Below are 56,893 nucleotides of genomic sequence, written 5' to 3'. Positions count from 1 at the left end.
ATCATCGGCACCGGCATCGCCGGTCTCTCCGCCGCCCAGGCCCTGACAGAAGTCGGGCATGTCGTTCAACTTTTCGATAAAAGCCGTGGCAGCGGTGGACGCATGTCGAGCAAGCGCAGCGATGCAGGTGCTCTGGACATGGGCGCGCAATATTTCACCGCCCGCGATCGCCGCTTCGTCACTGAAGTCCAGCGCTGGCAAAGCAATGGCTGGGTCGCCGAATGGATGCCGCAGCTCTACACCTACCACGGTGGCCAGCTCAATCTGTCGCCGGACGAACAGACGCGCTGGGTCGGTACGCCACGTATGAGCGCGATTACCCGCGGCCTGCTCGGCGATCTGGAAGTGCATTTCGCCTGCCGGATCACCGAAGTCTATCGTGGCGAAGAGCACTGGCATTTGCAGGACGCCGAAGGTTTCACCCACGGCCCGTTTAGTCATGTGGTGATCGCCACGCCGGCGCCACAGGCGACTGCACTGCTGGCCTCGGCACCGAAACTCGCCGGTGCCGCCGCCGGGGTGAAAATGGACCCGACCTGGGCTGTCGCGCTGGCGTTCAAGACACCGCTGGATACACCCATGGAAGGCTGCTTCGTGCAGGACAGCCCGCTCGACTGGCTGGCTCGCAACCGCAGCAAACCAGGACGTGACAACACGCTGGACACCTGGGTCCTGCACGCCACCAGCGCCTGGAGCAGGCAACATATCGACCTGCCCAAAGAAGCAGTGATCGAGCAATTGCACGGCGCATTTGCCGAGCTGCTGCACAGCGCCATGCCTGCCCCGACCTTTAGCCTTGCTCACCGCTGGCTCTACGCCCGACCCGCCAGCAGCCATGAATGGGGAGCCCTGGCCGATGCCGATCTGGGCTTGTATGTGTGTGGCGACTGGTGCTTGTCCGGCCGTGTCGAAGGCGCGTGGCTCAGCGGCCAGGAAGCCGCCCGCCGCTTGCATGCGCATCTGCAGTGAACCGCAGCTCCTACGGGGGCGACGGCAAAAACCTATACAAATAATTTGACTTGTACACCTTTGAATCTATGATGAAACCATGTTGTACAGAATTAACCCTCTGTACAGGTTTAGACTCGAGGTGCTCCGATGGTCCACGTCTCCGTGAAACCGAAAATCGCCATCAGTGCCTGCCTGATGGGTGCAGAAGTGCGTTACAACGGCGGGCACAAGACGTCGCGGCTGTGCAGTCGCACCCTCACTGACTATTTTGAATTCGTCCCGGTTTGCCCCGAAGTCGCCATCGGCCTCGGCATTCCTCGGGAGCCGATCCGGCTGGTGGGCGATCCTGAACATCCCGAGGCTGTCGGCACCGTCACTCCTGAGCTCAATGTCACCGTGCCGCTGGCGGAGTACGGTCAGAAAATGGCCGCGGAGTTGGCCGATATCTGCGGCTACATCTTCATGCAGAAATCCCCGTCATGCGGTTTGGATCGGGTCAAGGTCTACCACGCCAACGGTGCGCCGGTGGACGGTGGTGGCCGTGGCATCTACGCCCAGGCGTTCTGCGCGCTGCATCCGGATTTACCGGTGGAAGAAGACGGCCGGCTCAACGACCCGGTGCTGCGAGAAAACTTTCTCACCCGCGTATTCGCCTACAGCGCCTGGCAGCAGTTGTTGTGTGAAGGCCTGACTCGCCGTGGCCTCACGGACTTTCACTCGCGCTACAAATACCTGCTGATGGCCCACCACCCGGTGCAATACAAAACCCTGGGTACCCTGCTGGGCAACATGGGCCAGACCGACCCGAACGAACTCGGCCCACGCTATTTCAGCGAGCTGATGGCGGCCTTGAAAAAATGCGCTACGCGCCGCACCCACACCAATGTCTTGCAACACATCAGCGGCTATCTCAAACAGACGATCAGCCCTGAAGACAAACAGGAAGTGCAGCACGTCATCGGCCAGTACCGCCACGGGATCGTGCCGCTGGTGGTGCCGTTGACGTTGCTCAAACACTACTTCCGTCAACACCCGGATCCGTACATTGCGCAACAGGTTTACCTGCAACCGCATCCGGAAAATCTCAGTCTGCGAAACGCGATCTAATGACAATCTAATGAAAAGCCCACTCGACACCAGCGCCAGCGAAGACCTCGGCGCCGACTTCAAAAAAGCCCTCGACGAAGGCTGGCTACCGATCCGTGAAGTGGCCCGGCAGACCGGCGTCAACGCCGTCACCCTGCGCGCCTGGGAACGGCGTTATGGCCTGATCGTGCCGCAACGCACGCCCAAAGGTCATCGGCTGTTCTCGGCCGATCACGTTCAACGCATTCTGACGATCCTTACCTGGCTCAACCGTGGCGTGGCCGTCAGCCAGGTCAAGCAACTGCTTGACACCCCGCAGGCCTTTACCGAGTCCGTCGAAAACGATTGGCAAGTGCTGTGCCATACGCTGCTGCAAGCAGTCACTCAACTGAACGAACGCACCCTCGATGACACTGTCAATCAGGCCATGGCGCTGTACCCTCCACGCACTTTATGCGAACAACTGCTGATGCCTTTACTGACGGAACTGGGGCACCGCTGGCAAGGCCAGTTCGGCGCGCAGATGGAGCGGGTGTTCTTTTACTCCTGGTTGCGTAGCAAATTCGGCGCCCGCATCTACCATAACAACCGTCAGTTACGCACCGCGCCACTGCTGTTGATCAATCATTCGGACCTGCCACTGGAACCTCACCTGTGGCTCACCGCCTGGCTGATCAGCAGCGCCGATTGCCCGGTGGAAGTTTTCGACTGGCCACTCCCCGCCGGCGAACTCGCGCTGGCGGTCGATCACCTGCAAGCCCGCGGCGTACTGCTGTATTCCAGCAAAGCCATGAACCTGTCCCAACTGCCGAGACTGCTGAATGGCGTCAGTTGCCCAAAAATGATTGTCGGACCAACGGTATGCATCCACCACGCCGAGTTGTCCGTAAAAACTACTGAGATCGCTGATTTGTTCTTGGCCGACGACCCGTTAACGGCCCATCAGGACCTGGTTCAGCGTGGACTAATTTAATGAAACATACGGACTCCACCATGCAATTGATCTGGTTGCGCAGCGACTTGCGCCTACATGACAACACCGCCCTTTCGGCCGCCGCTGCTCGCGGCCCGACTGTGGCGGTGTATCTGCTCAGTCCGGAGCAATGGCTGGAGCACGATGACGCGCCGTGCAAAGTGGATTTCTGGCTGCGCAATCTTGGCGAGTTGAGCCGTACGCTGGGCGAACTGAATATTCCTTTGCTGATCCGCACGTCATCACGCTGGGATGAAGCGCCGAAGGTGCTGCTTGAACTGTGTCAGCAATTGAAGATCGACGCGGTGCACGTCAACGAGGAATACGGCATTCATGAAAGCCGTCGTGATGACGCTGTGGGCGAATCGCTCAAGGCCCATGGTATCGACTTCTATAGCTACCTCGATCAACTGCTGTTCAAACCGGGCAGCGTGCTGACCAAGACCGGCACTTACTTTCAAGTCTTCAGCCAGTTCCGCAAAGCCTGCTACGACCGTCTGCGCGCGTCGTTACCAGGGCTGGTCGTCGCACCCGCGGTTCAGGTGCCACTTGCTCTGCGCAGCGACAAAATCCCATCAAGCGTTGAAGGTTTCAAAACGCCGTTCCACAGTTTGCGCACACTCTGGCCGGCCGGTGAAGCCGAAGCCCGGCGCCGTCTCGACACCTTCGCCGACGCCCAGATTGACTATTACAAAAACGAGCGAGACTTCCCGGCCAAACCGGGCACCAGTCAGCTCTCGGCTTATCTCGCCGCCGGGGTGATTTCCCCTCGCCAATGCCTGCACGCCGCCCTGCAAAGCAATCAAGGGGAATTCGAAAGCGGTAAGGTCGGCGCGGTGACCTGGATTAACGAACTGCTGTGGCGCGAGTTTTACAAACACATTCTGGTGGGCTACCCACGGGTCTCGCGTCACCGTGCTTTCCGCCCGGAAACCGAAGCCCTGGCCTGGCGCGACGCCCCGGAAGAACTGCTGGCGTGGCAAGAAGCCCGCACCGGCCTGCCGATCATCGACGCGGCCATGCGCCAATTGCTCGAAACCGGTTGGATGCACAACCGACTGCGCATGGTCGTGGCGATGTTCCTGACCAAAAACCTGCTGATTGACTGGCGTGAAGGCGAGCGCTTTTTCATGCGGCACCTGATCGACGGCGACCTCGCGGCGAACAACGGTGGCTGGCAGTGGAGCTCGTCCACCGGCACCGACTCGGCGCCCTACTTCCGGATTTTCAATCCGTTGAGCCAGTCTGAAAAATTCGACAGCGAAGGCGTATTCATCAAGCACTGGCTGCCGGAACTGGCCGGGCTGAACAAAAAGGAAGTGCACAACCCGGCCAACCTTGGTGGGTTGTTCGGCGTAGCAGATTATCCGTCGCCAATCGTCAACCTAAGCACCTCGCGCCAACGGGCACTGGCCGCGTTCAAGAACCTGCCATCAAGACAACAGGCCGGAGGACACGATGAGTGATTTCCTGCGCCGTTTTGCCCAACAGTTTGCAGCCTTGGACAAGGACTGCCTGCAACACCTCAATCAGCTCTACACCGACGACGTGCACTTCACCGATCCTCTGCACGAAGTTCAGGGCCTGGTGCAAATGCGCAGCTACTTCACCGAGCTCTACGCCAACGTCAGCGATCTGCACTTCGACTTTCATGGCTTCGACCAGATCAGTGAAGGCGAGGGCTATTTGCGCTGGGTCATGAGTTATCGCCATCCGCGCCTGGCCGGCGGTCAGTTGATTCGGGTCGATGGCTGCTCGCACCTGCTCTGGCGCGATAAGGTTTATCGCCACCGAGATTACTTCGATGCCGGGGCGCTGCTTTACGAACATGTACCCGTATTGGGTCGGGCGATTACCTGGCTGAAAAGGAGAATGGGATGAGTTTTACACCTCCACGGCGTTACTGGTTAACCGGCGCCAGCAGCGGCATTGGCGCCTCGCTGGCCGAAGAAATACTGAAAACCGGCGCCCACGTCGCCGTCAGTTCACGCTCGGCGGCGGTGCTGAAAGTCTTGTCCCTGCGTTATCCGGGGCAAGTGCTGGTGGTGCCCGGTGACTTGACCAACAGCCAGACAGTCCGCGAAATCGGCGCGAAAATTGCCGAAGACTGGGGATCCCTGGACACGGTGATTCTCAATGCAGGCACCTGCGAATACGTCGACGTTCAGCAATTCGATTCGTCGATTGTCGAGCATGTGGTGCGCACCAATTTGCTCGCCAGCGCGTACTGCATCGAGGCGGCCTTACCGCTGCTGCGCAAGGGTACCGCGCCGCACTTGGTGGGCGTCGCCAGTTCGGTGACGTACTTGCCGCTACCCCGCGCCGAAGCCTATGGCGCGTCAAAGGCCGGGCTGCGCTACTTGTTCGAATCGTTGCGCATTGATCTGGCGCCGGAAGGCATTGAAGTCACCGTGGTCAGCCCGGGGTTTGTCGAGACACCGTTGACGGCGAAGAACGATTTCCCGATGCCGCTCAGCTGGCCTGTGGATAAAGCTGCGCAGCACATCTTCGCCAAACTCAAAAACCGCCCACTGGAGATCGCGTTTCCCGGACTGTTCATGGCTGCGCTCTGGCCGCTGTCAAAAATGCCCAACGGCGTGAAACTGGCCATCGGCAAGCGCATGGTGCGCAGCAGTCCGCCGATCAAGGATGTCCCTTGAACATCGCCATCATCGGCAGCGGGATCTCGGGGCTGACCAGCGCCTACCTGCTCAATCGCAGGCACGAGATCACTCTGTTCGAGGCCAGCGACTGGGTCGGCGGTCACACCCACACGGTGGACGTGACTGTCGATGGCCAGCGCTATGCAGTGGACACCGGTTTTATTGTGTTCAACGACTGGACCTACCCGAATTTCATTCGCCTACTGGGCCAGCTCGGCGTGGGCTTCAAACCCACCGAGATGAGTTTCTCGGTCACCGACCCGGACTCGGGCCTTGAGTACAACGGCAACAACCTCAACAGCCTGTTCGCCCAACGTCGCAACCTGATGTCGCCAGGGTTCTGGGGCATGTTGCGCGACATCCTGCGGTTCAACAAAGAAGCCCAGCGCGACCTCGAAGAACAACGGATCGCCGCCGACACCACCCTCGATCAATACCTGAAGGCCGGCGGCTACGGCGAGCGCTTTATCCTGCATTACATCGTGCCGATGGGCGCGGCGATCTGGTCGATGTCCATGGCCGACATGCTCGGTTTCCCGTTGCAGTTCTTCATCCGGTTTTTCAAGAATCACGGCTTGCTGTCCGTCAGCAATCGTCCGCAATGGAGTGTGATCGAGGGTGGTTCAAGCGCTTATGTCGCACCTCTGACCGCGTCTTTTAAAGACAAGATCCGCCTCAATTGCCCGGTGACCCGCGTTGAACGCGATGAAGACGGCGTCGTTATCCACAGCGCCGCCGGCAGCGAGCGTTTCGACAAAGTGGTGTTCGCCTGCCACAGCGATCAGGCCCTCAAACTGCTGGCCAAACCGAGCAGCGCCGAACAGTCGATCCTTGGCGCCCTGCCCTACGCCGACAACGAAGTGGTGTTGCACACCGACACGCGCGTGCTGCCGGTTCGACAGCTTGCCTGGGCCAGTTGGAATTATCGCCTCGGTGGTCCCGGTCACACGCTGGCCGCCGTCACTTACGACATGAACATTCTGCAAGGCATCCAGAGCGACACCACGTTTTGCGTCAGCCTCAATCAGAGTGCAGGCATCAGCCCGAACAAAGTGCTCGCCAAATTCACCTACGCCCATCCGCAATACAGCTTGGCTGCCGTCGCCGCGCAGGCACGCTGGGATGAGTTGGACGGCGCGCAGCACACTTGGTTTTGCGGCGCTTATTGGGCCAGTGGTTTCCATGAAGACGGTGTGGTCAGTGCGCTGCGGGTTGCTCGCTCGCTGGGAGAAGTGTTGTGAACAGCGCCCTTTACAGCGGCTGGATCGCCCATCGGCGGTTTGCCCCGCGGCGCAATGAATTCCGTTACCGGATCGGTCTGCTGTACCTGGACCTCGACGAACAGGACGCGGTGCTTGGCTTGTCGCCGCTGTCGGGCACCAGCCGTTTCGCGCCGTTCTCGTTTCGCGAAACCGATTACTTGAAAGCCTTCACTGGCAGTGGCATGCGCTTGATCGACGCGGTACGCCAGCAAGTCGCCGAGGTAATCGGCCATGTGCCACACGGCTCGATCTGCCTCCTGACCCAAGCCCGCAGTTGGGGCCTGTCGTTCAACCCGGTGAGTTTTTTCTACTGCCATGAGGCCGACGGCCAACTGGCGGCGATTCTCTGCGAAGTCACCAATACGCCGTGGCGCGAGCGTTACCACTACGTGTTACCGGCCAAGGCACCGACGAACGTGCAGGACTTCCACCAGCATTTCGCCGTGGCCAAGGCATTTCATGTGTCGCCGTTTCTGCCGCGCGATATTGAATACCGCATGAGCTTCAGCCCCGCCGCGCAAAAACTCGGCGTGCACATGGCGGATTGGCAAGGCGAACTGAAACTGTTCGACGCCACACTCAACCTGCACCGCGAAGCCCTCACCCGCGGCAGCCTGCACCGTTACTTGCGGCGCTTTCCGTGGATGACCGCGAAAACCTGTCTGGCGATTTATTGGCAGGCCGTGCGCTTGCTACTGAAACGCGCACCGATATTTGCTCATCCGGCTGCCGATGGCAGATTTCAGACCACCACTGTTCCCCCCAAGGATCGCCGCCATGAAATCCTCTAGTGTCTCGGCCAAAACCAACCTGTTAAGTACCAACGGCCTGACCGGATCGTTGCTGCGCCGTGGTGTGTTGCGGCAGATGGCGCAACTCAAACACGGGCAACTGGTGGTCTTCGAAGACGGCGAACGGCACGTCTTCGGTACCGCCGGCAACCATCTCGTAGGCGAAATCCATATCCTCGACGCCGCGGCCTGGGGACTGGTGGCGAGTAACGGCTCGATTGGCGCGGGCGAAGCGTTTATCCACGGCTACTGGAGTTCGCCGGATTTGACGGCAGTGGTGCGTGTCTTCGTCAGCAACCTTGTCGTACTGGATGCGCTGGAAGGTGGACTGGCAAAACTGAGCCGCCCGTTCGTGCAGAGCCTGCACTGGCTCAATCGCAACACACGCAAGGGCTCGCAGAAAAACATCGCGGCACATTACGACCTCGGCAATGACTTGTTTGAGCAGTTTCTCGACCCGACCATGATGTATTCCGCCGCGCAGTTCCTCACCCCTGAAGACACCCTGGAACAGGCGCAACTGAACAAGCTCGAACGTATCTGCCAGAAACTCGCGCTGCAACCCAGCGATCACCTGCTGGAAATCGGCACCGGCTGGGGCAGCATGGCGCTTTACGCCGCCCAGAAATACGGCTGCAAAGTCACCACCACCACACTGTCGAAAGAGCAGTACGCCTTTACCGCGCAACGGATCGAAGCCCTGGGTTTGCAAGATCAGGTCACACTGCTCCTGTCCGATTATCGCGACCTGACCGGGCAGTACGACAAACTGGTGTCGATCGAGATGATCGAAGCGGTTGGTCATCGCTTCCTGCCGATCTACTTCAAGCAATGCGCGCAGCTGCTCAAGAGCAACGGCTTGATGCTGTTGCAAGCGATCACCATCCGCGAGCAGCGCTACGAACAAGCCAAGAGCAATGTCGATTTCATTCAGCGTTACATTTTCCCCGGCGGCGCCCTGCCCTGCGTGCAGAAAATGCTGGAGATTGTCAGCCGTGACACCGACATGAACCTACTGCACATGGAGGATTTCGGCCTGCACTACGCCCGAACCTTGCGCCTGTGGCATGAGAATTTTCGCCGCGCCCACGGTCGCTTGAGCGAAATGGGCTACGATGACTATTTCCTGCGGCTGTGGGAATTTTATCTGTGCTACTGCGAAGGTGGTTTCCTGGAACGCACCATCGGCACGGCGCAATTGCTGCTGGCCAAACCCGCCGCGATGCCGGCGCCGCTGCTCGGCCGATTCGATGCTTGAACGATGGGCAAATGCCGCGCTGTTTCAGGTCGGCTGGTTTGCCTGCGTGATCGGAGGCAGTGGTCTGTGGTTGCTGGTGGCGTTGGCGGTGCTGGTGATTCATCTGTTGTGGATAAGTCGCTGGGCTGATGAAGGCCGACTGATCCTCAGCGTGGTGCTGCTGGGAACGACGGTCGACAGTTCGTTGCGCTGGCTGGGGGTGTTCGACTTCAACGATGTCGCGCCGCTGATTCCGATGTGGCTGATGCTGTTGTGGGCGTTGCTGGCAACCACTTTGCGACATTGCCTGCAATGGACCGCCAATCCCTGGTGGCTCGGCAGCCTACTGGGCGCCGTCGGTGGGCCGTTGTCGTATTACGCGGGAGGACAATTGGCCGGGGTGCAATTTCCCTACGGACAATGGCCGACACTGATCGGCATCGGATTACTGTGGGCGCTGCTGTTTCCCACACTGCATTTCATGGCTCAGCGGCTGGCGTCCGATACTCACAGCTGAGCGTCCGTCAGGCCTTTCACACAGCCCCGGCCCACTGCCTTACACTGCGTGCCATGAAAACCATTCCCCACACGCAAATCGCTGAACCGGTGGTCACTTGCTCGACCTGCGCAGCTTGCTGCTGCCAGCTTGAAGTCATGCTGATCACCGACACAGGCGTGCCCGAACGTTTTATCGATACTGATGACTGGGGTGGGGAAGTCATGTTGCGTCTGGATGACGGTTGGTGTGCTGCGCTGGATCGCAACACCATGATGTGCACCATCTACGAGAAACGCCCGCTGATCTGCAGGGAGTTCGAGATGGGCGCACCGGAATGCATCGACGAACGCCAGGGGATTACCACGGCGTATCGCTGAACTCAAACCCACCCCCATTGATTGTGCAGTGTGCTTAGAGCGGCATCGTGTAATGCAGTGCGTAGCTTTCTACACCATTGTTCGGGCTGCTGAGCCCGGCATTGGAATAGTGCGTCGCACGAATCCCGACTTCATGCCCGCCCGCAAAGCGCAGCCCAAAGCCGAACCGGTCTTCAAACTGAAAGGCATTGCCGAGATTGTTGTTTTCGACTTCGGTATTGGCGAACACTGCCACGCCAACCCCCAACTCCACATAGGGTTTGACGGTCTGCCCGGCAAACTCGTAAACCAGCACCGGCGAGAACGACAGGCTGTGGTTGCTGGAGGTCTTGTTGCCTTCCCAATAGGTGTAGGCACCGCTCCAGTAACCGGTCAAACGACCGACATCACTCTGCAACCAGCTCTTGTCCCAATCGAATTGCAGGCCCAGTCGGTAGGTCATGGTCGACTCGCTGGTCTGGCCAACCGCGAACTCAACGCCTGCCGCCTGTGCGGTAAAACTGTGCCCCATCAGTGCGGCCGCAATCGCAGCCAAGCAGAATAGTCGCTTCATTAGAAACATCCTTTTCCGAACGATTTCGTATGGTTTTTTTGTTGCTTAACGCTATAGAAGTCGACGCTTAATCAGAAGTTCACCCCAATGACTCGTTTGCCCCAGGCGTTAACTTACCCTTTAAAGCTTTGCACAACGCCAGCGGTATTCCACAGTATCGGCAAGATATTTCTGAAATGTTCCGGATCGGAACTCGTCCAGAACTGTGCGGCACGTGCAGGCCCCTCGGCGAGCAATTCACGCTCGGCCAACAGACGCTGAAGTTGCCGCGCTACAGCGGCGCCGGTGTCGATCAGGCTGATGTCTTCAGGGATCATCTGCTTAAGCAACGGCTTTAGGAAGGGGTAATGCGTGCAGCCGAGAATTATTGTGTCGCACCCGGCGCCGAGCAGCGGCTCGACATACCTGGCAAGCAACTGGCGCAGTGCAGGACTGTGCAGATCGCCGTTTTCAATCAGCTCCACCAGGCCGGGGCACGGCTGAGTGAGGACGCGCACATCGGCGGCGAAACGGTCGAGCAAAGCGGCGAACTTGGCACTTTGCAAGGTGCCGGTGGTGGCGAGTACGCCGACCACTCCGCTGCGGGTGGCGGCAGCGGCCGGTTTGACCGCCGGCTCCATGCCGACGATGGGCCACTCGGGATAATCGCGCCGCAAGTCTGCAACGCCAGCGACAGTCGCCGTGTTACAGGCCAGCACCAAAGCCTTGGCGCCTTGCTGCTGAAAAAAACCGGCCATCACACTGCAACGATGACGGATGAATTCCGGGGTTTTCTCGCCATAGGGAATATTCCCGCAATCGGCGACGTACAACAGTGACTCGTCGGGCAGCAAACGCTGGATCTCGGCCAGCACCGAAAGCCCACCAACGCCGGAGTCGAACACGCCAATCGGCGCTTCACGCATGCTTCGAACCACAGACGCTGCAGCCTGGATCACGCTTGACCCGTAATTCGCGAAAGCGCGAGCCCAAGGCATCGATCAACAACAGACGCCCCACCAGCGGCTCGCCGAAACCGACCAGCAATTTCATGGCTTCCAGCGCCTGGAGGCTGCCGACCAGCCCAACCAAAGGCCCCACGACGCCGGCTTCGCTGCACGTCAATTCGGCTTCGCTGCCGTGACCATACAAACAGTGATAGCACGGACTCTCCGGACGACGCAGGTCGAACACCGACAACTGCCCTTCCAGCCGAATCGCAGCGCCACTGACCAGAGGTTTGCGGGCGGCGACACACGCAGCGTTGACCGCTTCGCGGGTGGAGAAATTATCGGAACAGTCCAGCACCAGATCCACCGTGGCCACGGCGGCGGCCAGGGAATCTTCGTCCAGCGCGGTGCGATGGGCGATCAACTGAATCTCGGGATTGATCGCGTTCAGTCGGCGAATGGCCGAATCGACCTTGCTCAGGCCGACGCTGTCGGTGTCGTGAACAATCTGGCGTTGCAAATTGGTCAGGTCGACGGTGTCGAAGTCCGCCAAATGCAACTCGCCGACGCCAGCAGCTGCCAGGTACAGCGCAACCGGTGAGCCGAGACCGCCGAGACCGACGATTAACACGCGGCTTTCTTTCAGTCGCAACTGGCCGTCGATGTCGACGTGCTGCAATAGAATCTGCCGACTGTAGCGCAACAATTCCTGATCATTCAGCACGGCAGGCGCCCCAGGCTGATACGTTCGTGCCCGCCCAGATCGGTGCGGCTGTGGACGTCTTCAAAGCCGCGGATCAGTAGCAAATCGCGTACTGCATGGGCTTGATCGTAACCGTGTTCGAGCATCAGCCAACCGCCCGTTTCAAGGTAATCCGGCGCCTGGGCGACGATCAGACGCAGATCGTCGAGCCCGTCGACGCCGGCCACCAAGGCACTGGCCGGTTCGAAGCGCACATCGCCTTCCACCAGATGCGGGTCGGCGGATGCGATGTAAGGCGGGTTGCTGATGATCAGTTGAAAACGCTGACCTTCCAGGGCACTGAACCAATGACTGCTCAGCACGGTGGCGTTGTTCAGGTGCAAGCGCTGGCGATTGCGCTCGGCCAGGGCCACGGCTTCGAGCACGCGATCCACGGCAGTAACCTTCCAGGCCGGACGCTCGCTCGCCAGGGCCAGGGCAATGGCGCCGCTACCGGTGCCGAGATCGAGGACCTTGGCAGGTGTGGCTGGCAGGCGTTCAAGCGCCGCTTCCACCAACAGCTCGGTGTCCGGGCGCGGGATTAGCGTGTGTGGCGCAACTTCCAGATCGAGCTTCCAGAAACCTTGCTGGCCGAGGATGTAGGCCACCGGCTCACCGCCACGACGGCGTTGCAGGTACTCGGCAAACTTCAGCGCCGCTTCGCTCGGAACGATGCGCTCGGGCCAGGTGTGCAGAAAACTGCGGGACTTGCCCAACGCTGCGGCGAGCAACAATTCGGCATCCAGGCGCGCGGAGGGCGAATCCGGCAGGTCGGCGGCGCGTAACAAACTGGCAATGATCGTCATTTACTCACCTATCGCTGCCAATTGGTCAGCCTGGTATTCGGCCAGCAACGGCTCGATCACCGCGTCGACACCACCCGCGAGGATTTCGTCGAGGGAATACAGCGTCAGGTTGACCCGGTGATCGGTGACCCGGCCCTGGGCAAAGTTGTAGGTGCGGATCCGCTCGGAGCGATCGCCCGACCCCACCAGCAATTTACGCTCGCTGGCGATGGCATTGGCGGCGGCGCTGGTCTGCTGGTCATTGAGCTTGGCCGACAGCCAGGACATCGCCCGGGCGCGGTTCTTGTGCTGGGAACGTTCTTCCTGGCACTCGACGACAATACCGGACGGCAGGTGAGTAATGCGGATCGCCGAGTCCGTTTTGTTAACGTGCTGACCACCGGCACCGGAGGATTTGTAGGTATCGATGCGCAAATCCGAGGGGTTGATCTCGATCGCTTCCTGTTCGTCCGGCTCGGGCAACACCGCCACAGTGCAGGCCGAGGTGTGGATGCGACCCTGGGACTCAGTGGCCGGAACCCGTTGCACGCGATGCGCACCGGATTCGAATTTCAACTTGCCGTAGACGCTGTCGCCTTCGACTCGGGCGATGACTTCTTTATAGCCGCCGTGCTCGCCGATGTTCTCCGAGAGGATCTCCACCCGCCAACCGCGACGCTCGGCGTAACGCGAATACATGCGGAACAGGTCGCCGGAGAAAATCGCCGCCTCGTCACCGCCGGTGCCGGCGCGAATTTCGAGGAACACGTTACGCCCGTCATTCGGATCCTTGGGCAGCAGCATGCGTTGCAGGCTGGCTTCGATGTCGATCAGTTGCTCTTTGGCTTCGCGGACTTCTTCCACGGCCATTTCGCGCATGTCCGGGTCGCTGTCCTTGAGCAGCGCCTGGGCGCCGTCAAGGTCGCTTTGCACTTTGAGCAACTGTTTATAGGCATCGACAATCGGCTCGACTTCCGCGTATTCCTTGGAATAGGTGCGGAATTTGTTCTGATCGGAAATGACTTCGCCGTCGCCAAGCAAGGCGGTCAATTCCTCGAAACGGTCCTGGAGGATGTCCAGCTTATTGAGCAGTGACGCTTTCATTGCGGTTTCTTATCCGAAAAGCTATCCGATGAGCCCTCATTAAGGGCAAAGAGTTCCTGGGCCATGGCCAGCGCATCGAGGCGGCCTTCGGCAGAGAGCTTTTTCAACTGCACGCTCGGTGCGTGCAAGAGTTTGTTAGTCAGGCCCCGCGCCAGTTGCACCAGCACGTCTTCGGCGCTGCTGCCGTTGGCCAGCATGCGCTGGGCCTTCTGCAATTCTTCGTCGCGCATGCGCTCGCTTTGTTGGCGATAGGCCTTGAGCACATCCACCGCCGCCAGTTCACGCAGGCGGACCATGAAATCTTCGGCACCGACCGAGACCATCTCTTCTGCCGCTTGGGCTGCGCCCTGGCGGCTCTTGAGGTTCTCGGCGACCACTTCGTGGAGATCGTCGACGCTATACAGGTAAACGTCGTCCAGTTCGCCGACTTCCGGCTCGATATCCCGAGGGACGGCGATGTCTACCATGAAGATCGGCTTGTGCTTGCGCAGTTTCAAGGCGCTTTCCACCGCGCCCTTGCCAAGGATCGGCAACTGGCTGGCGGTGGAACTGATAACGATGTCGCTGCGCACAAGCTCGGCCGGGATTTCCGAGAGCAACACCGCATGGGCGCCGAACTGCTCGGCCAGAATGCTCGCGCGCTCCAGGGTGCGGTTGGCGACCACGATGCGCTTCACACCCAATTCGTGCAGATGGCGGGCGACCAGGGTGATGGTCTCACCGGCGCCGATCAGCAAGGCCTGACTGCGTTGCAGATCACTGAAAATCTGTTTCGCCAGGCTGACCGCGGCAAACGCCACGGAGACCGGGTTCTCGCCGATGGCGGTGTCGGTGCGCACCTGTTTGGCCGCGTTGAACGTCGCCTGGAACAACCGCCCGAGCAACGGACCGATGGTGCCGGCTTCGCGGGCCACGGCGTAAGCCGATTTCATCTGACCGAGAATCTGCGGTTCGCCCAACACCAGCGAATCGAGCCCGGAGGCCACCCGCATCATGTGACGAACTGCCGCATCATCTTCGTGCACATAAGCGCTCGCGCGCAGCTCCTCGAGGCTCAAATGGTGATAATCGGCCAGCCAGCGCAGGATGACGTCCGCCGAAAGGTGATCCTGTTCTATATAGAGTTCACTGCGATTGCAGGTGGAGAGGATCGCAGCTTCGCGGCTGTCGGTGAGTCGGCAGAGCTGCTGCAAGGCCTCCACCAGCTGCTCAGGGGTAAAGGCCACGCGCTCGCGGACGTCTACTGAAGCAGTCTTGTGGTTAATACCGAGTGCAAGGAAGGCCATTCATAGTCGCTGATGGTGACGTGAAGCCGACAATTGTCCTACTTCGACAGAGCCAGAACAACTACTGCTGACTATTGCCCCAATGACCTGCCTCTATAAAGGCATCACTGAGACTCGGTTATGTTTGGCCGAAGGCTTGTGTCATGATGATCCGACCGCAGGTTAGTCGTCCTTTTCCTATATGAATAGATCTTCCGCGTTGCTCCTCGCTTTTGTCTTCCTCAGCGGCTGCCAGGCCTTGGCACCCGTTTCGTCGGACGGTACGCCGCCGGTCGAAGACAGCACTCCGGCCCCTGAAAAGCCCAAGGTTTACAGCTCATTTAGTGAAGAAACCGTCTTCAGCCTGCTGAGCGCCGAACTGGCTGGCCAGCGCAATCGTTTTGACATTGCCCTGGACAACTACGTCACCCAGGCCGTTAATACCCAGGATCCGGGCATCTCCGAACGGGCATTCCGCATCGCCGAGTACCTGGGCGCCGATCAGGCCGCCCTGGATACCGCGCTGATCTGGGCGAAAAACGCCCCGGACGACCTCGAGGCGCAACGAGCTGCTGCCGTGCAACTGGCTCGCGCCGGGCGTTATGACGACTCCATGGTCTATATGGAGAAAGTCCTGCAAGGCAAGGGCGACACGCATTTCGACTTCCTCGCCCTGTCTGCGGCCGATACCGACCAGGACACGCGCAACGGCTTGATGAAAAGTTTTGATCGCTTATTGCAGCGCCATCCAAACAACAGCCAACTGATTTTCGGCAAAGCCTTGCTACTGCAACAGGACGGTGACGCCAAGGGTGCGCTGGGCCTGCTGGAAGACAATCCACCGGATGACGGCGAAATCGCACCGATCCTGCTGCGCGCGCGCCTGCTGCAAACGCTCGATCGTGGCGATGAAGCCTTGCCGCTGCTGCAAAAAAGCATCAAGAAGTACCCGGACGACAAACGCTTGCGCCTGACTTACGCGCGCATGCTGGTTGAACAGGATCGCATGGACGATGCCAAAGTCGAGTTCTCGAGCCTGGTACAGCAATACCCGGAAGACGACGATCTGCGTTACTCCCTGGCGCTGGTCTGCCTGGAAGCCAAGGCCTGGGATGAGGCCAAGGGCTATCTGGAAGACCTGATCGCCCGTGAAAGCCACGTCGATTCGGCGCACCTGAACCTCGGTCGTATCGCTGAAGAACGCAACGACCCCCAAGGCGCGCTGATCGAGTACGCCCAGGTCGGCCCGGGCAATGATTACCTGCCGGCGCAATTGCGTCAGGCCGATATTTTGATGAACAACGGCAAGACCGCCGAGGCCCAAAGCCGTCTGGTGACGGAGCGCGACGAGCAGCCCGATTACGCGATTCAGTTGTATTTGATCGAAGCCGAAACCTTGTCCGCCAATAAACAGCCCGACAAGGCCTGGAATGTATTGCAGCAAGCCTTGCAGAAGTACCCGGATGATCTGAATCTGCTGTACACCCGCGCCATGCAAGCGGAAAAACGCAATGACCTGGCGCAGATGGAAAAAGACCTGCGGCTGATCATCAAGCGCGACCCGGACAACGCGATGGCGTTGAACGCCCTCGGTTACACCCTGTCCGATCGTACGACGCGCTACGCCGAAGCCAAGACCTTGATCGAACAGGCGCACCAGATCAATCCGGAAGACCCGGCGGTTCTCGACAGCCTCGGCTGGGTGAATTTCCGCCTGGGCAACCTCGATGAGGCCGAACGTTACTTGCGCCAGGCCCTGGAGCGCTTTCCCGATCAGGAAGTCGCCGCTCATCTGGGTGAGGTCCTGTGGGCCAACGGCAAGCAACGCGAAGCCAAGCAAATCTGGGGCAAGTTCCTCAAGGATCAACCCGACAGCCCTATCCTGCGCAGCACCATCAAGCGCCTGACCGGATCAGAGACTCTTTAAGATTATGTTTTTGCGCCACCTCATTGTTTTCAGCTTTATCGCCCTGCTCGCCGGTTGCGCAGGCTTCGGTGCCCGCGAATCGGTCCAGGGCCAAGGCAACCCGGCCCAATGGCGCGAGTACAAACAGCAACTGACCCGTCTCGACGGCTGGCAGATCAACGGCAAGATCGGCATTCGCGCCCCGAAAGACTCGGGCAGCGGCACGTTGTTCTGGCTGCAGCGTCAGGATTACTACGACATTCGCCTCTCCGGCCCCCTGGGTCGCGGCGCAGCACGCTTGACCGGTCGCCCCGGCAAAGTCTCACTGGAAGTCGCCAACCAGGGCCGCTATGAAGCGCCGACGCCTGAAGTGCTGGTCGAGGAACAATTGGGCTGGAAGTTGCCGGTCTCCAATCTGGCCTGGTGGGTTCGCGGGCTCCCGGCGCCGGACAGCAAAAGCCGTCTGACGCTCGATGCCGACAGCCGGCTGGCCAATCTGGAGCAGGATGGCTGGCAAGTCGAATACCTCAGCTATGCCGAGCAAAACGGCTTTTGGCTGCCCGAGCGGATCAAACTGCACGGCACCGACCTTGACGTCACGCTGGTGATCAAGGAATGGCAACCTCGCAAACTGGGGCAGTGAACATGACGGCTACTCGCTTGACGCTGCCCTCCCCGGCCAAACTCAATCTGATGCTGCACATCCTCGGTCGCCGCGAAGACGGGTACCACGAGCTGCAGACTATTTTTCAGTTTCTCGATTACGGCGATGAAATCACGTTCGCCGTTCGTGATGACGGTGTGATTCGGTTGCACACTGAATTCGATGGCGTTCCTCATGACAGTAATTTAATCGTCAAGGCCGCAAAAAAACTTCAGGAACAATCCGGTTGTTCGCTCGGGATTGATATCTGGATCGAAAAAATCCTGCCCATGGGCGGTGGCATCGGTGGTGGCAGCTCAAATGCCGCGACCACTTTGCTGGGCCTCAATCATCTCTGGCAACTGGGTTGGGATGAGGATCGGCTGGCCGTGCTGGGCCTGACGCTTGGCGCGGACGTCCCGGTTTTCGTGCGTGGGCACGCGGCTTTCGCCGAGGGCGTGGGGGAGAAACTGACCCCTGTTTACCCCGCCGAGCCGTGGTATCTCGTGCTTGTGCCGCAAGTCTCTGTAAGTACAGCAGAAATTTTTTCAGATCCGTTGTTGACACGTAACTCTTCTCCCATTAAAGTGCGCCCCGTTCCCAAGGGAAACAGTCGAAATGACTGCTTACCGGTGGTAGCAAGGCGTTATCCAGATGTACGTAACGCATTGAATTTGTTAGGTAAATTTACCGAAGCAAAACTCACCGGAACTGGAAGTTGTGTGTTTGGGGGCTTCCCAAGCAAAGCTGAAGCTGATAAAGTCTCGGCCCTTCTTACAGAGACCCTTACAGGGTTTGTAGCAAAGGGAAGCAACGTTTCGATGTTGCATCGCAAGCTGCAAAGTCTGCTCTAAAGGAACCGATTACTGGGTAATCGTTGCAACAGATACAGGGGCGTCGCCAAGCGGTAAGGCAGCAGGTTTTGATCCTGCCATGCGTTGGTTCGAATCCAGCCGCCCCTGCCATTTTCCAATACTCATCCAGGTTACCCTCAGCCTTCAGGTACTGCGCGTGTCCAAGATGATGGTCTTTACGGGGAACGCTAACCCCGATCTGGCTCGGCGTGTTGTACGTCAGCTGCATATCCCTCTCGGTGACATCTCTGTCGGCAAGTTCTCCGACGGCGAAATTACTGCCGAGATCAATGAAAACGTCCGCGGTAAAGATGTCTTCATTATTCAGCCGACTTGCGCTCCGACCAACGATAACCTGATGGAACTGGTAGTGATGGCTGATGCCTTCCGCCGCTCCTCGGCTACTCGTATCACTGCTGTAATTCCTTACTTTGGTTATGCCCGTCAGGATCGCCGTCCGCGTTCCGCACGTGTGGCTATCAGCGCGAAAGTCGTAGCTGACATGCTTACCGTAGTCGGCATCGACCGTGTTCTCACGGTTGATCTGCATGCTGACCAAATCCAGGGCTTCTTCGATATTCCGGTAGATAACATCTACGGCTCCCCGGTATTGGTGGATGACATTGAAGATCAGCGCTTCGAAAACCTGATGATCGTGTCCCCGGACATTGGCGGCGTCGTGCGTGCACGTGCTGTTGCCAAATCCCTGGGCGTGGATCTCGGGATCATCGACAAACGCCGTGAGAAAGCCAATCACTCTGAAGTGATGCATATCATCGGTGATGTCGAAGGGCGTACCTGTATTCTGGTCGATGACATGGTCGATACCGCCGGCACTCTGTGCCACGCGGCCAAGGCCCTGAAAGAGCATGGCGCTGCCAAGGTTTTCGCCTACTGCACACACCCGGTGCTGTCCGGTCGGGCGATCGAAAACATTGAAAATTCCATGCTGGACGAACTGGTGGTGACTAACACCATCCCGTTGTCCGCCGCTGCTCAAGCCTGTTCGCGTATCCGTCAACTGGATATCGCGCCGGTAGTTGCTGAAGCGGTTCGCCGCATCAGCAATGAAGAATCGATCAGCGCGATGTTCCGTTAAGGGCCCTGCCCTTCTCGAACATTTCGTTGACGAAAAGCGCCCCGCCCCGGCATTCCTGTCGGGGCGGGGCTTTTTTGCCCATATCGCCTTTAGCGCTGGTCGCAAACGCTGGGGCGAATGTGGTTATTTTGGAGATACAACATGAACGATTTTACTCTGAATGCTGAAGTGCGTTCCGACCTGGGGAAAGGTGCGAGCCGCCGCCTGCGTCGTCTCGCAAGCCTGGTACCTGCTGTAGTTTACGGTGGCGAAAAAGCCCCTGAATCCATCAGCATGCTGGCTAAAGAAGTTGCCAAACTGCTCGAAAACGAAGCGGCTTACAGCCACATCATCGAGCTGAACGTTGGCGGCACCAAGCAAAATGTAATCATCAAAGCTCTGCAGCGTCACCCGGCCAAAGGCCACGTGATGCACGCTGACTTCGTACGCGTTGTAGCTGGCCAGAAACTGACCGCTACCGTGCCTGTACACTTTGTTGGTGAAGAAGCTCCGATCAAGAAAGGCGGCGAAATTTCGCACGTTGTTGCTGAAATCGAAGTGACCTGCCTGCCAAAAGACCTGCCTGAATTCATCGAAGTCGACCTGGCTAACGCCGAAATCGGCTCGATCATTCACCTGTCCGACCTCAAAGCCCCTAAAGGCGTTGAGTTTGTTGCTCTGGCACACGGTGATGACAAGGCTGTTGCCAACGTTCACGCTCCACGTGTTGCTCCAGAAGCTACTGAAGAAGGCGCAGCAGAGTAATTTCACTCTGTTCGCCGGAGTGAGCGGAAACATCGCGGACTAGAGCGTAGCGAGAAAGCGGGCGAGAACGCGGAGTTTACATAATGGTAAATGAGCACTTGTCGTCCACTTTCGCCGCACTCCCTGAAGGCGGCGATGTTATCCACCACTCCAAGGAAGGGCCCCTATCGTGACTGCCATCAAACTGATCGTTGGCCTGGGAAATCCAGGCGCTGAATACGAACAGACCCGGCATAACGCAGGGGCCCTTTTTGTTGAGCGCATCGCGAACGCGCAAGGCGTAAACCTTGTGGCGGATCGCAAATATTTCGGCCTGACCGGGCGCTATTCGCATCAGGGTCAGGATGTTCGTTTATTGATTCCCACCACGTACATGAACCGCAGCGGCCAGGCCGTAGCGGCACTCGCTGGTTTCTTCCGCATCACGCCTGAAGAAATCCTCGTGGCGCACGACGAACTCGACCTGCCACCCGGCGTTGCCAAGCTCAAACAGGGCGGCGGCCATGGCGGTCACAACGGGTTGCGCGACATTATTGCGCAACTGGGCAATCAGAATACCTTTCACCGCTTGCGGCTTGGCATTGGCCACCCGGGCGTTGCCAGTATGGTTTCAAATTTCGTCCTGGGTCGTGCGCCACGCGCCGAACAGGAAAAACTCGATGCCAGCATCGACTTTGCCCTCGGCGTGCTGCCGGATATCCTCGCCGGCGAATGGAACCGCGCGATGAAAAACCTGCACAGCCAGAAGGCCTGACTCTTATCCAAGGGGAAACACCATGGGATTCAATTGCGGCATCGTCGGCCTGCCTAACGTCGGCAAGTCCACCCTGTTCAACGCCCTGACCAAATCCGGGATCGCGGCCGAGAACTTCCCCTTCTGCACCATCGAACCGAACACCGGTATCGTGCCGATGCCGGACAGCCGTCTGGAAGCCCTGGCGGCCATCGTCAATCCCAAACGCGTCCTGCCGACCACCATGGAATTCGTCGACATCGCAGGCTTGGTGGCTGGCGCCTCGAAAGGTGAAGGCCTGGGCAACAAGTTCCTCGCCAACATCCGTGAAACCGATGCCATCGCGCACGTGGTCCGCTGCTTCGAAGACGAGAACGTGATTCACGTCTCCAACAGCGTCGACCCGAAACGCGACATCGAAATCATCGACCTGGAACTGATCTTCGCCGACCTCGACAGCTGCGAGAAGCAACTGCAGAAAGTCGCTCGCAACGCCAAGGGCGGTGACAAGGAGGCAGTAGTCCAGAAAGGCCTGCTGGAGCAATTGATCGCTCACTTCACCCTCGGCAAGCCTGCGCGCACCCTGATGAAAACCATGAATGCCGACGAGAAAGCGGTGATTCGTGGCTTCCACCTGTTGACCACCAAGCCGGTCATGTACATCGCCAACGTCGCTGAAGACGGTTTCGAGAACAACCCGCTGCTGGACATCGTCAAGGCCATTGCCGAAGAAGAAGGCGCCATGGTGGTTCCGGTCTGCAACAAGATCGAAGCCGAAATCGCCGAACTGGATGACGGCGAAGAGAAAGACATGTTCCTCGAAGCCTTAGGACTAGAAGAACCTGGCCTGAACCGCGTGATCCGCGCTGGCTACGAGATGCTGCACCTGCAGACCTACTTCACCGCCGGTGTCGAAGAAGTCCGCGCCTGGACAGTCCGCGTCGGTGCCACCGCACCACAAGCCGCGGGTGTGATCCACACCGACTTCGAAAAAGGCTTCATCCGCGCCGAAGTCATCGCCTACGACGACTTCATCCAGTACAAGGGCGAGGCCGGCACCAAAGAAGCCGGCAAATGGCGTCTGGAAGGCAAGGACTACATCGTTAAAGATGGCGATGTGATGCACTTCCGTTTCAACGTGTAACGGTGACCGTGGATTTACACGGATCTCGATAGACACAAAATCCCCGTAATCACTCGCTGATACGGGGATTTTTGCGTCTTGGGATCACCATCCTCCTCGACTACATGCAGACCTTGCGGGCCTGCGCGTAACGTATTGGCCAGGGTCACGGCAGCCTGTCGTTCACGATACCGCCGTGATACACCTTCTGTCAGGTCGCTTCGGGTAAAGGGTGCGCTTTCTCCGGCGGCTTGATTGAGCCGATGTAAACCGCAAAGATAGTCACCAGCGCGCCGCAAATCTGCAGCGTGGAGCTGGCCTTGCCGAGAAAGGTGACATCAATGAAATACGTGATCACCGGCTCCAGTAACAGGATCAGTCCGGCCAACCCCAGGCTGATGGCTCCGATCGAACGGTTGACCAGCAACCAGCCGACAAACTGCACCAGTACCCCGTATATGATCAGCATCAGCAAGGTTTGCCCATCCACGATGGCCAAGCTTTCCCCAGTTGCCAGCGCGTATGTCAGCAGAACCAGTGCCGCCCAAAGACTCAAATTGAGCATCTGTGCGATCTTGTCACCCCCGCCGTCAGGCAACTGGGTGTTGATCTTCAGGAAGTACACGCAGATGGCATACGCCAGCCCCGACAGCACGCCATACACCACGCCCTTGATCCCTACCGCACTGGTCATCTCGGGTAGCAACAACAGATAGAGCCCAACAAACGCCAAAGTAATGGATACCAGGAAGTAGATCGAAGGTTTTTCCTTCAACAGGTACAACCCCAGTAGGGTCATGAAGAACACCTGACAGTTGGTCAGGATCGACCCGATGCCTGGGCCGACGATATAGATGCTCTGGTGCCAGAGCACCAGGTCAATGGCCAAAAATACCCCAGCCAACGCGGTGTAAAGCTGCGCCTTTGCGCTTTTGAGCAGCACCGGTGTTTTGCGCACCTTGAGCAGCAGGAAGAACAGGATCGAGGCGAACACCATCCGATAGAACCCTGCGCCACCCGCGCCGATATGGGCGAAAGCGACGGCTAGAGCAGACAGACTGAGCATCAGTCCACCGATGGTCAATTCAATGATTGCCCGATTGTTATTAGTCGACATGAGAAACCTCATTGATAAAGACCAGAGTATCCGTGTCACTGTCCGGTTCGCTTAACGTGGCTTGTTCCAGCACCTGGTGCATAGCTTCGAAAATACTTTCCAGACCCGCCTCCAGGGTTTGGGTGTCGATAGTCAGAGCCGGCATCAGCTTGAGCACCTGATCTCCAGGACCGCAGCGCTCAATGATCAAACGACGTGCAAAGCAGGCACGCATGACCGCGGCAGCCAGTGAGGCATCGTGGAACTCGATGCCATAAAACAGTCCGCGGCCACGCACTTGCTTAATGTGCACAGCGAAGCGTTCGGTCACTACGCCGAGCCAGGTTTTGAGCAACGCTTCATTAGCCTGGATGTGTTTGACCAAACGATCGTCGCACCAGAATTCCTGCAGCGTCTTGGTCGCCGCAACAAAGGCCAGCGTGTTACCGCGGAATGTGCCGTTGTCTTCGCCTGGCGCCCACTGGTCCAACTCCGGGCGATGCAGCAACAGTGCGAACGGCAAGCCGTAACCACTGAGGGACTTCGACAGGCAGACCATATCTGGCGTGATGCCGGATGGTTCAAAACTGAAGAAGGTCCCCGTGCGACCACAACCGGCCTGGATATCATCAATAATCAACAGGATGTCGTGCTCCGCAGTCAGCTTGCGCAACCGCACCAACCAGTCAGCGGACGCTACGTTGATCCCGCCTTCGCCCTGGATGGTTTCCAGGATGACCGCAGCCGGTATATCCATGCCCGAACTGTTGTCGTTCAACAACCGCTCGAAGTACTCGACGGAGTCCAGCCCCTTCAGGTAACCGTCGTAGGGCATGCGAATCACATGAGGGTCGACGCTGGGCTGGCGATTGTCGCGGTTGCCGGTCAAGCCCAGGGAGGTATTGGACATGCCGTGAAAGCCATTGGTGAAGGCCACGATATGCTGCCGTCCGGTAACCTTGCGAGCCAGTTTGATCGCCGATTCCACCACGCTGGTGCCGGTGGGCGACGTGAACTGCATCTTGTAAGACAGCGCTCGCGGTTCGAGGATGATCTTACGGAAGTTGAAGATGAATTCCTGCTTGGCCCGGCTGTGCATATCCAGTGCAGCCTGAATCCCGTCACGCTGCAAGTAGTCAATCACCGCGGCCTTGACCGGCTTGGGGTTGTGGCCGTAGTTGACTGAGCCGGCGCAACTTAGAAAGTCGATGTACGCCTGCCCCTTGAGGTCATACAGATAGCTGCCTTGAGCCTGGTCGAAGACCACCGGAAAACTGCGGCAATAACTGCGCGCCTGGGACTCGACCTCAGCGAATATACCCAACTCATCCATTCCTGAAATTTCCATTTACTGCCTACTCATGTAAGGGGGTCGAGGTTCAGCGTTCGATTCAATCGCGACTCAGGCTATTTTTTCTGCGCCCTCTTCCAGCCCCAGTTGCTCGCTCAACGAACTGAAAATATCTCGGGCACGCAAAGACAACAGGCTGAAGGAGCCGGCATCGCCGTAGCCGTGGGACGACTCGCACAAGCCATTGAGGTAAAGGGCTGGCAAGCTGCAACCCTTGCGCGCAGACAGGCGATAATCGCGACCGATGCGAATCACGCCCTGGGCATCACAGTCCAGGCTTTCGGCAAGGTCTTGCAGAATGATTGGGAAACGCTCGTCCTGTGCGCCCGTGCCCAGGTTGCGGAACCCCGTGGCTAGCACGACAGCGTCGAGGTCAGGCAGTTGTTCGGCGGTTTGGCCTTGAGTGTCGAGTACCGTCAACGAATAGCCCTGCGCCGTGGGTGTGCAATGCTGGATTTCGCTGAAGTTCTTGATCGTAATCCTGTTTTTACCCTGCAACTTGTCTTCATACATCCCCACATACAACTCTGCGATCACGTCGGCGTCGGCAGCGGAATAGTTGGTGTAATGCAGGTGGCGGTTGATGTTCTTTTTCGCCTCGGCGGAGCTGTTGTAGTACTCGTCGACAAAGGACGGAAAGTACACGTGCTCGCTGAACTGGCTGGTGTCCTTGAGGCGGAAACCATAGCCGCGCTGCACGTTGATGATTTCCAGTTGCGGGTAGCTATGGCGCAGGTGCAGCATGATCTCGATCGCACTCTGACTGCCGCCGACCACCGCGACCCTTTTCAGCTCGCGCTGTTGGGCCAGTTGTGCCAAACGCCCGAGGTACTGGGTCAGATGGAAAACCTGATCCGGGGCGCAGTCTGCGAACACTTGCGGGATCACCGGCGTACGACCCGGTGCGAGCACCAGCGAACGGGCAAAAAACTGATTTCCGGCCTGAGTAGTCACGCAATACAGGTTGCTTAAAGGGTCCACCTGAATGGTCGTCACCGCCTGGCTGTAAGCCACATCCTTGGCAAAGAAACCCGCAACCCAGCGCACGTACTCCGCGAATTCGCTGCGTAGGGGAAACTCCAGACCTAGGTTTAGGTGCTCAAAAAGCCGATCATTTTCGAACAGGAAATTGGTGAAGGTGTAGCGGCTACGAGGGTTGCGCGGGGTCACCAGGTCGCGGCTCGGATGATTCTGAATATCGCTGCCCGACAGCATCATCTCCGGTTGCCATTTCGTACTGGAATGGCGCTCAAGAAATAGTCGCGTCCCGGCAAACTCCAATTCTTCCAAAGCAATGGCCAATGCGATATTAGCCGGCCCGAAACCTATTCCGATTACATCATAGACTTGTCCGTCACGTCCCGAATCCCTGGCATTAACTTTATGAACGCTCATAACTTCTCCCCACCTTGCAACAAATATCAGACTCGACAAAGCAGAAAAGCACCAAAGGTCTTTTCTGCCACGAGTCAAAAAAACAACTAATTTTTAATTGGCTTTAGTAGTTATCAGCAACACAGCTCTTTAAACTTCTTGCGCGGCCAACTTCAACCATTGTTGTACCGGTGCATAACCCAGAATGTTTTCGACATAGCCCTGCAGTTGTGCAGGGATGGCAATACCATAACGACGGAAGCGGAACACCACTGGAACAAACATCGCATCAACAATGCCGAAGTCACCGCAGAGGAACTGTGTTGAACCACTCACCTCACGGAGCTGATTCCAGATAGCGAATACCCGCATGATTTCCTCTCGGGTCTCGGCGGTTAGGCTTTCTGGGATGTCACCGGTGTTCAGGCCAAACGACATCTGCGTGCGCAGGTGGGTGAAACCGGAGTGCATCTCTGCCGCAGCGGCTCGTGCCAGGGCCTTGACCCGTGAATCTTGAGGCCAAAGGTTGGCGGCCGGATATGTGCCGGCAATGTATTCGCTGATGGCCAGGCTGTCGTTGATGACGACATCATCAAGCAGCAGCGCCGGCACCTTGCCGGAAGGCGAGTGCTCCAGAATGCGCTGGCGGGTGTCGCTTTGTTCCAGTTTGATCTGAAGGGTTTCAAATGCGACATCCGCTGTCACAAGCACCAGCCACGCACGAAAGGACCATGAAGACTTATTAAAATCCCCAACTACCAGTTTTGTAGACATCGCATCCCCTAGCTTGTGTTATGAAATAGGTGCTAAATTTAGCGGCCTTTTTTTCATACGTATTGCACAAAACTGGACAATTCATGGACGAGAATCGCCGCAACAAAGCCCCTCAAAAAGACAAGGACTTTGTTCAATTCTGGCGTATACCCGAAGGCGACTGTGAGTTGCTATCTGCGCGTTACAGCACTCAATCTTTCGGCCGACATTCACATGACCGATACGCTATCGGCGTTATAAGTAGCGGTGTCGAAAAACTTTTTTATCGCGGCAGTTACTACATGGGGGTCGCTGGCAGTGTGGTCACCATTACCCCCGGGGAGATCCACGACGGCTTGCCAGGCCATGATGAGGGCTGGATGTATCGAATGCTCTATATCGACCCCGAATGGGTCAATCGGATGGTGTTCCAAGGGCGTTTTTCAGACGATCATATTCATCTTTTTCAAACAGCTCTGAGCCAGGCCCCCGACTTCGCCCGGACCTTTCTGCATCAACATCAAATCATTGAAAAATCCCCCTCCAGCCTTGAACGGGAAACTATCCTGCTGGATCTGGTGACGCAGGTCTTCGAGCGCAGCGGAGCGCCCATCGAACCAGTCAGTGCGGCTGAGCAGCACGCAGTGCAAAAGATCAAGAGGAAGCTCGAAGACGAGTTCGACAAACATCTGTCTCTGGATGAACTGGCGCAATTGGTGAACCTTGACCCTCTTTACCTGATCCGGGTGTTCAAAAAAAGCGTTGGCGTCTCCCCCCACAGCTTTCAAATCCAGAAAAGAATCGCCCAGGTCCAAAAACTGCTGCGCACCGGGTCCAGTCTCGCAGAAGCGTCATTCACTTGCGGCTTCTTCGATCAAAGCCACATGACCCGAGCCTTCAAAAAAGTAGTCGGCATCACACCCGGCAGTTTCCGCAACAGCAGTTCCTGAGCCTGTAACCCAGTGATTTGCGCATAGGGCATCACGGCTGTTGACGCCCGTTTCAACATTACTCGTTTCTATACCGGTCGGTCCGGGTCAGACTTTTTTGGTCCGTGGCAAGAAGATCGCCAACACCCCGAACAACGGCAAGAACGAACACAGGAAGTACACGTATTCGATACCGTGGATATCCGCCAGATGCCCGAGCAACGCTGCGCCAATCCCGCCGAAGCCGAACATCAGGCCAAAGAACACCCCGGCAATCATCCCGACGTTACCCGGCACCAGTTCCTGGGCGTAGACCACAATGGCAGAGAACGCCGAGGCCAGAATGAAACCGATCACCACGCTCAACACACTGGTCCAGAACAGGTCCACGTGGGGCAGCAACAGGGTGAACGGTGCGACGCCGAGAATCGAGAACCAGATCACCGCCTTGCGCCCGATCTTGTCGCCAATCGGTCCACCGAAGAAAGTCCCCGCCGCCACCGCTCCGAGAAACAGGAACAGGTGCAGCTGCGAACTGGCCACCGACAGGTCGAATTTCTCGATCAGGTAGAACGTGAAGTAACTGGTAAAACTGGCCATGTAGAAATACTTGGAGAACACCAGCAATCCGAGCACCACCAACGCACTGATCACCCGACGTTTCGATAAGCCGTGAGTCGCCGCCTGACCTTGCTTAAGCTTGAACAGGCTCAAGTGGTGGGCGTACCAACGGCTAATCCGATAGAGCACGAACAGCGCAAACACGGCGAACAAACTGAACCAGGCCACATGGCCCTGACCGTAAGGAATGACAATCGCTGCGGCGAGCAACGGCCCAAAGGCCGAGCCCGCATTACCACCGACCTGAAAGGTCGATTGCGCCAACCCGAAGCGCCCACCCGAAGCCAGCCGCGCCACGCGAGAAGCTTCCGGGTGAAAGGTCGAGGAGCCGATACCGATCAACCCGGCCGCCAGCAGTATCATCGGAAAGCTGCCCACCACTGACATCATCAGAATGCCGATCAACGTGCAGACTGTCCCGGCCGGTAGTAGCCAGGGTTTAGGGTGCCGATCGGTGTGATAACCCACCCACGGCTGCAACAGCGAAGCCGTCAGCTGGAACGTCAAAGTGATCAAGCCAACCTGGGTGAAGGTCAGGCCATAGTTGGCCTTGAGCATCGGATAGATCGACGGCAGCACCGACTGGATCAGGTCGTTGATCAAATGCGCCAGCGCCACCGCGCCAATAATGCGCATGACCAAAGGGCTGCTTTGTGAAGTCGCGGATGCCGGCACTGTGCCAGTCCGGGCATTGCTGATAGCCATAAGAGTTTCCGTACAACAGATGGGTGCACACAGGCAGGTGCGTCAATGTGCCATTTTTCAGTGCATCAGCGCCATCCCCTTAGCCTGCTAACGACCTCGGCTTTCATCGCTCAAAAGGTGATAGCGCAACGCCATGGTCTGAATCTTGCCTCTGTAATCCGCTTCACCGCGGCCCCTTACAAAGGGGACCGAGAATGGGAAGTTTCGCCACAGAGTCGGCCTACAGAGCTGACGAGGGTGAACTTTCGAGGCCTTTTATAAGGGCACACGTCGCGGCCGCAACGGTCTCGACGCACGCCGATGGTGCGTGGTGTCCAGAGGAGTTTTGGGGCATGCAGGCTTTTTTATCACCGGGGATCGGGTTGCTGGGGCGTTTTGGCTTCGCACGCAAATTTCAGCTGTTGTTCCTGCTGTTTATCCTGCCGCTGACGGGCAGTCTGTGGATGATCGGTCAGGACTATCGCGACAAACTGAACCTGATCTCCGGCGAACGTGCCGGGGTTCGGCAACTGCTTGCCCTGGATGCTCTCGATAACCTGCTCGCCGCCCAGCGTGACCGCGCGGCTCGCTGGCGCGCCACAGAAACCAATCGCCAGCCGACGCCAGCGACTATCGCGGCGATGGCCGCGTTCGATGCGGTTCAGCCAGCCCTCGCCCAAGCCACCTCGGACCTCGGCAACGCGCTGCAAACCGAAGGCGCCGAGGGCGAAACCCTGGCCCGTTATCAAACCCTGCAAACCACCCTCAACGGCCTGGACTCGAAAAGCCTGAGCAGCGTCGGTTGGTGGCCGGACGGTTACGATCGGTTCACCAATGCCTTAAGTGCCCTGCAAGCCTTGCGCGAGCAGATCGCCATGGATACTCGCCTGACCCTCGCGCCGTGGCTGGAAACTTATCTGCTGACCCAGATTTCCACGCAGCACGCACCCGACCTGATTGAACGAGTCGGCCGCCTTGCCAGCGTCGGTCAGGCATCAGTGGTGTCTGGACAGTTCACTCTGCAACGCCGTCTGCAATTGCGCGACTTGCGCAGCCGCATCGGCGATGCCAGGGAGCAGCTTGTCAAAACCGCGAGCCTGCTGGAGGCGCGGCTGCCCAGCGCGTTGCAAGCCTGGTCCGGGCAATACCATGACAGCCTCAAGCACCTGGACGCCGCGTTGAAAGCCCTCGATGACGGCGTGTTCGGCGGCAGCATCAAGCTCAAGCCGGAAGAGTTCGAACGCAATCTCGACGCCCTGCTCTCCGATTTCGCTTCGTTGCGTCAGCAGTCGCTGGTGTCGCTGGATCAGCGTCTGGATTACTACCACGGTTCGGCCATTCGCCAGTTCATCCTCGTCGCGACAATTTTTGGCTGTCTGCTCTTGGCCGCGCTGTACCTGTTCATCTGCTTGCAGGCCTCGATCCGTCGCAGCGCCAGCGGCATCACCCTGCTGGCCGAAGCCTTGCGTGACGGCAATCTGAGCCTTCAAGTACCGGTGCAGGGCCGCGACGAACTGGCCGCCATCAGCACCGCCCTCAATGTTGCGGTAGTGCAGCTGCGCAATAGTCTGCTGGGGGTCGATCATGAAACCTTGCAGCTGAGCAACGCGGTGCGCACCCTCAACCATCACTCCAGCGGTGCCTTGGGGGAAGTCGAAGCTCAGCAGTTGCAGATCAGCCAGATCGCCGCGGCCGCCACACAATTGGCCGCCACCTCGCAAGGGGTTGCCCAGAGTTGCGAGCAGGCCTCCGGCAGCGCTCAGCACACCCAGCGCATCGCCGCCGACAGCAGCCGTGACAGCCAGCGCACGACGGCAAGCATTCAGCAACTCAATCAGCGCTTGAACGACACCGCCGCAGCACTGGGTCGGGTCAGTGAGCAGGGGCAGCAGATTCAATTGGTGGTGGACACCATTCGCGGGGTTGCCGAGCAGACGAATCTGTTGGCACTTAACGCCGCCATCGAGGCCGCTCGCGCGGGTGAGCAAGGTCGCGGTTTTGCGGTGGTGGCCGACGAAGTGCGCAGCCTGTCACAACGCACCCAGTCCTCCACCGCGCAGATTGCCGGCACAGTCGACAGCTTGCGCAACACAGTGAACGAAGCGGTAAGCTTGATGGAAGCCGCCTGCGGTCAGGCTCAATCCGACGCTGAAGCCGTCACTGGCCTGGGCGAACGGTTGGGGGAAATTGCCGATGCCGTGCAAAGCGTTACCGACACGCTGGCGCAGATCGCCACAGCGGTCGACGAGCAAGCGACCACCGCCGACGAAGTCAGCGGCAACATCCAGCAAGTCGATCAGGCGGCGGTACGCTTGCTCGAAGGCGCGCGGGCGGTGAACCTGGCGGCGGACACCTTGAGTCAAGGCAGCAAGGCCTTGAGTGCCAATACCGGGAGATTTCAGCTCAGTTGACGCCCTCCCCTGGCGCGTTTTTTCGGCTCAGGTGGATAAGCGGTTGAAAGCGTAGAGAAATATTTTAGATTTACGCTTGACACATCATCGTTACGAGCCAATAATGCGCGCCACTTGGCTACATAGCTCAGTTGGTTAGAGCATAGCATTCATAATGCTGGGGTCCGGGGTTCAAGTCCCTGTGTAGCCACCAAGTACTAAAAACGGCTTACCGAAAGGTAGGCCGTTTTTTTATGCCTCGAAAAAAGTGCCCCGCATAAACAGCGCGCCGAGCCACCCAATAAGTCGCATCAGGAACAAATCGCCGGCAACGCTGACAACGCCCGCTCCCATATCTGCCAGGTACGCAGCCAGACCATCGCCTGCCAGTCGCTGTCAGCGGGATAGAACTGCTCAAGCAGATTCAGTTTTATCGCGCGCCCCACGCCATCATTTGGATTGCCGTGCAGGTGCAGCCAGTGATCGTCGCGCAAGTGACGATGAACCTCGGCGCCGGGATACGTCCCGCACTCAATCACAAACGGCATCAACCGTACGTGCGGCAGCGCATTGATCAACGCCTGCGAGGTGTAGCCGGTGGCGGTGGCCGCAACACCGGTTTCGCTCAGCGTGTCGGCGCCGGTCAGCAGCGTGTAGAGCCACGGGCCGTAAATGGCCTGCGCATCCGCAAGCGCCGGATAGGCAGCCTCGGTAATGGTCAGCAACATCGGATGACCATACTCTCCGGCGCCGGTGTGCAAGTCGAAACACATGGCCACTTCGGCATGGGAGACATGCTTTTGAAGGATCTGATGCAACGTACGGTTCGACCAGCTCGGTGCCCGTCCGCCGTAAAACAAACCATCGGGATGACAGTGCTGGCCGCCCTCGACAATCGACATCACCGCTGGCCAGCCGTGTTCGCCGATCTGCGCATTGAGCAACGCATCGGCGCGATCACGCTCAGGGCCTTGCAACTCCGTGCACGCATAGATTTCATGCAGCGCTGCATAGGCTTGGTTATCCGGCAATGCGTGGTCGAAGTTCAGGTGATTGCGATTCAGGTCGATGTTGTCTTCGTTGACTCGACGCAGCCACGCAGTGCCCCAGGGATTGATCAGGTGGATCATCACCACCGCGACATCGGCCGGCAACGAACGCTTGCCCAACGCCTGCAACCACTTGATCTGACATCCCGAACCATAGAAGCCTTCAACGCCGTGAGTGCCGCTCAGCGCAATTAGCAAACGCTTCGCGCCCGGATCACCAAGCACCGCCACATCGGTGCTCAGTGACTCACCGAACGGCCCGTTGAGTGGATGCGGGTACTCGGTCAGCGCCGCACCGGCCGCGGTCGCAGCGGCCAGGAATTGATCACGCTGAGTGCGGTAACTTGGCTGTGTGGGGAACTCGGTCTGCATGTCTGCCTCTTGTTGATCTTCTGGCCAGTCTGTTGCCTCGACCCTACAGAAAATCCTCCACTTCATGAAGGACGAAAGTGTCTTTGCTGTAGGCCTTGGTTTGCGTCGCTCCCTGTCGGCCGATAAAGTCCCCTGATCTTTCCCACGGACGGAGTGCCCCCCACGTGTTCTCAGCCTTCCACTTGAGCCACTATCGCCTGTCAGCCCTTTCGCTGATCGCTGCTGCTTTAACCCTCGCAGCCTGTAGCGCCCCGACCACTTCGACGTTGCCTGTTGCGCCGGAAATCGCTTCGGGTTATCGCGCCGATCTGCAGACCCAATACGCCTCAAAACACATGGCGGCCGCGGCCAATCCGCTGGCGGCCGAGGCCGGACGGGAGATGTTGCGTCAGGGCGGTTCGGCAATCGATGCCGCGATTGCGATGCAGGCCGTGCTGACGCTGGTCGAGCCGCAATCCTCGGGCATTGGCGGTGGCGCGTTGATCGTGCTGTGGGATGGCAAGGCCGTGCGCACTTATGACGGTCGCGAAACCGCTCCGGCCGGTGCCACCGAGAAGCTTTTCCTGCAAGCCGACGGCAAACCGATGCCCTTCACCCAGGCGCAGATTGGCGGCCGTTCGGTGGGGACACCGGGCGTGTTGCGGGCACTTGAGTTGGCCCATCAGAAACACGGTCACCTGCCGTGGGCGCAGCTGTTCGAACCGGCCATCAAACTCGCGGAGCAAGGTTTCGCCATCTCGCCACGCCTTCACCAGTTGATCGCCTCGGACTCGTCCATTCGACGCTCGCCGGACATGGCGGGCTACTTCTTGAATGCCGATGGCAGCCCGAAAGCCGTCGGCACGGCCCTGAAAAACCCGGCACTGGCCGCTGTGTTCAAACGCATCGCCAAGGAAGGACCGGATGCGTTGTACAAAGGCCCCATCGCACAAGAGATCGTCGCCAAGGTTCAGGGCCACGCCAACCCCGGCAGCCTGTCGCTGAACGACCTCAACGGCTACAGCGCCAAGGAGCGCGCGCCGCTGTGCACCGACTACAAACGCTGGCAGGTCTGCGGCATGCCGCCACCGTCTTCGGGCGGGATCGCCGTGGCGCAGATCCTCGGCACCTTGCAGGCTCTGGAATCCCGTGACCCGCGTTTTGCCCTAGCGCCACTAAAGCCGGTCAAGACAAACAAACCTGCGGGTATTGAACCGACGCCTGAAGCCGTGCACCTGATCTCCGAGGCCGAGCGCCTGGCCTACGCCGACCGCGCGCTGTACGTGGCCGACGCCGACTTCGTACCCGTCCCCGTCAAAGGTCTGGTGGACCCGACTTACCTGGCCAGCCGCGCCGCGCTGATCGGGGATCGCAGCATGGGCACCGCCAAACCCGGCACCCCGCCTGGCATTCAGGTCGCCTACGCGCCGGATCGCTCGCCACTGCGCATCTCCACCTCGCAAGTGGTGGCGGTGGATGACGAAGGCGGCGCCGTGTCGATGACCACCACCGTGGAAGCCGCGTTCGGCTCGCACCTGATGGTCCAGGGCTTCCTGCTCAACAACCAGATGACCGACTTCTCGTTCATCCCCGAGGAGAATGGCCAGAAGGTTGCCAACCGCGTCGAACCCGGAAAGCGCCCACGCTCATCCATGGCACCGACCCTGATTTTCGACCGCCAGAGCGGCGAATTCCTCGCCAGCGTCGGCTCGCCCGGCGGCTCGCAGATCATCGAATACGTCGCCAAATCCGCCATCGGCCTGCTCGACTGGAACCTCGACCCACAAGCCGCCATCAGCCTGCCCAACTTCGGCAGCCGCAACGGCCCGACAGAACTGGAACAGGGGCAGTTCAGCCCGGCGCTGATTCAGGCACTGAAGGACAAAGGGCACAGCGTCAACGAGATCGACATGACCAGCGGGATCCAGGCGATTGTTCGGGTGAAGGATGCTCAGGGGAGAACGTCGTTGGCGGGAGGGGCCGACCCGCGGCGTGAGGGAGCAGCGTTGGGGGATTGAATCGTACGCAGGAATGAGCAAGGGCTTACCGGGAGGTAGGCCTTTTTTTATAGGTAACGAATACTGATCGGCCATCTTGCGCCGCCTTTTCCTACCCACAGATGACTGCTTCTTGGATAGAGTTTGAAGATCAGTTTTTCCCAGTTCCGCGTCTGCCCCAGCTCATCAAATCAGCTGTCGGCAGTGCTTGATTACAGAAGTCGAACTTGCACCTCCGCACATCGGATGCGCCACCACAGACTTGCATCAGTCCCACGACGGGACTAGGATCACTCCATGAGAATCATCGCTATCAGTCAGCTGAAAAGGTTTTGGGAGAAATACCCAGACTCGGAACAATCCTTTCTGGCCTGGATTGATGAGGCAAAAAATGCTGAGTGGAAAGCGCCAACGGACATAAAGGCGCACTTTGCTACCGCCAGTATTCTCAAAAGCCGCAGAGTCGTGTTCAACATCAAGGGCAATGACTTTCGGTTGGTAGTCGCTGTGGCCTATCGCTTCGGCGCCGTGTACATAAAATTTGTCGGCACTCACAAGCAGTACGACACGGTCGACGCTGATACCGTCGAGATGGAGTAACCCATGGACATTCGCCCCATTCACACCGACGAGGACTACCGTGCAGCCCTCAAAAACATGTCAGCGTTGTTCGACAACGAACCAGAGCCTGGCACCCCCGAGGGTGATTACTTCGACATTATGATCACGCTGATCGAAGCCTATGAATCGAAGCGATTTCCCGTGGACCTGCCCAATCCAATCGATGCGATTAAGTTTCGTATGGAGCAGTCCGGCCTGTCTGCTGCAGACCTCGCACCCGCCATTGGTCGCACAAACCGAGTGTATGAAGTGCTCAATGGCAAACGTGCATTGACGCTTCCTATGATCTGGAAACTTCACGATCTATTCGGGATACCCGCGCAGAGCCTGATCAAGCCGGTAAAGCAGGCTTGATCAGGTGCCAGTTGACTCTTGAAAATGCATCAACATGACCCACGGTGCCTTCACCAGCGCGATCGCGTCCCTGCCGACAGCCAGACGTTACGTGCACTGACCTTCATGACGTGTCTCCTCGAATAATTATTGTTGTATTCAGCCTAGCGAGAGATCTTCAGCGCCTGCCGCGCCTTATGCTTCTCCAGCGCCAGTTCGATCAATCGGGTGACCAGCTCGCTGTAAGTCATACCGGTGGCCTGCCATAGCTTGGGGTACATGCTGATGCGGGTGAAGCCGGGCAACGAGTTGATCTCATTGATCAGCACTTCGCCGCTCTCGGTCAGGAACACGTCCACACGCGCCAGCCCCGAACAGCCCAACACCTGAAACGCCTCGACGGCCAGGGCACGAATGCGTTCGTTGGCCTCGATGCTAATGTTGGCGGGCACCACGACTTCCGCTGCTTGAGCGTGGATGTATTTGCTGTCATAGGAATAGAACCCGCTGCGCACCACAATCTCGCCACAACCGCTGGCGATGGCGTCTTCATTGCCGAGCACCGCGCATTCAATCTCGCGGCCACTGACGGCGGACTCGACCAAGACTTTCTCATCGAAACCCAGTGCCAGCTCTACAGCTGCCGCGTACTCGGCTTCGTCATTCACCTTGCTCACGCCCACGGAAGATCCCTGGTTCGCCGGTTTGACGAACAACGGCAAACCGAGTTTGCCTTGCACCTCGGCAAACCCGGTGCGCGTCGCGGTGGCGCGGGTCAGGGTGACGAAGGGCGTGACCGCCAACCCGGCGTCACGCAACAGGCGTTTGCTGATGTCCTTGTCCATGCAGACGGCCGAACCGAGCACGTCGGAACCGACAAACGGCAGATCGGCCATGCGCAGCAGCCCTTGCAGGCAACCGTCTTCGCCCAAGGTGCCGTGGACGATCGGGAAAATCACATCGACGTGACCCAGCAGTTCCTGACTGGAAGTTTCCACCAATTGCTGACTGACCTTGCCCGGCACGACGGCCAGCTCGCGGTTGGACCGGTTGAGGGCGATCAGCGCCGGGTTTTCCTGATTGAGCAGGAAGTTTGAAGGGTCGTTAAGGTGCCAGTGGCCTTGCTTGTCGATGCCGATCAACACCGGCTCGAAGCGCGAACGATCCAGCGCATCGACGATGTTTTTCGCCGATTGCAACGACACTTCGTGTTCAGCCGAACGGCCGCCAAAAATAATGCCTACCCGCAGTTTGCTCATTCAGAACTCCTCAACGATTGGCTAACAGATGCGTCCCGAACAGTAAGTAGCAACTGCCGGCAAAGCGATCCAGCCATTTACGCGAACGATCATAAGCACCCGCGACCCGACAGCTGGCAAACAGCAGTGCCACGCTGCAATACCAACTGAATGACAAGGTCGCCATGGTCAACACGGCCAGCGCCAGCAACATCGGTGGCGGTGAAGCCGGCATGGCAGTGGCGAAAATTGTTGCGACGAACAGCGCGGCCTTCGGATTGGTCATGTTGCCTACAAAGCCCCGGCCATAAGCTGATAGCAGCGTGCGACCTGCCCCATTCAACGAGCTGCTATCGCCCGGCACACTCGGCGTTTTTTGCTTGAACTGCTTCAAACCCAGATAGATCAGGTAACAACCGCCGGCAATCTTGAAACTCAGATAGAGCGTCGGCGCAGCGCTGAACAGCGACTTGATACCCAAACCACCCGCCAACCCCCAAAGCACGGTCCCCGTGGCCACGCCCAGTGCGGCGACAACGCCATGGCGTCTGGAGCAACTGGCGGCCAGTTGTGCGGTGTTGAAGAAGTTCGGCCCCGGCGTCACCACCGCGACCGTCCATAACAGCGCCAACGACAACAACGGAGCGGCGTAGCTCAAGTGGGATAATTCCATGATGTGGGGCGCCTTCGTGGCTTAAGAAATATGCAACACCTTGCAACATTAGTCCGGGGTTTTCTACCCGCCGGGCGATTCGATGGGCAGCAGACAGGCGGCTGGTCAGTGGGGTAACGTATTGCGCAACGAGCTCAAGGCAACACCACCATGGCCAAGCACACGCCTACCATCGACTGGTTCCACCGCGCGCCCGACGTCGGCGGGCTTCAGCGTTTCGAGGCGTTTTTTGCAGGCCACGGCTACGACCTTCACCGCCACGACACCTATGCGATCGGCCACACACTGGCCGGTGTGCAGAGTTTTCAGTACCGCGGTGGCTGGCGCCACAGTCTGCCGGGCGGGACCATGGTGCTGCACCCGGACGAAGTTCACGATGGCGAAGCCGGCACCGAGACCGGTTTCCAGTACCGAATGATGTACATCGAACCGGCGCTGATCCAGCAGATGCTCGGCGGGCAGCCGTTGCCGTTCATCAAGAACGGACTGTCGACCGATCCACGTTTATTCGCCGCCACCGCCGTGCTGCTGCGAAGCCTCGATTGCCCCCTCGATCCACTGGAAGAGCAGGATGCGCTGTTCGATCTGGCTCAAGCCTTGAACAGCGTTTCCGGGGTGCCTGCCACCCGCCAGAGCTTCGACTACGTGGCCGCCGAACGCGCGCGGGAATTCATTCACTGCGCCCTGGATCGCAGCGTGACGCTGGAAGAACTGGCGCATCACAGCGGTCGCGATCGCTGGAGTCTGTCGCGGGATTTTCGCCTGTTGTTCGGCACCAGCCCTTATCGATACCTGACCATGCGCCGCCTCGACCTGGTCCGCTCGCTGCTGATCCAGGGCCAGTCACTGGTCAGCGCCGCGCTGATCGCCGGCTTCACCGATCAAAGCCACATGACCCGGCAGTTCAGCAAAACCTACGGCCTGTCGCCGGCCCGCTGGATGAAAATGCACCGCCGCTGAGCCACGCACAATCGTTCAAGAAGCATGCTCGAAGCGCGGGCTATCGTGGCTTTACGATCAACCACGAGAGCCGCTTCATGAAAGCTTACGAAAGCCTGAATTTCGCAGAAAAAATCGCCAAAATCGGCCCCTACTGGACGCCTCGGGTCATCGCCGAAATGAACGACTACCAGTTCAAGGTGGTGAAACTTCTGGGAGATTTCATCTGGCACGATCACCTTGATACCGACGAAACCTTCATCGTGCTCGAAGGGCAATTACGTATCGACTTTCGCGATGGCCACGTGTTGGTGAACGCCGGCGAAATGTATGTGGTGTCAAAAGGTGTCGAGCACAAACCGTTCGCCGAGCAGGAAGTAAAACTCCTGCTGATCGAACCCAAGGGTGTGCTGAACACTGGCAACGAAGGTGGCGAGCGCACTGCGCAGAATGACGTTTGGGTGTGAAAGGCCGGCTGCTTACGGCTGCAGAGCCTTGGCCAAGGGAACCGGACGGCGGTAAGAAACGCTCATGATGGCTGCTCCTGGGGAAAACGCCGATTGTAGCGATTTCCACCGGGATGGCAGGTATCAAGTTGCCAGCTGATTGGCAAACTGCCCGACCGCGTTCACCACTTTCTGTGCACCGTCCTGAATCTCGACAATCACCGTGCCCGCCTCTGCCGCCAACGCCAGCCCCTGCTCCGCCTGGAGTTTGCCCTCGGTCATCAGCGCCACGGCGTTACGCGCCATGTCCTGGTTCTGACGCACCACGCCGACGATTTCATCGGTTGCCTGGCTGGTACGCGAAGCCAATTGCCGGACCTCATCCGCCACCACCGCGAAACCACGCCCCTGTTCCCCGGCCCGAGCCGCTTCGATGGCCGCGTTGAGCGCCAGCAGGTTGGTCTGTTCGGCAATCCCGCTGATGGTTTTGACAATGGTGCCAATCACCAGCGACTGCTCGTTCAGCGCTTCGATGCCTTCGCCGGCGGTCTGCATATGCCTGGCAAGGTCACGCATCACGTTCACCGCCTGAGTGACCACGGCGTTACCGCGCTGCGCGCTGCTGTCGGTTTGCTGCGAGGTGCTGTAGGCAATGTTCGCCGCTTCGGCGACGGCTTGCTCCTGATTGACCTGATCGGTAATCACCGTGGCGAACTTCACCACTTTGTAGAGTTTATTGTTGGCATCGACCACCGGGTTGTAGGAAGCCTCCAGCCAGACCGCGCGACCGTGGCTGTCGACGCGCTTGAAACGGTCGGCGACGAACTCGCCTGCATTCAAGCGGCGCCAGAAGTCCTGGTACGCGGCGCTGTTGTAATCCTCCGGTTGGCAGAAGGTGCGGTGATGTTTGCCCTTGATCTGCGCCAGGCTGTAGCCCATGCCGCTGAGAAACCGGTCGTTGGCTGCCAGTACGTTGCCATTGAGGTCGAACTCGATCACCGCCGTGGAGCGCACGAGCGCGCCGATCAGGTTCTCATGATCACGGGACGCCTCGATGGTGCGGGTCAGGTCACTGGAGTAAATCGAGAAGTGCTTGATCCGACCGTCCGCGGACCGAACCGGCTGCATGATCGAGCGCAGCCAGGCTTCCTGGCCATTGCCGCGCAACAAACGCACCGTGCCGGCAAAGTGCTCGCCACGGGTCAACGCGACCTTGAAGCGGTGGTGGAATTCGTCCGACTTCACATGGGCCGGGACGATGTCTTCGATGTGTCGGCCGATCAAGTCGTTGCTTTTGTAGAGCAACTCACCGAGGAAATTCTGGTTGACCGATTGAATCCGCCCATCGGTATCGAGGGTCAGGACCAACATCTCGCTTTCCAGACTTTCCTTCACTTGCTGGAGGCTGGAGAGTTCTTCGCGAAGAGCCGACAGCTCCTGCTTCAAGCGTTTGTTGAACATGGGGATACACCGATGGACAGGGATAGAAAGCGGTATGCAGCCTAACCATCGGCCTTGGGGATATTTTCTGAAGAGTGTTTCAGAGTTGCCATACAAAAATAGTTGCTACACGAACGGTCCTACCTTCAATTACATCGCGCCAGCAGGCGAACAGCTTCCAACTTTTGGCATCCGCGTCCCGAAATACGCGGCGCTGCTCACACCCACAGCCCCCATCACCGCGCAGAAGATCACGCAGATCCATGGGCTCCACGGCATCAGACCGATCAGCAACAACGGTGTGATACTCGCCCAGGCGGCGTAGGCGATGTTGTAAGTGAAGGAAATGCCCGAGACACGAATCCGCGCCGGGAACAGGCTGACCATCACCGATGGCACCGCGCCGACCACCCCACAACTGAGACCGGCCACCGCGTACGCCAGACCGATCCAGTTGCCACCGATAATCAGGCAGGTATAGAGCACGCCGATGCCCAGTGGCAGCAGCAGGCTGTAGAGCATCACCGTGCGCCAGGCGCCAATGCGGTCGACCAGCAGCCCGGCGAGTACGCAGCCGATGTTCAGAAAAACAATGCCCAAGGCACTCAAAGCGAAGGTGTGGCTGGCGGTCATACCGAAGGTTTTCTGCATCATGGTCGGGGTGATCACCACGAACACCACCACCGCCGAGGTCAATACGCAGGTGAGAATCATCGCCGGCACCATGGCCAGACGATGCTCACGCAAGACCGTGCGCAGCGGCAGCTCGACGGCTGCATCGCGTTGGGCCTGCATGGCCATAAACACCGGGGTTTCGCTGAGCCAGCGGCGTAGCCAGACGCCGATTACGCCAAACACGCCGCCCAGCAGGAACGGGTAACGCCAAGCGTAATCAAGTATTTCTGCCGGGGTGAATGCCTGTGCCAGGAACGTCGCCGTCAGGGCGCCGATCAGGTAACCAAAGGTCAACCCGGCCTGCAGGAAACCGAGGGCATAACCGCGATGCCCGGCCGGTGCATGCTCGGCGACGAACACCCAGGCGCTCGGCACTTCACCGCCCACCGCCGCGCCCTGGAGGATTCGCAGGGTCAACAGCAGCAGCGGTGCGAAATAACCGATCTGGGCGTAGGTCGGCATGATGCCGATCAACAGGCACGGCAGCGCCATCATCAGGATGCTCAGGCTGAAGACCTTTTTGCGGCCCAGTCGGTCGGCGAAATGCGCCATCAGAATCCCGCCCAACGGCCGCGCCAAATAACCGGTGGCGAAGATCCCGTAGCTTTGCAGCAGACGGAGCCACTCCGGCATTTCTGGCGGGAAGAACAGCTGGCTGAGGGTCAGTGCAAAAAATACGAAAATGATGAAGTCGTAGATTTCCAGCGCGCCGCCAAGCGCCGCAAGGCCGAGGGTCTTGTAATCCGAGCGGGTGAACGGCGCCGGGCGCGAGTGGATGTTGGCAGTCATGAAAAGAACTCTGGCATAGGCAAAAAACCAAGGCGTCCATGGTCTACGCAAACGCGCCAACGGACAACCCGTTACACCAAAGTCCCAAACTCGTAAAACTTCGTCACAAAAAAGGTCGATTGATTTACTGTTGGCAGCTGTCCAGACGGGCGTGTGCGGCCCTGAGGATCACAACAAACATAAAAATTCGAGGTACACCCGTGGCCGCTGATATCGAAGATACCCGCTCTGCCCGCTTTGCCCTGCGCTGCTCAAGCTTTGCCGAACGCTGGTTCCCCGATTCCTGGGTGTTTGCCGCACTGGCGGTGATTATCGTCGCCGTGGCCACCCTGTTTATGGGCGCCAAGCCCATCGACGCCGCCATGGCCTTCGGTGACGGTTTCTGGAGCCTGATCCCGTTCACCATGCAGATGGCTTTCGTGGTGATCGGCGGTTATGTAGTCGCCAGCTCGCCACCGGCGGTGAAACTGATCGACCGGTTGGCGCGGATTCCGAAAGACGGCCGCTCGGCCGTGGCCTGGATTGCGTTGATCTCGATGGTCGCTTCGCTGCTGAACTGGGGGCTGTCGCTGGTGTTTGGCGGTTTGCTGGTGCGCGCCCTCGCCCGTCGTACCGATCTGAAAATGGATTACCGTGCCGCCGGTGCTGCCGCCTATCTGGGCCTCGGAGCAGTGTGGGCCTTGGGCCTGTCCTCGTCCGCCGCGCAATTGCAGGCCAACCCGGCCAGCCTGCCGCCGTCGATTCTGTCGATCACCGGCGTGATTCCTTTCACACAAACGATCTTTCTCTGGCAGTCGGGCGTGATGTTGCTGGCACTGATCGTGATCTCGCTGGTCATTGCCTACGCCACTGCACCCGGCCCGAACTCGGCCCGGGATGCCAAGGCCTGCGGAATCGATCCGAGCTTTAATATGCCGCCATTGCAACCGCGCACCCGCCCCGGCGAATGGCTGGAGCACAGCCCGCTGCTGACGATTTTGCTGGTGCTGCTGGCGGCCGGGTGGCTGTTCCATGAGTTCTCGACTAAACTTGCGATCAGCGCGATTTCCGGGCTGAACACCTACAACTTCCTGTTCATCATGCTCGGCGCCCTGCTGCACTGGCGCCCGCGCAGCTTCCTTGACGCAGTGTCCCGCGCGGTACCGACCACCACGGGTGTCCTGATCCAGTTCCCGTTGTACGGTTCAATCGCCGCGCTGATGACCACCGTCAAAGGCACTGACGCTCAGACGCTGGCTCACCACATCTCGACCTTTTTCGTACAAATCGCGTCCCACGACACCTACGCGCTGCTGATGGGCGTGTATTCAGCGATCCTCGGCTTCTTCATCCCGTCCGGCGGGGGCAAGTGGATCATCGAAGCGCCGTACGTCATGCAAGTGGCCACCGACCTGAACTACCATCTGGGCTGGGCCGTGCAGATCTACAACGCCGCCGAAGCCCTGCCGAACCTGATCAACCCGTTCTACATGCTGCCGTTGCTGGGAGTGCTCGGGTTGAAGGCGCGGGACTTGATCGGGTTTTCGTTCGTGCAACTGCTGGTGCACACCCCGCTGGTGCTGTTTCTGCTGTGGGCGTTGGGGACGACGCTGACGTATACGGCGCCGGTGATGCCATAACGCAAAGAAGGGCCGATATTTCTATCGACCCCTACTTCTTGTTCGGTGCAGTCTGTTTCAGTATGTATGCGCCCCCGAAGCTAAGGGCCCACACGCTGATAAGGATCTGAGCATGTTCAAGTTCGCAGGACTCACCTTCGCGGCCCTCACCTTGAGTGCCGCCGCCCATGCCGATGTCGACCTGAAGCTGGGCAGCACCGAACGCGTCACCCGCCTGTTCGCCTACCCCAACAATTGCAACGTGATCTGCTTTCGCAACTGGACGCTGGAGCAGACCGTCGAGCATTACCTGACCCAAAGCGTGCAGCGCGATGGCTACAACGCGGCGAAGGTACTGATCAAAACCGATAACGATCAGCTCTACGCCGAAATCAGCGGCGTACCCGATGGCTATGAAAAACCGTTGGCCGCGTTGCTCGATGCCGGCGACCTGGCCTACACCGGCGCCAGTAAGCTGAATGCCGATGGCAAGTGGGCTTATAGCTGGTATCTGTTCCTGCCACTGGGCATGGCCCTGGAAAACCGCAAAAGCATTGAACTGTTGCACTTCCCGCCAGACTATTCGTTGACCCAGGCTCAGGATTACCTGCGATCTGCCACCACCGATCGCTGGGCCACACTGCTGACTGACAACGGAATCCCTGCCGACCAGACTCCGGGCTACCAGACCATCATCGACATCGCACCGATTGCCGCGCCGTCCAACGCAGGCAAGGATCTGGAAGGTGTCTACGACTACTTCAAGGACTACCAGACCACCATGGTCAAGCAACTCAGCCAGAACGCCAGCGGTGCGGCATTGCCGATGGTCGCCTTCGGCGCGCCAGTGCGTAACTGGATCAAGCAGCAATACGGGCCGACCGTGACCGTGCTGGGCCTGGTCAGCATCAGTCCGAGCGACGGGGTGAAAGTGCCAGTGCTGGGTTCCAACCACCCAAGCTATATCTGGTACGCCGCCGACCCGGACACCTATACCGGCAACGATGCCCAGGCCAAGGCCGACGCGGCTGGCCTTAAAGTCATGGGCCAGGATTTGAGTGCCGCGTGCTGGCAGGCCGCCATGGGCCGCCAACCGGACAGTAATCCCGACGTTGAACTGAAAAGTTGCACCCAAACCTGGCAAGTGGCCCAGCCAGAAAAAACCTGCGAGCTGTTCTATACCTCGATCCGCAACCTGACGCCGCAACAAGCCGTGGCCAAGTGCGCGACGGCACCGATCAAATCTCAGCTCAAACAGCTGAAAGCCCCGGTGCCCGCGACTGCGATCCCTGCCCCGCATCTGTAAAACGATGAACGGCGGGTCTACTGTCAGTTATGCCAGTAGACCCGCTGTTTCATTTGCGAGAGGCTTGAGACGCACCCAAGTGTTGCAGAGCTGACAGGATCGTCAGCTGAAAGAGTTCGCAGCACCCAGCCGGACAAGGATCGTTATGAAAACCCACGCCCTGCACGGGACTCTTGCGCAACCACCCGATGGGATTTATCCATTTGCGGAGTTACCCGTTCGCCTTGGATTCCCCTCCAGGGTCGACTTCGAGATTATCGACAACGCCAACGGATCGGCGGCAGCCGTCGCAGCACTTCGAGACTTTCCACGCATCAGCCGAATTTGTCGGGCGTCGGGGCACCTGCTGCCTTATCGATGCCGGCATACCCGACAACTGGCCCTTGGCATCCATGTCTACGACCCGCGCTTCTGCGGGCTGCTGCGTCACTCCTGCGACCCTAACGTATTTCTCGACATGAGCGAGCTGTGGTTATGGGCGCTAAAGGACATCAAAAAAGGCGAACAGCTAACGATGGACTATGCCGCCACTGAAGACAAACTCCTGCATCAGTTCGCCTGCCGGTGTGGCTCGCTCGACTGCCGAGGCTGGATCACCGGCTACGATGAACAGCCGAACGCCGACGGCCAGTTGTTTTTGCAGCACTGGCGTCGGCGAACGCTCTGTTGAAGGGCGTTACAACGCCTCGACCGGACGCAAACGGTATTGCGGCGGCAGTTGCTCGAAGCCACTGATGGTCGCGTTCAGGCTTTTCCAGCGACCGTCCTTGATGCCATAGATGCAGCCGTGAATCGACAGGTTCTGTCCGCGGTGCCAAGCGTTTTGTACGATGCTGGTGTGCCCGACGTTAGCCACTTGCTGGATCACGTTGAGTTCGCAGAGACGATCGACCTGCTCTTCTTCGGTGGGCAACGTGGCGAGTTCTTCGCGTTTTTCATAATAGAGGTCGCGAATCGAGCGCAACCAGCCGTCGATCAGACCCAGCTGACGGTCCTGCATCGAGGCGCGCACGCCGCCGCAGCCATAGTGGCCGGTAACCAGGATGTGCTTAACCTTGAGCACGTCGACCGCGTACTGAATCACCGACAGGCAGTTGAGGTCGGTGTGCAGCACCACGTTGGCGACGTTGCGGTGGACGAACAGGTCGCCGGGCAGCATGCCGACGATCTCGTTGGCTGGCACGCGGGCGTCGGAACAGCCAATCCACAGGTATTCAGGTGTCTGTTGGCGGGCCAGCTTGGAGAAGAAGTCCGGATCTTCCTGCTTGATCGCTTCGGCCCAGCGTTCGTTGTTATCAATCAGATCTTGTAATTCGTTCATGCTTTGAAGCCTCGATAATGATGCGCTGGTTTGACAGACAACCGTCCATCGGGGTCACGTGCGCGATGCATATTTGCCGGTGTTGCGAGTCGTTGGAATTCTCAGCAGCCCAGTAGGTCCACCCTAGTAAGGCCCACAGTATGAGGAATTGCCATGACTGAATCACGACGTCCGTACGATGCGGTGCAACCCGAGCCCATCGATGACAACGAAGACCGCATGGGATCGATGCATGAGCTGGATTTCGACGAGGAAACACCCAGCGGTAAAATCGGCGACGAGCTGCCGGAAACGGAGCGCGAGCGGCTGATGCCTCGGGATCGAGTGCGTGAAGCCGGCATGACGGGGGCCTCGACCAGTGACCATGAATCCACCGACGACGACATGAGCCCGGAAAATCTGATCCGTGAAGACGGCGCACGCGATGCTCATGAGGCCGGCGAAGGCGAACAGGCCGATTGGGATTTGAGCATTGTCGATGAAGACGACATTGGCGGTGGTAATGGGCTGGATGAGGCGGAAATGGCGGAGCGCGATCCGATAGACGGTAATCGTTGATCTGTGGCGAGGGAGCTTGCCTCCCTTGCCACAATAGCAATACATCAGTCGACCAGAGTGCAAGCCATGACGACGGCGTCTTCGCGCCCACCGACGGCAGGATAGTAATCCCGGCGCCGACCGATCTCGTTAAACCCATAACGCTCATACAACTTAAACGCACCACGGTTGCTGTCTCGCACTTCCAGAAAACACTCCCGCGCCTTGGCCTCATACGCCCGGGACATTAAATGCTCCAGCAACGTCAAGCCCAGGCCACGGCCCTGGTTTTCCGGTTTGACGGTGATGTTCAGCAGATGCGCTTCATCCAGAATGATCTGCACCACGCCATGACCGACCTGCTGCAGGCCTTCGAACATCAGCCAGATCTGGTACTTGCCCAGGCCATCGAGAAAAATTCCGCGGGTCCACGGGTGGCTATAGGCCGCGTATTCGATTTTCAGTACAGCGTCCATGTCCGCCTCGATCATTGGGCGGAACGATACAGCGTCACTCATTCGATTCTTTCCAGCGCACCATCAGCCGACGCATGGCTTGCCAGACATCAGCCTTACGCTGTGGCTCTTCCATTAATAATTCCAGACCCGGCAGGGCCCAGACCGAGCCAAGGCCATCGACCTGGAGTTCACGGTTGAAGGATTCGGCGTTCGCTTCACCGGCGAAACGCACCGCCGGCAGGCCGATCAGCCACACGCAGACGCATGGAGCGTCTTCCAGCCGGGCCGAGAGAAAACCTTGCACGAAGTCGCGAGCCGCTTCCGGGCCTTGATCCATGGTGCCCCGAACCAGCAACGGCCAGCGCACCGGCTCACCGACGATTTGCGGGCTGTCCGGCAGACCGGCGGCACGCAGCATGTCCTTGAGCAACAAATAGGCGGGGTCGCGGGTCTGGAACGATTCGCCTGTGGGCAACTCGACCAACAGCAGGCAGCGCCCGGCCCGCAGCAATTGCAGGGCGAAACGCGGCGGCGGCACGACCGACGCCTTGACCGCGACCGGAGCCGCCTCTTCTTCGACCTTGGCGTTCGTGCGCGTGCTGGCCAACGATGGCCGTGGCACGTCGATTTTCACCCGTTCGGCCGGTTTGACCACGGGTTCCACGGGGGCCTCAGCCACAGGAGCCGGCGCCACCGGGGCAACGACCAACGGCTCGGGCATCTCCAGCAGTTCGGGGCGCGAGGGCGCTGCAAAGGGCAATTCGGTGCGCGGCAGCCAGTTGACCACCTGCATGGCGGTCAAATAAGCGCGGCGACGGGACTCGATAAGCAAAGGTCGGCCACTTGTGGATAACTAAAGTGCGGTGATTCTACCGCCCTTCGCTCAAGATCGCCCACGCTTGATCGATAGAAAGCCAACTGTCCGTCCCGAGAGTGAATCGACACGCCTGCGATGCAGTACAATCGCGGCTTTTAATCGCCAACAAGCCGGCCATTCCGATGATCGAACCCAAGCGCGTCTTGCGCGCCCTCGCTGAACACTGGGCACTTCTGGAGCCACTGTGCGAGCACTTCGACCAAGGCACCTTGAGCCTCAACGAACTGCGTACGCAACTGGGCGCCCAGCAACTGGACAGTACGCCGCAGGACATCACCAGCCTGTTGGACGTGTGGATCCGCCTCGATATTCTGGTTCCCGTGGCGAAAAGCCCGAACCGTTTCGAGCTCAACGCGCAGATCCACGACTTCCTCGCTTACCTGCGCCGTGAGCACCGTCTGGGCCTGTGCCTGGAAATCGAAGCCTATTTGCGCCACCTCGAGCGTCTGGCCGGTTACATTCAGGACGCCTTCGACATCCGTGATGGCCACGACCTGGCGCGCCAGTTGCGCCTACTCGACATGCGCGTACGGGACGTTCTGAAGAAACTCGCCAACGACGAGCAGGCCCTGGTGGCCGTCGCCGAGCGGGCGAAGACCAGCGATCGGCAGATCCCGCTGCGTCAGCGTTACGCTGAAGTGCTTGCGACTTGGGACGAATACGTCGAGCCGATGATTCAGTTGGTGAACGCCGACGGCGCCTTCGAACAAGGCGTGCGCAAGGTCGAAAACGTCCTGCTGAAGATGCTCACCGAGCAGCAGCGCCTCGGTCATCTGGTCGATGACGACATGCTGCTGCGCACCCACGCACGCATCCTCGAAATGCAGACCAGCGCCCAGCTGACCCTGCGTCATGCCCGCGAACTGCTGCTGCCGTTGCGTGAAGAAGCTCGTCGGCACAATGCCGTGACCCGTGGCGCTGCACTGGCCTTGTCGGCCATCCGCCGTAAAGGTATTGATGCCGTGCCGCAAGCCGCCATGCCAATGTTTACCCGACCGCAAAGCACGTTTCTCGGCAGCGCCAGCCAGGTCGAAGCCTACGTTTATGCGTTGGCCCGTTTCGAGCCAAAACCGGCGCGCTTCCCCAAGGCCCACAAGACGCAGAAAGGTGAAGCACCGCGCGCGCCACGCACGGTTCGGGAAATGCTCGAACGCTGCGAAGACGCCCTGCCGATGCCGGACCTGATGACCTGGTTGCTGGAGCAGGAACCGGACGGCGCTACCGACGAATTGCTCTACTGGTTCTCGCGCCTGTCGCGGGAAAAACGCTTCAACCGCGAGCGTCTGGAACGCCGCGATTACCACACTCACGAGCACCAGGTCAGCCTGCGCTCCTTCGCCCTGCTCTCGGCCCGCGACAGCGCCGAGGATTCTGCGAGCACACCCTATGCAAGTACTCCCCATGCAACTTGATCTATCCGAACTGTCCCAGCTGGCGCCGATCTTTCGCGAGCTGTTCAAGGGCTACCACGTCAGCCGCCGCGACCCAGAGCTGTGCGCGCAACTGTCGAACTTCCAGGACCAGTACCGCACGCTGTTCAAGGCGTTGGGCTTTGAACTGGTCTGCGACACCCGTGGCTTCTACTACTTCGTGCCGGACCTCGCTGCGGCCGCGGTGAACAAGACTGCCCAGCGTCTGGCGCTGTTCACCTTCATCCTCGTCGAGCATCTGGCTGATCAGGGCCGCGATCCAGTTGCCGTGCTTGATGGTGGCAGCCTCGGCCGCGATGAATTGCCGTCGCTGCTGGAGAAGTACCGCGACCTGTTTATCCAGGCCGAAGTGCAGACCGTCGAAGAACTCGAAGAAAAAATCATGCGACGCATGACTCAGCTCGGTTTCGCCGGCGAAGAAAACGGCATCTACCGTTTCCTGCCGCCGATGCACCGTTTCCTCGATGTCTGCCTCTCGGTTCAGCAGGATCGCGATCTGGCGGCCAGCCTGCACAGCGTGCTGCCGCTGCCGCTGCCGGTTCCAGTGCTGATCGATGACGACAGCGACGAAAAACTCCTGGAAACCGATGACCCGCTGGACCTTAGTGACTTCGCGGAAGAAAGCGAAGAAGACGCCATGGCCCGTGCCATCGCCGAAGAACAGGAGACCGACGCATGAGCAAGGAACGCTACGGCATTCGCCGCTTCGCCCTTTTAAACACCGCCGGCTATAGCCTCGGCCTGTTTCCGCTGGAAGAACCGTTGTCGGTTTACGGCGCGAACAACCTCGGTAAATCCGCCTCGATCAACGCCCTGCAGTTCCCGATTTTGGCGCGCATGTCGGACATGAGTTTCGGCAAGTACAGCCTGGAACAATCCCGGCGGTTCTACTTCGCCTCGGACACCAGCTACATTCTGGTCGAAGTGTCCCTGCCCCACGGTCCGCACGTGATCGGGGTGGTCGGTCGCGGCCCGGGCGGTGGTTTCGGGCACCAGTTTTTTGCCTACGCCGGCAAGCTGGATTTGGCCCACTACCAGAAAAATGACACCTGCCTGCGTCAGAAAGAGTTGTTCACCAACCTTGAGCGCGAAGGCCTGAAAGCCTACGAGCTCAAACCTGATGAGCTGCGTCGTTTATTGGTCGGCGGTCACACGTCGATCCCACTCGACTTGACGCTGATCCCGTTGCGCTCCACCAGCGAACAGAGCCTGAAGACGTTCCGCGCACTGTTCATCAACCTGCTGCACATGCGTGAAATCACGGCGGCCAAGCTCAAGCAGCTGTTTCTCGATGCGTTCGAACACAGCCTGCGTTCCGGCAGCGTCGACTACATTGCCGCGTGCGAAGAAGCCTTCCGCGATGTCCGTCGCATGGAGCAGGACTACAACTCGCTGGTCACCGCTGGCCCATTGGTCGAAGCGCTTGCGGCAGGCGTGACCCAGCGCAACATCCTGCGCGGCAAACTGCACCGGATCTCGCCGCTGCTCGATTCCCTGCTCGGGACCTGGTCGGACTACGCCAGTGCGCGCAAGGAAGAGCTGACGATTCAGGCCGAGCACTACCGCAACGAGCAAGACGCGCTGCAAAACGATCAGCGCGGCGGCACTCAGGAGCTGATGCGTCTGGAACGGGAAATCACCGGCATCCAGCGTTGGCTCGGCGAGTTGTCGGTGCTCAAGCATCGCTTCGCGTTGGTTACTGACGTCAAAGTCCTTGAGCAGCAACTGCTCGCGGCCAAGGACGCACACGATGAATTGGCCGGTGCGCTGGCGCAGTCGCGGCAGTTCAGCGCCGAAGATTTGGAAGAGCGCCTGCGGGATCTGGAAAAACGCCTGAAGTCGGTGAAGCAGCAACTCGATCACGCCGACAACAACAGCTACGCCCGTCTGCGCGAGGAATTCTCGCAACAGGATGTCGAGCGCCTGATGCGCCTGTTCAACAGTGCGCTGTTCAGTCTGCCGCTGGGCGAGCATGGCATCACGCTGGACGAGGACGGTCAGTGGGTCAAATCCATGGAGCTGATCCTCGACGGCTTCAAAGGCGAGCGCTTCGAAGTGCCGGGCCTGTCCATCGACATCTCGCACATCGAGCCTCCAGCGCTGCAAGCCCTGGCAGACCGCGCGGCATTGCGCGATCAGAAAGAGCGTCTGGACAAAGAACTCAAGCAACTGAAAACCCAGCAAGCCGTGGCCGCCGACCGCGCCGCGAGCAAGACCCAGACCGAAGCGCTGTACCAGCAAGTGCTGGATGCGCAGAAAGCGTTGGAAGATTTCCGCCGCGCGCAAACACTGAGCGCCGAGGAAAGCGACAAGCTGGAGCAGCTGGCGCAGATGGAAGCGGCTCAGGACGAGTTGAAGCGTTCCAGCGATGCCTTCACCGAACGCGTCCAGCAACTGTCGGCCAAGCTGCAACTGGTCGGCCGGCAGATCGGCGACATGGAAGCCAAGCAACGCACCCTCGACGACGCCCTGCGCCGCCGTCAGTTGTTGCCGGCAGACCTGCCGTTCGGTACGCCGTTCATGGACCTGATCGACGATTCCATGGACAACCTGCTGCCGCTGCTCAATGACTATCAGGACAGCTGGCAGGGTTTGATGCGCAGCGATGGCCAGATCGAAGCGCTGTACGCTCAGGTCCGCCTCAAGGGCGTGGCCAAGTTCGACAGCGAAGACGATATGGAGCGTCGCCTGCAACTGCTGATCAACGCGTATGCGCACCGCACCGACGAAGCCCTGACCCTTGGCAAGGCTCGCCGTGCGGCGGTGACCGACATCGCCCGGACCCTGCGCAACATCCGCAGCGACTACGACAGCCTCGAGCATCAACTGGCGCTGTTCAACCGCGAGATCAACAAGCGTCAGGTCTCCAACCTGCAGAGTTTCCGCATCGTACTGGCGCCGAACAGGGAAGCGCTCAAGCACATCGACCAGATCATCCACAGCGCCGGCCAGTACGAAGAAGGCGAAACCCTTTCGGTTTTCGATCTGAGCCAAAGCGCGGATCAGGACAACAAAAACGAAGAAGCCAAGGAATACCTGGCGCGGCTGGTGGCGGCAAACCACAACCAGCTCGGCCTCAAGGACTTGTTCGAGCTGGCGTTCGAGATCACCAAGGTCAACGGATCGCCGGTGATCCACACCGACATCGATGGCGCCGCCTCCAACGGCACGACCATGACCATCAAGGCGCTGACCAACATGTACTTGTTGCTGCACTTGATGGACCGCGATCAGGCCGGTCGCGTGCGCCTGCCTTACTACCTCGACGAGGCGGCGGACATCGACGAAAAGAACCAGGCAGCGCTGTTGGAAACCAGCTTGCAACTGGGCTTCGTGCCGATCCTGGCGAGTGTGAAGCCGCAGGTCTGCGCCAGTGTCGCCATCGACCTGGAAGGTGGCAGCGGGCCGAACGGGATCTACATCGACGAGGCGGACTGGAAGTACATCCGTCGACACGATGAGGTGAAGGCTGCCGTTACCGTTGAAGCGGATGAACCGGAGCTGGATGCGGTCTGATTTGTGTTAATCGACAGCAATAAAAAAGGCCGCGATCCAATGGATCGCGGCCTTTTTCATGCCTTTTTTTTGGGCTTACTTGCCGATTGAAATCTTCGGTGCCCAGGTCAGCCATTCGTCTTCGAACTTATCGAACAGCGGAAACGTTTGCTCAGCTAGCGCCGGACCGCCCATGCGCTCACCGTCCGGCGTGGCGAAAGCGATGCCGCCCTGAATCAGCGTCTCCAGCGATTCGGTACGCATCGTCGCCCCTTTGAACAAGCCGTAATCAAAGCCAAAACCACTGGAGTTCCAGAAACGCGTGCCGCTGCGCACCAACGGCGCGTACTTCGGCTCGATCAGGATGTGCACCAACACGCGATCGGCGGTCTGGCCGAGTTCATAGCCCGTCACTTTGCCCACGGTGATCTCGCGATAGGTGACCGGCACACCGGTTTTCAGCGAACCACGGCGTGCAGCACTCAACACCAGACTCAAACCGGCTTCTTGTTTAGCGGTTTCCGGCGGATTGGCCAGGGCGACGAAGTTCTTCTGCGGGCCGAGGTTTTTCGCGGCCGGCTGCACTTCGATGTATTGGCCTGTGACCAGCGTTTCAAGGTTGGACGTCTTGATCAAACCCAGTTCAGGTTTGACTACCCAGAACTGACTGCCAACCCGAGCGATACGCTCCGGCACTTCTGTGATTCGTGCGGTAAGCATCACCGATTGCAGGTCATCACTGAGGTCGACGTCCTCAATCTTGCCAACATCCAGGCCTTTGAATCTCACAGGTGTGCCGTTGCGTAAGCCATCGGCGCGATCAACCTTGATCGTGACCACGGTGCCTTTATGGTTGGCCTCGTCATGGTTGGCGAACAGACGAAAACGTGGAATCCGCTTCTGCAACGGCGCCTTGGCTTCCGGGGTTTCGAAAGCAATGCCGCCGGCCATCAGGCTTTGCAGCGACTCACTTTTGACCTGGATCCCCCCCGTCAGTCCCCCCGTCAGCGTGATGCCGCTGGCATTCCAGAACCGTGTCGAGGCATTGACCAGACCTTCGTATTCCTTCTCGATGTGTACACCGATCACCAACTGTTTTTTGGTGCGCGAGAACTGATAGCTCTGGACCGAACCAACCTTGACCTGTTTGTAGAGAATCGGACTGCCGACTTCCAGGGAACCCAGGCTTTCCGTGAACAACACCAGGTGCAAACCCGGAGAACGCAGATCCAGCGGCGGAGCCTTGGGTCGCGCCACGAATTCACGTTGCGGCGCTGCGTCTTTGTCGCCAGGGCGAACGGCGATGTAGTTACCTTTGACCAGGGCTTCCAGGCCGGTGATCCCCGCCAGCGAGATCGACGGTTTGACCACCCAGAACTGAGTGCCTTCAACCAGGTAATCTTCGGCCAATGGATCGAGGGTCAATTCGGCGGTGGCGCCAGACAGATCCGGATCGATCTTCAGCGCTTTCAGATTGCCGACCTGGATGCCTTTGTACATCACCGGTGTGCGACCGGCCTGCAAGCCTTCGAAATCGCTGAGTTTGACCTTAACCCGAATCCCGGCAGCGGCCGCATCGAAATCTTCGTAGAGACGGAACGGCAGGCTTGGGTCGGTGGGCGGACTGTCCTTGCGGTTCTCCGGCGTGGCGAACGCGATACCGCCGGCGACGATGCTGGCCAGGGACTCGCTACGCACTTTCACGCCCGACAGGCTGGCGTCGATGCTGATGCCGCTGGCGTTCCAGAAACGCGTGTGTTTGCGCACCAGTTTGGCATAGGTGGGTTCGATGAACACTTTGAGTTCAACCGTGCTCTGGTCTTCGGAGAGCAAGTAGCTTTTGACCTGGCCAACCTTGATCTGCTTGTAGAACACCGGACTGCCGCGGTTCAACGAGCCGAGGCGATCAGCCTTGATGGTCAGGTGCAAACCCGGCTGAGCGTCCGACAGCGGCGGCTCTTCAACCAGGGCTTTGAACTTTCGAGTCGGCTCACCTTCGCCCGGGCTTATCGCGACGTAGTTACCCGAGACCAGCGTCTCCAGGCCAGTGATACCGGCCAGTGTCACGCTCGGTTTGACCAGCCAGAAACGCGTGCTGGTCCGCAGGTATTGCTCCACGTCCTTGTTCATCTCTACGGTGGCGATCACGCCCTTAGAGCTGCCTTCGTCATCAAGCTTGAGGGTCTTCACCTTACCCACCGACATGCCTTTGTAGACGACTTCGGTCTTGTTGGCCTGAATGCCTTCACCACTTTCGAAACGCACCTGAATCTCGATGCCGGTCTCGTTGTAGGCACGCCAGCCGAGCCAGCCGCCGATAATCAGGGCGATCAGGGGCAACACCCAAATAGCTGACCAGTTCGAGGCTGGTCGGGTTTTTGCTGTAGGCAAATCAGTCATGGTCGTCGTCCGACTCCGTGTTATCCCAAATCAGTCGGGGATCGAAAGTTACTGCGGCAAGCATCGTCAGAATCACCACACTGGCGAAAGCGATGGCGCCAAGATTGGCTTCGACGCTGGCAAGCCGTCCGAAATTCACAACCGCCACCAGGATGGCGATCACAAAGATATCGAGCATCGACCAGCGGCCAATGAACTCAATAAAGCGATACATCCAAATACGTTGGCGAGCCGACAGTGGCTGGCGGCGCTGCACGGAAAACAGAAGCAGTGCGATACCCACCAACTTAAACGTTGGTACCAAAATACTGGCGATAAAAACCACGGCGGCGATGGGGATCATGCCGTGCTGAACCAGTTGGATCACACCGGACATGATGGTGCTGGGATCGCCCTGCCCCAGTGAGCTGACGGTCATGATCGGCAGCACGTTGGCCGGGATGTAGAGAACCGCGGCGGTCACCAGCAACGCCCAGGTACGCATCACACTGTTCGGACGACGGGCGTGAACCAGCGCACCGCAACGGGTGCAGACCTGCTCGTCGGTGTCGGCTTCCTGCTTGTTCAACTCATGGCATTCGGCGCAAATAAGAATGCCTGCATCAATCGCCCGCATGGGCATCCTCTCCTGATAAAGCCTGCCAGATCTGATGAGGCGACATCACAACCTCCAACCAGACCTGAACCAACAACAAACCGATAAAGCACGCCAGGCCAAGACCGACGGTAATTGCTGCCATATCTGCCAGTTTGACGATCGCTACCAGTACGCCCATGAGGTAGACCTCGAGCATCCCCCAATCGCGTAAATGGTGATAAATGCGGTAGAGCAACAGGCCGTAACTGCGCCCGATATCAAAACGAATACTCAGCAGTACAGCCAGTTGGCAAAGCAGCTTGAGCAACGGGATTCCCATACTGCAGAGAAACACCACGACTGCTACACCCTGCATTCCGGTATCGAACAGGCCAACAACGCCACTCCAGACAGTGTCATCCGATGACTGCCCGAGTAGATGGAGCTGCATGATGGGTAAAAAGTTCGCAGGGATATATAAAAACAGAGCGGCGAGAACCAAGGCGAGACTGCGCTGTACGACGTTATGCCGATGGGCGTAGAGCTCGTAACCGCAGCGCGGACAGAGCGCTTTCTCGCCATGGGCGAGCTCTGGCTTGCGCATCAGCAAGTCGCACTCATGACACGCTAGCAAGTCGTCCAGCGGTAATTCTGACAGCCCAGGGGCGTCAACCGGATCTGGCATAAAGGCTCTGGCTCCGAAAAAGTTGGACCTATTCTAGTGTCATGGATCGAAAATAACTGTGCAAATTTGTGCTGTAACTGAAGGCCACTTTCCTGCGGACAAAACAAAACCCCTACCTGCATACGCAGATAGGGGTTTCGG

At 58.8% G+C, this 56,893-nt stretch carries 54 protein-coding genes and 2 tRNA genes (1 of these 56 cut by a window edge); 34 read left to right on the top strand and 22 right to left on the bottom strand.

What is annotated here, in order from left to right; all coding sequences use genetic code 11:
• From QK293_RS16635 to QK293_RS16585, 11 genes are all read left to right on the top strand, one after another.
• On the top strand, window positions 1-969 hold the 3' portion of the coding sequence (locus QK293_RS16635) for an NAD(P)/FAD-dependent oxidoreductase (protein ID WP_282378862.1). The gene continues 18 nt to the left of window position 1, outside the view; the window shows 969 of its 987 coding nt (coding positions 19-987); its start codon lies off the left edge, out of view; its stop codon occupies window positions 967-969.
• A 129-nt stretch (window positions 970-1,098) separates the two neighbouring features.
• Complete coding sequence (locus QK293_RS16630) at window positions 1,099-2,058, top strand: DUF523 and DUF1722 domain-containing protein (RefSeq protein WP_282378859.1); 960 nt, start codon at window positions 1,099-1,101, stop codon at window positions 2,056-2,058.
• 10 nt (window positions 2,059-2,068) lie between these two features.
• Complete coding sequence (locus QK293_RS16625) at window positions 2,069-3,010, top strand: MerR family transcriptional regulator (RefSeq protein ID WP_282378856.1); 942 nt, start codon at window positions 2,069-2,071, stop codon at window positions 3,008-3,010.
• 20 nt (window positions 3,011-3,030) lie between these two features.
• Window positions 3,031-4,476 carry a deoxyribodipyrimidine photo-lyase gene (phrB, locus tag QK293_RS16620; RefSeq protein ID WP_282378851.1) on the top strand — a complete coding sequence of 482 codons (1,446 nt, stop codon included), beginning with the start codon at window positions 3,031-3,033 and terminating at the stop codon, window positions 4,474-4,476.
• Window positions 4,469-4,891, top strand: a complete 423-nt coding sequence (locus QK293_RS16615; protein WP_282378848.1) for a nuclear transport factor 2 family protein — start codon at window positions 4,469-4,471, stop codon at window positions 4,889-4,891. The genes phrB and QK293_RS16615 overlap by 8 nt, the downstream gene beginning before the upstream one ends.
• The gene (locus QK293_RS16610) at window positions 4,888-5,670 is read left to right on the top strand and encodes an SDR family NAD(P)-dependent oxidoreductase (protein ID WP_282378845.1); all 783 of its coding nucleotides are present in this window, start codon (window positions 4,888-4,890) and stop codon (window positions 5,668-5,670) included. Before QK293_RS16615 ends, QK293_RS16610 begins: the two co-directional genes overlap by 4 nt.
• Complete coding sequence (locus QK293_RS16605; RefSeq protein ID WP_282378842.1) at window positions 5,667-6,914, top strand: FAD-dependent oxidoreductase; 1,248 nt, start codon at window positions 5,667-5,669, stop codon at window positions 6,912-6,914. Before QK293_RS16610 ends, QK293_RS16605 begins: the two co-directional genes overlap by 4 nt.
• Complete coding sequence (locus tag QK293_RS16600) at window positions 6,911-7,726, top strand: DUF1365 domain-containing protein (RefSeq protein ID WP_282378840.1); 816 nt, start codon at window positions 6,911-6,913, stop codon at window positions 7,724-7,726. Before QK293_RS16605 ends, QK293_RS16600 begins: the two co-directional genes overlap by 4 nt.
• Window positions 7,713-8,984 carry a cyclopropane-fatty-acyl-phospholipid synthase family protein gene (locus QK293_RS16595; RefSeq protein WP_282378839.1) on the top strand — a complete coding sequence of 424 codons (1,272 nt, stop codon included), beginning with the start codon at window positions 7,713-7,715 and terminating at the stop codon, window positions 8,982-8,984. The genes QK293_RS16600 and QK293_RS16595 overlap by 14 nt, the downstream gene beginning before the upstream one ends.
• Window positions 8,977-9,480, top strand: a complete 504-nt coding sequence (locus QK293_RS16590) for a DUF2878 domain-containing protein (protein ID WP_282378838.1) — start codon at window positions 8,977-8,979, stop codon at window positions 9,478-9,480. The genes QK293_RS16595 and QK293_RS16590 overlap by 8 nt, the downstream gene beginning before the upstream one ends.
• A 53-nt stretch (window positions 9,481-9,533) precedes the next feature.
• A complete protein-coding gene (locus QK293_RS16585) occupies window positions 9,534-9,839 on the top strand; it encodes a YkgJ family cysteine cluster protein (protein WP_282378837.1) in 306 nt (101 codons plus the stop codon).
• A 34-nt stretch (window positions 9,840-9,873) separates the two neighbouring features.
• On the opposite strand, the gene QK293_RS16580 is transcribed toward QK293_RS16585, so the two are convergent.
• The 6 genes from QK293_RS16580 to hemA all read right to left on the bottom strand — a co-directional run bounded on the left by QK293_RS16580 (window position 9,874) and on the right by hemA (window position 15,238).
• The gene (locus QK293_RS16580; protein ID WP_282378836.1) at window positions 9,874-10,392 is read right to left on the bottom strand and encodes an acyloxyacyl hydrolase; all 519 of its coding nucleotides are present in this window, start codon (window positions 10,390-10,392) and stop codon (window positions 9,874-9,876) included.
• A 113-nt stretch (window positions 10,393-10,505) separates the two neighbouring features.
• Window positions 10,506-11,297, bottom strand: a complete 792-nt coding sequence (murI, locus tag QK293_RS16575) for a glutamate racemase (protein ID WP_282378834.1) — start codon at window positions 11,295-11,297, stop codon at window positions 10,506-10,508.
• Window positions 11,290-12,045, bottom strand: coding sequence for a molybdopterin-synthase adenylyltransferase MoeB (locus tag QK293_RS16570; RefSeq protein WP_282378831.1), 756 nt, complete (start codon window positions 12,043-12,045; stop codon window positions 11,290-11,292). Before QK293_RS16570 ends, murI begins: the two co-directional genes overlap by 8 nt.
• A complete protein-coding gene (prmC, locus tag QK293_RS16565) occupies window positions 12,039-12,869 on the bottom strand; it encodes a peptide chain release factor N(5)-glutamine methyltransferase (RefSeq protein ID WP_282378828.1) in 831 nt (276 codons plus the stop codon). The genes QK293_RS16570 and prmC overlap by 7 nt, the downstream gene beginning before the upstream one ends.
• Window positions 12,870-13,952 carry a peptide chain release factor 1 gene (prfA, locus tag QK293_RS16560; protein ID WP_282378826.1) on the bottom strand — a complete coding sequence of 361 codons (1,083 nt, stop codon included), beginning with the start codon at window positions 13,950-13,952 and terminating at the stop codon, window positions 12,870-12,872.
• Window positions 13,949-15,238 carry a glutamyl-tRNA reductase gene (gene hemA / locus QK293_RS16555; RefSeq protein WP_282378822.1) on the bottom strand — a complete coding sequence of 430 codons (1,290 nt, stop codon included), beginning with the start codon at window positions 15,236-15,238 and terminating at the stop codon, window positions 13,949-13,951. The genes prfA and hemA overlap by 4 nt, the downstream gene beginning before the upstream one ends.
• Before the next feature lie 181 nt (window positions 15,239-15,419).
• On the opposite strand from hemA, the gene QK293_RS16550 reads away from it, so the two are divergent.
• The 8 genes from QK293_RS16550 to ychF all read left to right on the top strand — a co-directional run bounded on the left by QK293_RS16550 (window position 15,420) and on the right by ychF (window position 22,340).
• On the top strand, window positions 15,420-17,144 hold the full coding sequence (locus tag QK293_RS16550; protein ID WP_282378819.1) for a tetratricopeptide repeat protein: 1,725 nt from the start codon (window positions 15,420-15,422) through the stop codon (window positions 17,142-17,144).
• A 4-nt stretch (window positions 17,145-17,148) separates the two neighbouring features.
• Window positions 17,149-17,766: a lipoprotein insertase outer membrane protein LolB gene (gene lolB / locus QK293_RS16545; RefSeq protein ID WP_282378817.1), complete on the top strand. Its 618-nt coding sequence runs from the start codon at window positions 17,149-17,151 to the stop codon at window positions 17,764-17,766.
• Between the two features lie 2 nt (window positions 17,767-17,768).
• Window positions 17,769-18,620, top strand: a complete 852-nt coding sequence (ispE, locus tag QK293_RS16540; protein ID WP_282379062.1) for a 4-(cytidine 5'-diphospho)-2-C-methyl-D-erythritol kinase — start codon at window positions 17,769-17,771, stop codon at window positions 18,618-18,620.
• Window positions 18,621-18,656: 36 nt separating this feature from the next.
• Window positions 18,657-18,731 (top strand) — tRNA-Gln (locus QK293_RS16535).
• 46 nt (window positions 18,732-18,777) lie between these two features.
• Complete coding sequence (locus tag QK293_RS16530; protein WP_003208392.1) at window positions 18,778-19,719, top strand: ribose-phosphate pyrophosphokinase; 942 nt, start codon at window positions 18,778-18,780, stop codon at window positions 19,717-19,719.
• 141 nt (window positions 19,720-19,860) lie between these two features.
• On the top strand, window positions 19,861-20,463 hold the full coding sequence (locus tag QK293_RS16525) for a 50S ribosomal protein L25/general stress protein Ctc (protein WP_282379058.1): 603 nt from the start codon (window positions 19,861-19,863) through the stop codon (window positions 20,461-20,463).
• Between the two features lie 169 nt (window positions 20,464-20,632).
• Window positions 20,633-21,217, top strand: a complete 585-nt coding sequence (gene pth, locus QK293_RS16520; RefSeq protein WP_008153430.1) for an aminoacyl-tRNA hydrolase — start codon at window positions 20,633-20,635, stop codon at window positions 21,215-21,217.
• 22 nt (window positions 21,218-21,239) lie between these two features.
• The gene (gene ychF, locus QK293_RS16515) at window positions 21,240-22,340 is read left to right on the top strand and encodes a redox-regulated ATPase YchF (protein WP_282378813.1); all 1,101 of its coding nucleotides are present in this window, start codon (window positions 21,240-21,242) and stop codon (window positions 22,338-22,340) included.
• A gap of 190 nt (window positions 22,341-22,530) precedes the next feature.
• Here ychF and QK293_RS16510 read toward each other — a convergent pair whose 3' ends face one another.
• From QK293_RS16510 to QK293_RS16495, 4 genes are all read right to left on the bottom strand, one after another.
• The gene (locus QK293_RS16510; RefSeq protein WP_282378810.1) at window positions 22,531-23,436 is read right to left on the bottom strand and encodes a DMT family transporter; all 906 of its coding nucleotides are present in this window, start codon (window positions 23,434-23,436) and stop codon (window positions 22,531-22,533) included.
• Window positions 23,426-24,748: a diaminobutyrate--2-oxoglutarate transaminase gene (gene ectB, locus QK293_RS16505; RefSeq protein ID WP_282378808.1), complete on the bottom strand. Its 1,323-nt coding sequence runs from the start codon at window positions 24,746-24,748 to the stop codon at window positions 23,426-23,428. The genes QK293_RS16510 and ectB overlap by 11 nt, the downstream gene beginning before the upstream one ends.
• Window positions 24,749-24,817: 69 nt before the next feature.
• Window positions 24,818-26,161: a SidA/IucD/PvdA family monooxygenase gene (locus QK293_RS16500; protein ID WP_282378806.1), complete on the bottom strand. Its 1,344-nt coding sequence runs from the start codon at window positions 26,159-26,161 to the stop codon at window positions 24,818-24,820.
• Window positions 26,162-26,290: 129 nt separating this feature from the next.
• Window positions 26,291-26,914 carry a glutathione S-transferase family protein gene (locus tag QK293_RS16495; protein ID WP_282378803.1) on the bottom strand — a complete coding sequence of 208 codons (624 nt, stop codon included), beginning with the start codon at window positions 26,912-26,914 and terminating at the stop codon, window positions 26,291-26,293.
• A gap of 83 nt (window positions 26,915-26,997) precedes the next feature.
• Here QK293_RS16495 and QK293_RS16490 point away from each other — a divergent pair, with 83 nt between their 5' ends.
• Window positions 26,998-27,843 carry an AraC family transcriptional regulator gene (locus QK293_RS16490; RefSeq protein WP_282378801.1) on the top strand — a complete coding sequence of 282 codons (846 nt, stop codon included), beginning with the start codon at window positions 26,998-27,000 and terminating at the stop codon, window positions 27,841-27,843.
• A gap of 87 nt (window positions 27,844-27,930) precedes the next feature.
• Here the strand turns inward: QK293_RS16490 and QK293_RS16485 are convergent, their stop codons facing one another.
• Window positions 27,931-29,148: an MFS transporter gene (locus tag QK293_RS16485; protein ID WP_282378798.1), complete on the bottom strand. Its 1,218-nt coding sequence runs from the start codon at window positions 29,146-29,148 to the stop codon at window positions 27,931-27,933.
• 332 nt (window positions 29,149-29,480) lie between these two features.
• On the opposite strand from QK293_RS16485, the gene QK293_RS16480 reads away from it, so the two are divergent.
• Complete coding sequence (locus QK293_RS16480) at window positions 29,481-31,538, top strand: methyl-accepting chemotaxis protein (RefSeq protein ID WP_282378796.1); 2,058 nt, start codon at window positions 29,481-29,483, stop codon at window positions 31,536-31,538.
• 116 nt (window positions 31,539-31,654) lie between these two features.
• Window positions 31,655-31,731: transfer RNA gene (locus QK293_RS16475), tRNA-Met, on the top strand.
• Between the two features lie 97 nt (window positions 31,732-31,828).
• On the opposite strand, the gene QK293_RS16470 is transcribed toward QK293_RS16475, so the two are convergent.
• Window positions 31,829-32,938, bottom strand: a complete 1,110-nt coding sequence (locus QK293_RS16470; RefSeq protein WP_282378794.1) for a DUF2817 domain-containing protein — start codon at window positions 32,936-32,938, stop codon at window positions 31,829-31,831.
• 164 nt (window positions 32,939-33,102) lie between these two features.
• Between QK293_RS16470 and ggt the strand changes: the two genes are divergently transcribed.
• The 3 genes from ggt (at window position 33,103) to QK293_RS16455 (ending at window position 35,889) form a co-directional block, all read left to right on the top strand.
• Window positions 33,103-34,935, top strand: a complete 1,833-nt coding sequence (gene ggt / locus QK293_RS16465) for a gamma-glutamyltransferase (RefSeq protein ID WP_282378792.1) — start codon at window positions 33,103-33,105, stop codon at window positions 34,933-34,935.
• Window positions 34,936-35,211: 276 nt separating this feature from the next.
• Complete coding sequence (locus QK293_RS16460) at window positions 35,212-35,514, top strand: type II toxin-antitoxin system HigB family toxin (protein ID WP_282378790.1); 303 nt, start codon at window positions 35,212-35,214, stop codon at window positions 35,512-35,514.
• Window positions 35,515-35,517: 3 nt separating this feature from the next.
• On the top strand, window positions 35,518-35,889 hold the full coding sequence (locus QK293_RS16455; RefSeq protein ID WP_282378788.1) for a helix-turn-helix domain-containing protein: 372 nt from the start codon (window positions 35,518-35,520) through the stop codon (window positions 35,887-35,889).
• A gap of 143 nt (window positions 35,890-36,032) precedes the next feature.
• Here QK293_RS16455 and ddlA read toward each other — a convergent pair whose 3' ends face one another.
• Both ddlA and QK293_RS16445 read right to left on the bottom strand, forming a co-directional pair.
• Complete coding sequence (gene ddlA, locus QK293_RS16450; RefSeq protein ID WP_282378787.1) at window positions 36,033-37,127, bottom strand: D-alanine--D-alanine ligase; 1,095 nt, start codon at window positions 37,125-37,127, stop codon at window positions 36,033-36,035.
• 10 nt (window positions 37,128-37,137) lie between these two features.
• Entirely contained in the window at window positions 37,138-37,779 is a 642-nt protein-coding gene (locus QK293_RS16445) for a LysE family transporter (protein WP_282378786.1), read from the bottom strand.
• Window positions 37,780-37,929: 150 nt separating this feature from the next.
• Between QK293_RS16445 and QK293_RS16440 the strand changes: the two genes are divergently transcribed.
• On the top strand, window positions 37,930-38,739 hold the full coding sequence (locus QK293_RS16440) for an AraC family transcriptional regulator (RefSeq protein WP_282378785.1): 810 nt from the start codon (window positions 37,930-37,932) through the stop codon (window positions 38,737-38,739).
• A 77-nt stretch (window positions 38,740-38,816) separates the two neighbouring features.
• Window positions 38,817-39,185: a cupin domain-containing protein gene (locus QK293_RS16435; protein ID WP_282378784.1), complete on the top strand. Its 369-nt coding sequence runs from the start codon at window positions 38,817-38,819 to the stop codon at window positions 39,183-39,185.
• A 123-nt stretch (window positions 39,186-39,308) separates the two neighbouring features.
• Here QK293_RS16435 and QK293_RS16430 read toward each other — a convergent pair whose 3' ends face one another.
• Both QK293_RS16430 and QK293_RS16425 read right to left on the bottom strand, forming a co-directional pair.
• Complete coding sequence (locus tag QK293_RS16430; protein ID WP_282378783.1) at window positions 39,309-40,625, bottom strand: PAS domain-containing methyl-accepting chemotaxis protein; 1,317 nt, start codon at window positions 40,623-40,625, stop codon at window positions 39,309-39,311.
• 129 nt (window positions 40,626-40,754) lie between these two features.
• On the bottom strand, window positions 40,755-42,068 hold the full coding sequence (locus QK293_RS16425) for an MFS transporter (RefSeq protein WP_282378782.1): 1,314 nt from the start codon (window positions 42,066-42,068) through the stop codon (window positions 40,755-40,757).
• Window positions 42,069-42,268: 200 nt separating this feature from the next.
• On the opposite strand from QK293_RS16425, the gene QK293_RS16420 reads away from it, so the two are divergent.
• From QK293_RS16420 to QK293_RS16410, 3 genes are all read left to right on the top strand, one after another.
• Window positions 42,269-43,687, top strand: a complete 1,419-nt coding sequence (locus tag QK293_RS16420) for a TIGR00366 family protein (protein ID WP_282378780.1) — start codon at window positions 42,269-42,271, stop codon at window positions 43,685-43,687.
• A gap of 112 nt (window positions 43,688-43,799) precedes the next feature.
• Window positions 43,800-44,972: a hypothetical protein gene (locus QK293_RS16415; protein WP_282378778.1), complete on the top strand. Its 1,173-nt coding sequence runs from the start codon at window positions 43,800-43,802 to the stop codon at window positions 44,970-44,972.
• A 145-nt stretch (window positions 44,973-45,117) separates the two neighbouring features.
• On the top strand, window positions 45,118-45,642 hold the full coding sequence (locus QK293_RS16410) for an SET domain-containing protein-lysine N-methyltransferase (protein WP_282378775.1): 525 nt from the start codon (window positions 45,118-45,120) through the stop codon (window positions 45,640-45,642).
• 6 nt (window positions 45,643-45,648) lie between these two features.
• On the opposite strand, the gene can is transcribed toward QK293_RS16410, so the two are convergent.
• Window positions 45,649-46,293, bottom strand: coding sequence for a carbonate dehydratase (gene can / locus QK293_RS16405; RefSeq protein ID WP_282378773.1), 645 nt, complete (start codon window positions 46,291-46,293; stop codon window positions 45,649-45,651).
• A 153-nt stretch (window positions 46,294-46,446) separates the two neighbouring features.
• Between can and QK293_RS16400 the strand changes: the two genes are divergently transcribed.
• Window positions 46,447-46,851: a serine kinase/phosphatase gene (locus tag QK293_RS16400; protein ID WP_282378771.1), complete on the top strand. Its 405-nt coding sequence runs from the start codon at window positions 46,447-46,449 to the stop codon at window positions 46,849-46,851.
• 44 nt (window positions 46,852-46,895) lie between these two features.
• Here the strand turns inward: QK293_RS16400 and rimI are convergent, their stop codons facing one another.
• On the bottom strand, window positions 46,896-47,348 hold the full coding sequence (rimI, locus tag QK293_RS16395; RefSeq protein ID WP_282378768.1) for a ribosomal protein S18-alanine N-acetyltransferase: 453 nt from the start codon (window positions 47,346-47,348) through the stop codon (window positions 46,896-46,898).
• Window positions 47,341-48,081, bottom strand: a complete 741-nt coding sequence (locus QK293_RS16390) for an energy transducer TonB (protein ID WP_282379056.1) — start codon at window positions 48,079-48,081, stop codon at window positions 47,341-47,343. Before QK293_RS16390 ends, rimI begins: the two co-directional genes overlap by 8 nt.
• A 206-nt stretch (window positions 48,082-48,287) precedes the next feature.
• Here QK293_RS16390 and mksB point away from each other — a divergent pair, with 206 nt between their 5' ends.
• Genes mksB through mksF form a run of 3 tightly spaced genes read left to right on the top strand, consistent with a single transcriptional unit; the run spans window position 48,288 to window position 53,111 of the window.
• Complete coding sequence (mksB, locus tag QK293_RS16385; RefSeq protein ID WP_282378765.1) at window positions 48,288-49,577, top strand: Mks condensin complex protein MksB; 1,290 nt, start codon at window positions 48,288-48,290, stop codon at window positions 49,575-49,577.
• Window positions 49,567-50,274 carry an Mks condensin complex protein MksE gene (gene mksE / locus QK293_RS16380; RefSeq protein ID WP_282378763.1) on the top strand — a complete coding sequence of 236 codons (708 nt, stop codon included), beginning with the start codon at window positions 49,567-49,569 and terminating at the stop codon, window positions 50,272-50,274. The genes mksB and mksE overlap by 11 nt, the downstream gene beginning before the upstream one ends.
• A complete protein-coding gene (gene mksF, locus QK293_RS16375; RefSeq protein WP_282378761.1) occupies window positions 50,271-53,111 on the top strand; it encodes an Mks condensin complex protein MksF in 2,841 nt (946 codons plus the stop codon). The genes mksE and mksF overlap by 4 nt, the downstream gene beginning before the upstream one ends.
• A gap of 75 nt (window positions 53,112-53,186) precedes the next feature.
• Here the strand turns inward: mksF and QK293_RS16370 are convergent, their stop codons facing one another.
• The 3 genes from QK293_RS16370 to QK293_RS16360 are packed head-to-tail and all read right to left on the bottom strand — an operon-like array spanning window position 53,187 to window position 56,752.
• Window positions 53,187-55,490, bottom strand: coding sequence for an MlaD family protein (locus tag QK293_RS16370; RefSeq protein WP_282378759.1), 2,304 nt, complete (start codon window positions 55,488-55,490; stop codon window positions 53,187-53,189).
• On the bottom strand, window positions 55,483-56,106 hold the full coding sequence (locus tag QK293_RS16365; protein ID WP_008145542.1) for a paraquat-inducible protein A: 624 nt from the start codon (window positions 56,104-56,106) through the stop codon (window positions 55,483-55,485). The genes QK293_RS16370 and QK293_RS16365 overlap by 8 nt, the downstream gene beginning before the upstream one ends.
• A complete protein-coding gene (locus QK293_RS16360; RefSeq protein ID WP_282378755.1) occupies window positions 56,093-56,752 on the bottom strand; it encodes a paraquat-inducible protein A in 660 nt (219 codons plus the stop codon). Before QK293_RS16360 ends, QK293_RS16365 begins: the two co-directional genes overlap by 14 nt.
• Window positions 56,753-56,893 lie beyond the last annotated feature (141 nt).

The sequence above is a fragment of the Pseudomonas sp. AL03 genome, from assembly GCF_029960815.1.
In the GTDB taxonomy this organism is placed as follows: Bacteria; Pseudomonadota; Gammaproteobacteria; order Pseudomonadales; family Pseudomonadaceae; genus Aquipseudomonas.
This window is presented reverse-complemented; position numbering and strand designations above follow the sequence as displayed.

Excerpts from the sequence above, each read along its gene's own strand:
- hemA (WP_282378822.1), bottom strand. The coding sequence starts at position 15,238 with ATGGCCTTCCTTGCACTCGGTATTAACCACAAGACTGCTTCAGTAGAC.
- QK293_RS16590 (WP_282378838.1), top strand. The coding sequence starts at position 8,977 with ATGCTTGAACGATGGGCAAATGCCGCGCTGTTTCAGGTCGGCTGGTTT.
- ychF (WP_282378813.1), top strand. The coding sequence starts at position 21,240 with ATGGGATTCAATTGCGGCATCGTCGGCCTGCCTAACGTCGGCAAGTCC.
- ispE (WP_282379062.1), top strand. The coding sequence starts at position 17,769 with ATGACGGCTACTCGCTTGACGCTGCCCTCCCCGGCCAAACTCAATCTG.
- QK293_RS16430 (WP_282378783.1), bottom strand. The coding sequence starts at position 40,625 with ATGTTCAACAAACGCTTGAAGCAGGAGCTGTCGGCTCTTCGCGAAGAA.
- QK293_RS16400 (WP_282378771.1), top strand. The coding sequence starts at position 46,447 with ATGACTGAATCACGACGTCCGTACGATGCGGTGCAACCCGAGCCCATC.
- QK293_RS16500 (WP_282378806.1), bottom strand. The coding sequence starts at position 26,161 with ATGAGCGTTCATAAAGTTAATGCCAGGGATTCGGGACGTGACGGACAA.
- QK293_RS16615 (WP_282378848.1), top strand. The coding sequence starts at position 4,469 with ATGAGTGATTTCCTGCGCCGTTTTGCCCAACAGTTTGCAGCCTTGGAC.
- QK293_RS16630 (WP_282378859.1), top strand. The coding sequence starts at position 1,099 with ATGGTCCACGTCTCCGTGAAACCGAAAATCGCCATCAGTGCCTGCCTG.
- phrB (WP_282378851.1), top strand. The coding sequence starts at position 3,031 with ATGCAATTGATCTGGTTGCGCAGCGACTTGCGCCTACATGACAACACC.
- QK293_RS16365 (WP_008145542.1), bottom strand. The coding sequence starts at position 56,106 with ATGCGGGCGATTGATGCAGGCATTCTTATTTGCGCCGAATGCCATGAG.
- lolB (WP_282378817.1), top strand. The coding sequence starts at position 17,149 with ATGTTTTTGCGCCACCTCATTGTTTTCAGCTTTATCGCCCTGCTCGCC.
- QK293_RS16410 (WP_282378775.1), top strand. The coding sequence starts at position 45,118 with ATGAAAACCCACGCCCTGCACGGGACTCTTGCGCAACCACCCGATGGG.
- can (WP_282378773.1), bottom strand. The coding sequence starts at position 46,293 with ATGAACGAATTACAAGATCTGATTGATAACAACGAACGCTGGGCCGAA.
- QK293_RS16370 (WP_282378759.1), bottom strand. The coding sequence starts at position 55,490 with ATGACTGATTTGCCTACAGCAAAAACCCGACCAGCCTCGAACTGGTCA.
- QK293_RS16435 (WP_282378784.1), top strand. The coding sequence starts at position 38,817 with ATGAAAGCTTACGAAAGCCTGAATTTCGCAGAAAAAATCGCCAAAATC.
- rimI (WP_282378768.1), bottom strand. The coding sequence starts at position 47,348 with ATGAGTGACGCTGTATCGTTCCGCCCAATGATCGAGGCGGACATGGAC.
- QK293_RS16460 (WP_282378790.1), top strand. The coding sequence starts at position 35,212 with ATGAGAATCATCGCTATCAGTCAGCTGAAAAGGTTTTGGGAGAAATAC.
- ectB (WP_282378808.1), bottom strand. The coding sequence starts at position 24,748 with ATGGATGAGTTGGGTATATTCGCTGAGGTCGAGTCCCAGGCGCGCAGT.
- QK293_RS16595 (WP_282378839.1), top strand. The coding sequence starts at position 7,713 with ATGAAATCCTCTAGTGTCTCGGCCAAAACCAACCTGTTAAGTACCAAC.
- QK293_RS16485 (WP_282378798.1), bottom strand. The coding sequence starts at position 29,148 with ATGGCTATCAGCAATGCCCGGACTGGCACAGTGCCGGCATCCGCGACT.
- QK293_RS16470 (WP_282378794.1), bottom strand. The coding sequence starts at position 32,938 with ATGCAGACCGAGTTCCCCACACAGCCAAGTTACCGCACTCAGCGTGAT.
- QK293_RS16480 (WP_282378796.1), top strand. The coding sequence starts at position 29,481 with ATGCAGGCTTTTTTATCACCGGGGATCGGGTTGCTGGGGCGTTTTGGC.
- QK293_RS16415 (WP_282378778.1), top strand. The coding sequence starts at position 43,800 with ATGTTCAAGTTCGCAGGACTCACCTTCGCGGCCCTCACCTTGAGTGCC.
- prfA (WP_282378826.1), bottom strand. The coding sequence starts at position 13,952 with ATGAAAGCGTCACTGCTCAATAAGCTGGACATCCTCCAGGACCGTTTC.
- QK293_RS16580 (WP_282378836.1), bottom strand. The coding sequence starts at position 10,392 with ATGAAGCGACTATTCTGCTTGGCTGCGATTGCGGCCGCACTGATGGGG.
- QK293_RS16510 (WP_282378810.1), bottom strand. The coding sequence starts at position 23,436 with ATGTCGACTAATAACAATCGGGCAATCATTGAATTGACCATCGGTGGA.
- QK293_RS16525 (WP_282379058.1), top strand. The coding sequence starts at position 19,861 with ATGAACGATTTTACTCTGAATGCTGAAGTGCGTTCCGACCTGGGGAAA.
- QK293_RS16495 (WP_282378803.1), bottom strand. The coding sequence starts at position 26,914 with ATGTCTACAAAACTGGTAGTTGGGGATTTTAATAAGTCTTCATGGTCC.
- QK293_RS16625 (WP_282378856.1), top strand. The coding sequence starts at position 2,069 with ATGAAAAGCCCACTCGACACCAGCGCCAGCGAAGACCTCGGCGCCGAC.
- ddlA (WP_282378787.1), bottom strand. The coding sequence starts at position 37,127 with ATGAGCAAACTGCGGGTAGGCATTATTTTTGGCGGCCGTTCGGCTGAA.
- QK293_RS16585 (WP_282378837.1), top strand. The coding sequence starts at position 9,534 with ATGAAAACCATTCCCCACACGCAAATCGCTGAACCGGTGGTCACTTGC.
- QK293_RS16490 (WP_282378801.1), top strand. The coding sequence starts at position 26,998 with ATGGACGAGAATCGCCGCAACAAAGCCCCTCAAAAAGACAAGGACTTT.
- QK293_RS16390 (WP_282379056.1), bottom strand. The coding sequence starts at position 48,081 with ATGCAGGTGGTCAACTGGCTGCCGCGCACCGAATTGCCCTTTGCAGCG.
- QK293_RS16425 (WP_282378782.1), bottom strand. The coding sequence starts at position 42,068 with ATGACTGCCAACATCCACTCGCGCCCGGCGCCGTTCACCCGCTCGGAT.
- prmC (WP_282378828.1), bottom strand. The coding sequence starts at position 12,869 with ATGACGATCATTGCCAGTTTGTTACGCGCCGCCGACCTGCCGGATTCG.
- mksE (WP_282378763.1), top strand. The coding sequence starts at position 49,567 with ATGCAACTTGATCTATCCGAACTGTCCCAGCTGGCGCCGATCTTTCGC.
- murI (WP_282378834.1), bottom strand. The coding sequence starts at position 11,297 with ATGCGTGAAGCGCCGATTGGCGTGTTCGACTCCGGCGTTGGTGGGCTT.
- QK293_RS16360 (WP_282378755.1), bottom strand. The coding sequence starts at position 56,752 with ATGCCAGATCCGGTTGACGCCCCTGGGCTGTCAGAATTACCGCTGGAC.
- mksB (WP_282378765.1), top strand. The coding sequence starts at position 48,288 with ATGATCGAACCCAAGCGCGTCTTGCGCGCCCTCGCTGAACACTGGGCA.
- QK293_RS16610 (WP_282378845.1), top strand. The coding sequence starts at position 4,888 with ATGAGTTTTACACCTCCACGGCGTTACTGGTTAACCGGCGCCAGCAGC.
- QK293_RS16550 (WP_282378819.1), top strand. The coding sequence starts at position 15,420 with ATGAATAGATCTTCCGCGTTGCTCCTCGCTTTTGTCTTCCTCAGCGGC.
- QK293_RS16440 (WP_282378785.1), top strand. The coding sequence starts at position 37,930 with ATGGCCAAGCACACGCCTACCATCGACTGGTTCCACCGCGCGCCCGAC.
- QK293_RS16455 (WP_282378788.1), top strand. The coding sequence starts at position 35,518 with ATGGACATTCGCCCCATTCACACCGACGAGGACTACCGTGCAGCCCTC.
- mksF (WP_282378761.1), top strand. The coding sequence starts at position 50,271 with ATGAGCAAGGAACGCTACGGCATTCGCCGCTTCGCCCTTTTAAACACC.
- QK293_RS16445 (WP_282378786.1), bottom strand. The coding sequence starts at position 37,779 with ATGGAATTATCCCACTTGAGCTACGCCGCTCCGTTGTTGTCGTTGGCG.